The sequence below is a fragment of the Falsibacillus pallidus genome (genome assembly GCF_003350505.1).
Taxonomy (GTDB): Bacteria; Bacillota; Bacilli; order Bacillales; family DSM-25281; genus Falsibacillus; species Falsibacillus pallidus.
In genome coordinates, this window is sequence record NZ_QQAY01000018.1 from 1 (window position 1) to 57671 (window position 57671).

Sequence of the window (57671 nt, forward strand, 5' to 3'; positions counted from 1 at the left end):
CACACCCGTTCCCATACCGAACACGGAAGTTAAGCTCTTCAGCGCCAATGGTAGTTGGGGGTTTCCCCCTGCAAGAGTAGGACGTCGCCGGGCAAAAGGAAAAAAGCAGCTGAGAGGCTGCTTTTTTTGTGTTTTCTGGAGGGTGATTTTGAAGGAGCGAGATGCAAAGCATGGGATTCAAAGCCGAGCGAGCGCTCAGTCGGAGAAACAAAGACCCAAACCATTCAATTTGCCAGGCTAGCGCCTGGATATTTGGCAAGATCAAGAGAACAGGGGAGAAATCATCACCAAGGAGCAAGTTTGGACTTTAAAATGCTTCAAATTGTCCTTTTAATCGGTAATTAAGGGGTACCTCATCTTGAAATGGATGTAAACGAGGAAAAAGAAGGGGAAAACACCGGAAAATCTGTCCCGCTAGAGGCTTTATGCGCGAAAAATGCCTGCTTATGATTCAAATCATGAAGCCTATGCGCGAAACCACCTGGCTTATGCGCCGGTCAGTGAGGGTTATGCGCCAAAATCACTACCTTATGCGCGAGAGTGGCCATTTTGGCTCCAATGAGGACTGCCACAAGCGCCGAGTGAGCGCTCAATCGGAGAAACAAAGACTAAACCCATCCAATTTGCCAGGCTATTCGCCTGGGATATTCGGCAAAATCAAGAGCAGATAGAATCCCACTAAATAGAGGTCACTGATAATTGTAGCCACCCACTAAAATAAATATTATAAGAAAAAAATAGAAAGTGAGATGATGTAAAAATGTCAATCGAAGATAAAGATAAAATTGATAGTATTGGAATTAACAAAGAAACAGGAATCGTAACACTTGCGTTAACAGACCACCTTGACTGGTCTAATGAATATGAACATCTCGTTTTACTGCAAGATAAGATAAATTTATATGTAAGCTTTCTAGAGAGTGGGGAGGTTTATGAAAGTTATCCTCAAGCAAAAGGAAAGAATTTTGAAATTAAAATTTTTTCAAAATTTGACCTGACCGAAAATGCCTTGGAGTTCCTAAATGTTGCTTATTCTACCGTCAAGGAAGCTGGATTTAATTTAAGTTTTGAAGTTTCAGGGGATTAAAGTTAATATGCAAAAGATTAATTGAGCGGCATTAATACAATACAAAAATCAGGGTATATGGTAATAGTGGCAGAGTAAAATTTGAGATAACGGAATTATTAAGGCTTTCAAAGACACCTGATTGAAAGAAAATGGAGAACCATTTGTGCAAGAGAATGATATAGTTCGTGATGTAAGTAGTAAATGGACTGGTGCATAAGAAAATTTAAAGAATAAAGGAAATATTGAATGAGAATGAGTGAGTGTTCTTTTGAGACGGAAATATTTTATTCACAGATTGCATTGTTTAAGTATGGACTAGACAACCCTTTTAATGATTGGCGTAAACCTCATGTGAATCAGGGGTTTTCATGGAGAGATGGTTCAGTTTCCTTTGGCACGCTTTCGAGTAAAGGCGATTGTAAGATTACGGTGAAGCTGACAAAACAAATAGAAACTGATGATGACGTCATAAGAGCGATTGTTGTACCGTTCAAAGTTGAAAAGGGAGGTATAGAGATAGGTTCCGTAATGGAAACAGTTCCAATTGATATACCTGAAGGTACGTATGAAGTCTTGTTTACGGCTAAAAATGCAAATGGCTACGAGCACTATACATTTTCATTTATAGAGAATGAAAATCCAAAAGCAAAGGTGTTAAAAGCGGACGATGAATTAAATGTACCTGATCGTTTATTCATGGAAGCAAATCCAGCTATATAATATTCATTATTGGGCGGCTAATATTGTGTCAGCCGTCCATTTTTAGGGAAAAAGCGCTGAGAGGCTGCTTTTTTTGTGTTTTCTGGATGAGGATTTGGAGGGTGGAGGTGCAATGAATCAGAGTTCACTTCTACTAACGCCGAGCGAGCGCTTAGTCATGGGTAAGGGCAAAGAAACAACCCTTTCAATTTGCCAGGCTGTACGCCTGGAATATTCAGCAAGAGCAAAAGATCGAAAAAATCCCCACTTAGCCGCAGATTTGAACCTAAAAATGATTCAAATTGTCCCTTAACTGGTAATAAAGAGAGCAAATTCATCTCAAAAGGGATCTCATGGTGAAAAAATGGGAGAAATCATTGGGATTTCACCCACGCCATTGGCTCTATGCGCGAGAAAAGCCTGCTTATGCGCCAGCTGGGATTCCTTATGCGCGAAAACACTTTGCCTATGCGCCGGCCAGAGAGGGCTATGCGCCAAAATCCCCCTCTTATGCGCGAGCGCCCTGTTTCTCTATAATTCCGATTGAGTGCTCAGTCGTCAACAGCCCTAAACAACAAACCCTTCAATATCCCAGGCTATCGTCTAGGATATTCGACAAGATTAAAAACCCCATCCCCATATAAATCTTTTCAAGACAAACACAGACAAAATTCATCTTACATACACTGAAGGAACGGGTCATTTAAATGTTCATAATTGTGTATACAAATGGGGTTATCGGGCCAGAATAGAGGGTATGGAGGTGGGGAGTTTGGGAACTGCAGTTTCTAGGCAATACTTGGAGGAAGTTTGTGTCGTCTGCGATGAACGGCGCGCAAAGGGGATTCATCTCTACACGTCTTTTATTTGTTCCGAATGTGAAGAGGATATGGTTCGGACGGATACGAGAGATCCCAAGTACAAATATTATATCGATCGGCTGAAGAAGATTACGACACCTGAAATATATTCTTAAAACCAAGCTTCGTTAAATTAGCTTGGTTTTTCTTTTTCCATCCGATGATCTATTGTACAATCAGAGGAAATGAGGAGAAAGAAAGGAAAACAGAATGAATCAAAATCAAACCCCATTATATGATGCACTCGTGCAGCATATTGCGAAAAGAACAGTATCTTTTCATGTTCCGGGGCATAAGAATGGCGAGGTTTTGCCGGAACATTTACATAGAGAGTTTAAGGAGTTTTTGAAGTACGATGTGACGGAGATTTCGGGGTTGGATGATTTTCATTCTCCTGAAGTAGCGATAGCTGAATCCTTGGAGTTGTTGAGGGACCTGTATGGTTCCTATAAGAGTTATTTCCTGGTGAATGGATCGACTGTCGGGAATCTCGCCATGATTTTAGGCGTGTGCGAAGAGGGAGATACGGTTTTTGTTCAGCGGAATTGCCATAAGTCGATATTGAATGCGTTAAAGATGGCCAATGTCCGTCCTGTCTATCTTTCACCGTCATTGAATGAAGCTTGGCATGTAGGGGATGGAGTGATGCCTGCCTCACTGGCAGCAGCTTATGAAAAGTTTCCGGATGTGAAGGCGTGCATTTTCACCTATCCGAATTATTATGGCCTGACCTATGATATTAAGAGTTTGATAGATATGGCGCATGATCACGGGTCTTATGTGCTTGTGGATGAGGCGCACGGTGCGCATTTTCAAGCGGGGAGTCCTTTTCCCGAATCGTCGCTTCAACTTGGGGCGGATATAGTTGTTCATTCTGCACATAAGACACTGCCGGCGATGACCATGGGTTCTTTTTTGCATGTGAATCATGACAGGCTGCCAATCGATAGGATTGAATTCTACCTGGGTGCACTGCAGTCGAGCAGTCCATCGTATCCCATCATGGCTTCATTGGATGCGGCGAGGCATTATTTGTCTTCGATGTCTGGCGAGGATCTTTTGTACACAATTGAACAGAAAGATGCCTTCGTAAAAGATTTGACCAGCATCCCAGGAATCCATGCACTTTCCAATGGAGAGAAGCAGGATCCGTTGAAGATCACCATAAAGGCAGAAGGATATTCAGGGTATGAATTGCAGACAGAGCTTGAGAAGGCAGGCATATATGTGGAAATGGCGGATCCCTACCAGGTGCTGTTTGTTTTTCCTCTATTAAAAAAGGGCATGAAAGTGGATTATGGAGAAAAAATCGCTGTGTTTAAGAGCATTTTTATAAAACGGGAATCGGATTTTGTGCCGGTCGTCATAAGAGATGGACACCGAAATCCATTTCGTGAGCAGCTCCTTTCTTTTAAAGAATTGGGTCAAAGAACGAGCGTCTGGGTTCCATATGAAGAAGCAGCTGGGCGAATCTCGGCAAAAATGGTGATCCCATACCCTCCGGGAGTCCCTCTTCTCATGCCTGGCGAGCAGGTAACGGGGGAGATGATTCATTCTCTGAAAATGTATATGGAGTCAGGGGCGCGCTTTCAGGGGGACCACCGTCTGTTGGAAGGCTTGATTGCTGTTATTGAGGATAATAGGTAAATGGGGTACTATTAGAATTACAACATTTGTTTTTAGGAAAGTCCGGAGGTTTGGAGCATGAACGGTATTTTTATTACGGGAGAAGGTCCTGAAGGGGCTGGAAAGACATCGATATTGAATAAGCTTGCGGAGGATTTTTCAGCAAGGGGATGCAATATCGTTTTGACCAGGGAGCCTGGCGGGATCCGGATTGCGGAGCAGATCAGGGAGATCATTTTAAATAAAGATAATACAGAGATGGATGCGAGGACTGAGGCGCTGCTATATGCGGCGGCAAGGAGGCAGCATTTAGTAGAAAAGGTGAAGCCTGCGCTGGAAAAGGGAGCGGTTGTCCTGTGCGACAGATTCATTGACAGCTCATTGGCGTATCAGGGATATGCAAGGGGCCTTGGCATCGAGGAAGTCTATGAGATGAATTTGTTTGCTACACAGGATATGATGCCTGATGCCACGCTGTTTTTTGATATCACACCTGAGGCCGGCCTTGAGCGCATTGAAAAGAACAAGGGGAGAGAAGTAAATCGGCTCGATTTGGAAGCACTGGACTTCCATCATAAGGTGTATAAGGGCTACCAGATCCTCTTGGAGAAATTTCATGGCCGCATGCACAGGATCGATGCTTCTGCTTCGTTTGAAGAGGTGTATCTTGCTGCATCAAAGAAGTTTGAGCAATTATTGGTGCAAAAGGGATTATTGTAGTTTTTCACAGTCTTGAAGCTTACAGCTGCTTCAAGGCTTTTTTCAAAGCTTTGCAGGTTTTAGGGCCGGGTCCGAAGAATACATGTATACACGATCAATTATTGATATAATGGGGTATAGAATACTATCGGAAATAACTTGTTCAAGGAGGAATGTATATGAAACTCATTTTGGCAGTGGTCCAGGATCAGGACAGCAATCGACTGTCTTCGGCTTTGGTCGATCATAACTTCAGGGCGACAAAATTGGCCAGTACGGGCGGGTTTTTAAAATCAGGAAACACGACATTTATGATCGGGACGGAAGATATCCGTGTGGAGAAGGCACTGCAAGTGATCAAGGACAGCTGCAAGTCGAGGGATCAATTGATTGCACCAGTTTCGCCGATGGGCGGCAATGCTGATTCGTATGTTCCATATCCGGTTGAAGTGGAAGTTGGCGGTGCGACAGTATTCGTCCTTCCGGTAGAACAGTTTCATCAGTTTTAATAGGGAATCTTTTTCTTCCCTTTATTCTTAGATTCAAGGTGTGGTGGTAAGGATGATGACATGGGAACAATTGCAGTCGGTTCAGCCCGTCGCAATGAAAATGATACAGAACAGCCTGGTAAAAGACCGTGTTGCCCATGCCTATTTGTTTGAAGGGGAGCGTGGAACCGGAAAAAAGGATGCAGGGACGCTATTGATCAAAAGTATTTTTTGCGATCATCCCTCAAAGGATTATATTCCGTGTGATGAGTGTATAAACTGTAAGAGGATCACAAATGGAAACCATCCAGATGTACATATGATCGAGCCGGATGGCTTGTCGATCAAGAAAGGCCAGATTCAAGAGCTTCAAGCTGAATTCAATAAAACCGGTGTGGAGTCGAAGAAAAAGCTCTACATGATTTCACATGCTGACAAAATGACCGTCAATGCAGCAAACAGTCTGTTGAAATTCCTGGAGGAGCCGCATTCAGGCACCATTGCCATTCTTTTGACTGAACAGGCCCACCGCATCCTGCCGACCATTTTATCGCGGTGCCAGCTCATATCTTTTAAACCACTGCCGCCTTCTATTTTGAAAGAAAATCTTAAGCAAGAAGGGGTACATCCTCATTTTGCACCGCTTTTGGCAAGCATCACGAATAATTTCCAGGAAGCTCTTGATTTAAACAATGAAGAGTGGTTTGCACAAGCAAGAAAAATAGTGTTAAAATTATATGAAGGCCTTAAAAAAAGCCCGCTGCAGGCGATGGTAGGTTTACAGGATGGTTGGTTTGACCATTTTAAAGAGAAACCGCAGCTTGAACGTGGACTGGAATTAATGCTATTGATCTATAAGGATCTTCTATATATACAAGTAGGCAAGGGAGAACAGATTGTTTATCCGGATTATCGCCAAATGCTTGAAACGGATGCCCTTCAGACGTCCGCCCGACGGTTATCGGAACAAATGACAGCCATTTTGGAAGCCAAACGGAAATTAAATTCAAATATGAATCCTCAGTTGTTGATGGAACAGCTTGTGCTAGAATTGCAGGGGGGATCTTCTTTTGTATGAAGTAGTAGGGATACGATTTAAAAAAGCCGGCAAGATTTATTATTTTGACCCAGGCGATTTTGCAGTAGAAAAAGGCAGCTACGTGATTGTGGAGACGGCTCGCGGAGTAGAACACGGGAAAGTTGTGGTTGAACGCAAACAAGTCGGTGAACATGATGTGGTCCTGCCTTTGAAAAAAGTCATTAGGATTGCCGATCATAAGGATCGTATGATTATAGATGAGAATAGAGCAGCAGCGAAGGAAGCGTATGAAGTATGCTGCGATAAGATCATTGAACATCAGCTTGATATGAAGCTGGTGGATGTAGAATATACATTTGATCGAAATAAAGTAATTTTCTATTTTACAGCGGATGGACGAGTAGATTTCCGTGAGCTTGTAAAAGATTTGGCTGCCATTTTCCGTACTAGAATAGAACTCCGTCAAATCGGGGTGCGTGATGAAGCGAAGATGCTTGGCGGAATAGGGCCATGCGGACGCATGCTTTGCTGTTCGACGTTTTTAGGGGATTTTGAACCCGTTTCCATCAAGATGGCGAAGGATCAAAATCTCTCCTTGAACCCAACCAAGATTTCTGGACTGTGTGGACGTTTGATGTGCTGCTTGAAATACGAGAATGATGAGTATGAAGCAGCGAAAGAAGAATTGCCTGATCTGGGCGAAATCATCAAAACGCCATTAGGTTCTGGGAAAGTTGTAGGCCTTAATATATTGGAGCGCGTCCTTCAGGTGAATCTGCCTGAGCAGGAGCGCGTCCTTGAGTTTACGTTGGAAGAACTAGTGAATGAAGGTGCGGTTTCGATTCAAGCAAGAGATTAATGAGGTGGAACCAGTGGACAAAAAAGAAGTATTTAATTCAGTCATTAATATGGAAGAGCAAATCGGACATTTATATAAACAATTAGGGTCTTTGAAGGAGCATCTGGCGCAGATTATCGAAGAAAATAACTCGCTCCAGGTGGAGAATGAGCATTTGCGCCGCCGTCTCGAACAGACGGAACATCCAAAAATGGCTCCGTCGCCGAGTGAATCCAAGAAAAGCCTTGAAGAAATTGATGACCGCAACCTTGATATCGGCGAGGGATATGATAATCTCGCACGTCTCTATCAAGAAGGGTTCCATATCTGCAATGTCCATTTTGGTAGTCCACGAAAAGATGAAGATTGTTTGTTCTGCCTGTCTTTTTTAAATAAAAAGTAACGCATATGGGGGCTGGTGGACAGCCCTCTTTTTTTAATGGAAAGATTTTATGCTTAAGGAGAATGAGGATACGGATGGTTGAGCTTAAAGGAGAAGAACGATTAGACTACTTATTGGCAGAGAATTTAAGAATCATTCAAAGCCCTGCTGTTTTTTCTTTTTCTATAGATGCAGTCCTGCTTGCCCGATTTGTTCAGTTGAAGAAAGGGAATATTATCGATCTTTGCGCTGGGAATGGAGTGATTCCGCTCCTATTGAGTACTAGGACAAACTCCAGCATCACGGGTGTGGAAATTCAGTCGAAGCTGTTTGATATGGCACAGCGCAGTGTTTCATACAATCAGCTTGATGAACAAATAAGAATGATTCACGGTGATATCAAAGATATGCCCCAAGTGCTGGGCCATGGTAAATTTGAAGTTCTCACCTGCAATCCGCCTTACTTTGTCACCCCTTCAAAGGAAGAAATCAATCCGAATGAGCATTTGGCCATTGCGAGACATGAAATCCTCTGTACGCTCGAAGATGTCATCAAGGTAAGCAGCCAGTTGTTGAAACAAGGCGGGAAGGCTGCTTTTGTCCATAGACCTGGACGTTTAATGGACATAATGACATTAATGAGGAAATACCGTTTGGAACCGAAGCGGCTGCGGTTTGTCTATCCGCGGATCGGCAAGGAAGCCAACACCATATTAATAGAAGGAATCAAAGATGGAAATCCAGACTTGAAAGTATTGCCTCCGCTTTATATTTATAAAGAGGGAAGTACTTATTCGGATGAAGTCCATGAACTCCTTTATGGAAAATAATTTTAACGAGAATATAAGAGGAACGATACTTAATAGAGGCGGATGAAGCATATGCAGATTCAGAAAAGTTTTGATCAAGAAGAGTCCAAAGGGATGCTTTACCTTGTGCCGACTCCCATTGGGAATTTGGAGGATATGACCTACCGGGCACTAAGGATTTTAAAAGAAGCGGATTTGATTGCTGCGGAGGATACCCGCAATACAAAGAAGCTCTGCAATTATTTTGAGATTACTACACCCCTGGTGAGCTACCACGAACATAATAAAGAAACCAGCGGGAAACAACTGATTCAATCCCTGAAGGATGGAAAGAAAATCGCGCTGGTCAGCGATGCGGGCATGCCGGCCATTTCAGATCCGGGCTACGAAGTCGTCGCGGAGGCGCTGCAGCATGATATTACTGTCGTCCCTTTACCGGGTGCGAATGCAGCTTTGTCTGCATTGATTGCATCAGGCATTGCTACACAACCCTTTTATTTTTATGGATTTCTTCAACGGAATAAAAAAGATAAAAAAGAAGAGTTGGAGCAGCTGAAGTATCAGTCAGCCACCATGATCCTCTATGAATCCCCACATCGCTTAAAAGAGACACTGCAGCTCATTCATCAAGTATGGGGTGACCGGAGAATGGCGGTTTGCCGTGAATTGACGAAGCGGTTTGAAGAATTCATCAGGGGAACTGTTTCTGAACTGCTGGAATGGACCCAAAATGGTGAGGTTAGAGGGGAATTCTGTCTGATCATTGAAGGAAGCGTTGAGGAACAGGAAGAAAAAGCTGCCTGGTGGGAAGACTTGTCGATAATGGAGCACGTCGATCATTATGTTGAACAAGGCAATAAACCAAAGGATGCAATCAAACTAGCGGCCGTCGACAGGGACATGCCCAAAAGGGAAGTCTATGCGGCTTATCATATAGAGTGATTGACTTGTTTAGTCAAAAAAAGGGGTCTGACCATTTTAGTCAGACCCTTTATCATTAACGGACAGAAAATCGATTCACTATCCGAATATATAATTGTGCAATAATATTACTTTGCAGCAGCGAAAGAATCTTGGATTTCTTTCAATAGTTGCTCTGCACCTTCACGGCTCAAGATTAATTTGCCGTCTGCAAGCTTAACATTATCTTCAGAAACTTCACCAGTGATTTGGCAAGTCATGCTTGGCTTGTATTTTTTAAGAACGATTCTTTCGTCATCCACGTAGATTTCCAAAGCATCTTTCTCAGCAATTCCTAAAGTACGGCGTAATTCGATTGGAATAACCACGCGTCCTAGTTCGTCAACTTTACGTACAATACCTGTAGATTTCATAATCAAATTCTCCTCTCAAAATTTTTATCTATGTCTTTTCGTCAATTTTCGACATTTTTTTTGATCTGCTTTTATCATACCAGTCATTCCCAAGTTCGTCAATCACTAAATATGTAAAAATATATAAATTGTAATGCTTGTAAAAACCCTGTCACATCAAGGTTTGTAAACCACTTACATAAATTGGATGACATTTCTAGTGTCAGAAAATTACATATAGTTCCATATTCTCCGTGTCGAAAGATGTAGTATTTCGACATTTATTCGACAAAAAACGACATGAAGTGTCATGTTTCTTTTGTGCGGTGGTAAAAAAATGAAATGGTGGTTTCCTGCGGTTGCAGAATAGAAGAATATTATGTATATTTTGATACTAGAAGAGGTTATGATGAGAAGATGAATCTTCTTTATTTTTGCCTGATCCGGCAGCCTTGCAGAAAGTTATATCCGTAAGCTTTTGGGTACTCTGCCCTTAGTTGCTTGTACGGATTTTTTCATGCCGGTTTCACACAGCAGGTTCATTCATCATGTTACATAAATCCCCGGACATCTCAGGCCGGGCTGAATAGCTAATAAATTCATTGAAATGTACGATACATTGATCATTATAGGAGGATTATTAGATGAAGGAAAAATTGAAGACATTTTATATTACAACCCCTATTTATTATCCAAGCGGCAATCTTCACATTGGACATGCCTATACAACTGTTGCCGGTGATGCGATGGCAAGATATAAAAGAATGCGCGGATTCGACGTCATGTACTTGACTGGAACAGATGAACACGGACAAAAAATCCAGAAGAAAGCAGAAGAAAAAGGAGTCTCCCCTCAAAGCTATGTAGACGGAATCGTTGAGGGCATCCAGGAACTATGGAAGAAACTCGACATTTCTTATGATGATTTCATTCGTACGACGCAGCCAAGACATAAGGAAATCGTTGAAAAGATCTTTAAACAGCTGCTGGATCAAGGGGATATTTATCTTGATCAGTATGAAGGCTGGTACTGTACTCCGTGTGAATCATTCTTCACGGAGCGTCAGCTTGTCGACGGCAACTGCCCTGACTGCGGAAGACCTGTCGAAAAAGTGAAGGAAGAATCCTATTTCTTCAAAATGAGCAAGTATGTCGACAGACTTCTAAAGTATTATGAAGAGAATCCTGATTTCATCCAGCCTGAATCACGCAAAAATGAAATGATCAATAACTTCATCAAACCGGGTCTTGAGAATTTGGCTGTTTCAAGAACGACCTTTGACTGGGGAGTCAAAGTGCCAGGGGATCCAAAGCATGTCATCTATGTATGGATCGATGCGCTTTCCAACTATATTACAGCATTAGGGTATGGAACAGATGATGACTCGAAGTATTTGAAATATTGGCCGGCAGATGTCCATCTCGTTGGGAAGGAAATTGTCCGCTTCCATACGATTTATTGGCCGATCATGCTGATGGCATTGGACCTTCCGCTTCCGAAGAAAGTTTTTGCCCATGGCTGGCTATTGATGAAGGACGGAAAGATGTCCAAGTCAAAGGGGAACGTAGTAGATCCCGTGACTTTGATCGACCGCTATGGATTAGATGCTCTTCGCTATTACTTATTGCGTGAAGTGCCATTTGGATCTGATGGGGTATTTACACCTGAAGGGTTTGTCGAGCGAGTCAACTTTGATTTGGCCAATGATCTTGGAAACCTTCTTAATCGGACGGTAGCCATGATCAATAAATATTTTGACGGAGTCATCCCAGCTTATAATGGATCTGAAGGCGAATTCGACCAGCAGCTTCTTCAAATGAACCAAGAAGTGGTTTCCCGTTTTGAAGAGGCAATGGAGAACATGGAGTTTTCCGTGGCATTGACATCCATTTGGCAGTTGATCAGCCGTGCGAATAAATATATAGATGAAACGCAGCCATGGGTATTGGCGAAAGATGAAGCTAAAAAGAGTGAATTAGGCCATGTTATGGTTCATTTAGCTGAAACCCTTAGAAGAACAGCGGTTCTCTTGAAACCATTCTTGACTGAGACGCCAAAGCGAATCTTTGATCAATTGAATATCAACGATGAAACTTTACGTGCTTGGGACAGCCTTGAAGAATTCGGCAGCATTCCAGAAGGCACCAAAGTCGTTTCCAAGGGTGAACCGATTTTCCCTCGCCTTGAAGTCCAAGAAGAAGTTGATTATATTAAACAGCAGATGGCAGGGGACGCACTAGTTCAGCAAACGGAAGAAGTGAAGGAAGCTGAAAAGCCGGATGCAGATGAAATCACAATCGATGATTTCATGAAAGTGGAGCTGAGAGTTGCGGAAGTCATCCATGCTGAGCCTGTTAAAAAAGCGGATAAGCTGTTAAAGATTCAGCTCGACTTAGGATATGAAAAGCGCCAAGTGGTTTCAGGCATTGCGAAATATTATAAGCCTGAAGAGTTAAAAGGAAGAAAAGTCATCTGTGTGACCAACTTAAAGCCAGTGAAACTTCGCGGTGAATTATCGGAAGGAATGATCCTCGCTGGAGAAAAAGATGGGATCCTGGCATTAGCAGAAGTGGACGCTTCATTGGCAAATGGTGCAAAAGTAAAATAATCCAACCAATATTCAGCTTTAAAGATTTCAATATTGAATAACATTAATGATGGCATGAGAGTGTTCCACGTGAAACAATTTTCGACGTGGACCTCTCATGTCATTTTTATTTTATTATAGTAGGAAAATTAAATTCGCTTTTGAAACAACATATAACCTTAGAATTACTTATATTCGAATAGTGAACCGACTTGAAAGAAAGTTGTCGAAAAATAAAACGCCGTCCATTTTCATATGATATTAAAATAATATTTAAACCTTAACATTTTTATTAAAGAAACTTTCCGGGTAAAATGATGGAAGACAATCAATTACGGAAACAGTTTAAGGAGTGTACATCGAATGCTATTTGATACACATGTTCATTTGAATGCAGAACAATTCGAAGAAGATCTGGAGGAAGTCATTGGCCGGGCAAAAGATGCGGGAGTTGAAAAAATGGTGGTCGTCGGATTCGACCGTCCGACCATCAGTAAAGCGATGGAGCTTGTGGAAACATATGATTTTCTTTATGCATGCGTCGGCTGGCACCCAGTTGATGCCATAGATATGACAGACGAGGACCTTGAATTGATAGAAGAGCTTTCCGCCCATCCAAAAGTGGTGGCAATCGGGGAAATGGGGCTTGATTATCATTGGGATAAATCCCCTAAGGATGTTCAGAAAGAAGTTTTCCGGAAGCAGATCCGTTTAGCGAAAAAAGTAAAATTGCCGATTGTGATCCATAACCGTGAGGCGACACAGGATATTGTCGATATCTTAAAAGAAGAAAATGCCGGAGAAGTCGGAGGCATCATGCACTGCTTCAGCGGGAGCGCAGAGACGGCAAAGGATTGCATCGATATGAACTTTTATATCTCCCTTGGCGGTCCTGTCACGTTCAAAAATGCGAAAAAACCAAAGGAAGTAGCTGTAGAAGTGCCGATGGACCGGCTGCTGATCGAGACTGACTGCCCTTATCTGGCTCCTCACCCAAATCGGGGGAAAAGAAATGAACCTGCCTATGTAAAACTTGTGGCAGAGCAGATCGCAGAGCTCAAAGGCATTGAGTTTGAAGAAGTTGCTAAAATTACAACTGAAAATGCCAAGAAATTATTCGGCATTAATTGAGTTATTTCGACGTCGAAAACTATCAAAGCATGTCCGATTTTTACTAAATATAAAAAGTTCTACACGTCTTCCTTCTCTCATAGGATATTCATGTCGACAAGTCTTCCTTCACAAGTAGTGGGACTTTATGCATAATAGGGATTACGTTCCGCAAAAATGGATATGGGTTGACAGTTGTTTCGATAGTCTATATAATCTCTCCGAGAGAAGGAGGCGTTTTTCATGAAGTTTGAAAACATGAAAAACCTGTTTTCCAAATCGATAAGTAAAAAGAAGTGGGTCGTCATTACTGCTAGTTTACTAGTTTGTATGGCAGCCGTCGGAGTCCTTATGTTTGAGGGATCGAAAAAGACGGTGGCACTCACTTTAAATGGCGAAAAGAAAATTGTTAACACACATGCAGCTACTGTTGGAGATATATTTAAAGACTTGAAAATTTCTGTTCGCTCAGAAGATTACTTATTCCCCTCGGCAGACGCGAAAATAAAGGATGATTCGTCTGTCGTATGGAAACAGGCTAAAAAGGTAGGACTCAAGGTTGGAAACAAGGAGAAAACCGTGTGGACTACTGCAGAAACAGTTGGAGAATTATTGCAGGAACAAAAAGTAAAAGTTGGGGAACACGATAAGATCAACCCGGCAATCGGAACAAATGTCAAAAACAACATGAATATTGCGATAGAAAATGCTTTTCCGTTTACTTTAGTGGATGGTGGGAAAAAGAAAGAGTTTTGGTCCACTTCGACTACGGTCGCTGACTTTTTAGAGCAACAAGGGATTACACTCAAATCGTTAGACCGGGTTAAACCAGGTCTGAACCAAGAGATAGAGCCTAATGATGTAATAAATGTCGTACGAGTTGAAAAAGTCACCGATGTAGTGGAAGAACCCACAGATTTTGCCGTTGTAACGAAAAAAGATTCGAGCTTGGCAAAAGGAAAACAAAAAGTAATTCATGAAGGTAAAAAAGGCGTCATTTCTAAGCATTATGAAATTGTTAAAGAAAATGGCAAGGAAGTTTCAAGAAAATTACTTGCTACGAAAAAAGTGAAAAACAGCGAAGATAAAGTGGTGGCGGTTGGTACTAAGACGCTTGTTGCATTAGCTTCACGTGGTAAAAGCGAAAGCGGCGGCAAAGAGTTTTTTGTCAGCTCCACAGCCTATACCGCTCATTGCAACGGCTGTTCAGGGCATACTGCTACGGGAATCAACTTGAAATCCAATCCGGGTGTCAAGGTCATTGCGGTTGATCCAAGGGTTATCCCTCTTGGCACCAAAGTCTACGTGGAAGGCTACGGGTATGCCGTTGCTGCTGACACTGGTTCAGCAATCAATGGGTTTAAGATCGATGTATTTTTCTCCTCTAAATCAGATGCATACCGCTGGGGCAGAAAACGTGTTAAGATAAGAATATTGAATTAATGGCAGGGGGCTTCCTCTGCTTTTTTTCTTTTTTCCCGTTCTCCTATATAATAAACGAAGAAATAAATCTATTTACATTAATATAGACGGTTAATGTTACAAAAATGTTTCAATAATATCAAAAATATTTTTGAAACCATTTGGAGGAATTATGAAACTTAAAGAAATCATTGTTGTAGAAGGAAAAGATGATACCACAGCTATCAAGAGAGCTGTTGATGCTGATACAATTGAAACGAACGGTTCTGCAATTTCAACCGAAACAATAGAAAAAATAAAGCTTGCACAAAAGGCGAGGGGCGTCATCGTTTTCACTGATCCAGATTTCCCAGGTGAAAAAATCAGAAAGACCATTTCTGAAGCAGTCCCAGGATGCAAGCATGCTTTCATAGAAAAATTTGCGGCAAAGCCGAAGTCCGGAAAAGGGATCGGGGTGGAGCATGCATCTCCGGAAGCCATTCGAGAAGCATTGAAGGATGCGCATCAAATGGACAAGGAAGTCGAAGAAGTCATTACACAAGAAGATTTGATTGCAGCGGGATTAATTGGTGGTGCAGGGTCTAAGGAACGCCGGACGCGCCTTGGCGATCTTCTGAAAATCGGCTACACAAACGGAAAGCAGCTGCACAAGCGGCTGATGATGTTTCAAATAAGCGAAGAATCGTTTGCAGAAGCGATTAAACAGATCATACAGGAGGAGCAAGATGCATAAGGATATCGCAACCCCCATTAGAACAAAGGAAATACTGGACAAATACGGATTCGCATTTAAAAAGAGTTTAGGTCAGAATTTCTTGATCGACCCGAATATTTTGAGAAAGATCACGGAATATGCCGGCCTCACAGACCAGACCGGCGCCATTGAAGTCGGCCCTGGGATCGGTGCACTTACGGAGCATTTAGCGAGGAGCTCTAAAAAAGTTCTGTCTTTTGAAATCGATCAGAGGCTCCTGCCTATCCTGGCAGATACCCTGTCGCCATACGATAATGTGAAAATCATTCATGAAGACATCCTGAAAGCCGATGTTAAAACGCTTGTGGCACAGGAATTCGAAGGGATATCAGATTTGATGGTGGTTGCGAACCTTCCGTACTATGTAACAACCCCAATCATCTTAAAATTGCTTGCGGACCGCATTCCGCTTCGAGGGATCGTAGTCATGCTTCAGAAGGAAGTAGCAGACCGGATCTCTGCAAAGCCTGGAACAAAGGAATATGGCTCACTGTCCATCGCCATTCAGTACTACACGAAGGCAGAGACTGTCATGATTGTTCCAAAGACGGTATTTATGCCGCAGCCGAATGTGGATTCAGCTGTCATCCGATTGACTACGCTCGACAAGCCGGCTGCTGATGTTGTGGACGAAGTCTTCTTCTTCTTAGTCACACGCTCATCATTTGCTCAGCGAAGGAAGACCATTTTGAACAATTTGACGAGCCAGCTGCCGAATGGCAAAGAAAAGAAGGAGCAAATCCTCGATGCCCTCGCAAAAGCGGATATCGACCCGACGAGAAGGGGAGAGACGTTGAGCATCCAGGAGTTTGCCCGACTAAGCAACGAATTGCATCCTATATTTAATTAAGAATAGAGTGAAGCCGGAATCCATTATGGGGTTTCGGCTTTTTTTGTGTATGCTGGTCGGGGCTATCAGGGCGCTTCCGCTTTTCTGTTCACAATGGCCATGCTTTTTGAATAGCCTATCAAAGGTAATGATTTATGCGTTTCAATGGAGATGACGACCGTGAGTATTCAACTAAATTCAATTGTAGGCAGGGTCTCCTATCAATGTGATGTGCTATTCCGGATCATTGATGTCAAGGAAGTGAACGGGAAAAAGACAGCGGTTCTTTATGGGGAAGACTACCGTCTGATCGCAGATGCAGACTTTGATGATCTGGTTGAAATAGATCCGTATGAGCAGTCGAAGATTTCTAGGGAATTTCGTTCATTGGAAGAGCAGTCATTTGAGCTTTTTCAACAGGATATCGATTTGACGCGTAACCGGAATGAGTATACGTCAACGAATGGCTACCGCAATGATTTCAATTATTTTCAGGTGCCGGGGCGTGTGCTTCATTTAGACGGGGATCCGGCGTATTTGCAAAAATGCATGGCGCTTTACGAAAAGATCGGTGTGCCCGTTTATGGAGTCCACTGCAGTGAAACGGAAATGCATCACCGGGTCGGGGCCTTGATAGAGAAGTATCGTCCGGATATTTTAGTGATTACAGGCCATGATGCATATTCCAAGGCAAAAGGGAAAAAATCGGATATCAATGCATATCGGCACTCAAAATATTTTGCTAAAACGGTAAGGGAAGCAAGAAAAAAGGTTCCCCACTTAGATCAATTAGTCATATTCGCAGGTGCCTGCCAATCTCATTTTGAGTCTTTGATATATGAAGGGGCCAATTTTGCAAGTTCTCCATTGAGAGTGAATATCCATGCCCTTGATCCAGTTTACATTGTTGGGAAAATTAGTTTCACTCCTTTTATGGAGCGAATCAACGTATTGGATGTCATACGGAATACCCTTACAGGCGAAAAAGGGCTTGGGGGAATAGAAACAAAAGGCGTACTGCGCACCGGTATGCCATACAAGCCGCTAACTGAAGAATAAGCATAAAGCCGTTAATGAATGATCATTGCGGCTTTTTCTGTGTCTGTGCCTAGATGCGCTCCAGTCTCTGCGCCTCTTAACAGCCGGCTCCGCTTTTCCTGATCCAGCTCCAGCGCCCAGCCCCTCGAGTCATAAGCCGCCCTCTACGGAAATCAGGATTTCCTTCGAGTTCCGTCTTATGCTGGTCGGGGCTTCCGGGGCGCTTCCGCTTTTCTTGTTTGTCGAAAAATATTTCCTGCATACAGCCTGTTTTACAGGTCTAAATATTATCTTACATAATTTCCAACTGTTAGGGGGATGCTATAAATGTTGAAAAAAGCATAAAAATGTTGAATGAAAGATGTTGACAAGAGAATGCTTTGATTGTTAAAATAATAAATTTGCTTGACTATCTCAACATAGTGTGTTAAAATTTGAACATAGTGAGGTGGAAGCGAAATGCCAAAAACATTAGCGGACATTAAGAAAGCGCTCGACTCCAATTTAGGGAAACGGCTTATGCTGAAAGCAAACGGGGGCAGACGGAAAACAATCGAACGATCCGGCGTCCTTGCAGAAACATATCCATCCGTTTTTATCATTGAATTGGATCAAGATGAAAATTCATTTGAACGTGTATCCTACAGCTATGCAGATGTACTCACTGAGACGGTTGAATTAACATTCTATGAAGATACAGCAGGAAACTTGGTTCTTGGGCAGCAGTAGACAATTTGTTTGCTGCTTTTTATTTTGTCTTTTTTTCCTTTCTTTCCTCCCTCTTGGATAGGAAGGATAAAATACATAAAAGTGGTGTCCCATCCTTTGCACATACTAATAGTGCAAGCGTGCAAAGGGGGTAATCAGATGGGCAGAAGAAGAGGCATCATGTCAGACCGATTTAAAGAAGAATTGGCGAAGGACCTGGGATTTTATGATGTAGTCCAAAAAGAGGGATGGGGCGGCATCAAATCCAGCGATGCAGGGAACATGGTAAAAAGGGCGGTTGAACTGGCTCAGCAGAGTCTGGCGGATCAAAGACGCTCCTAGGAGTTTTGAAACTGTTTCCAGTCTACTGATTAAAGGTCATGAAGGAAAACATACCCACGCTGCAGACCCGGCTCGTATGGAATGGTATTCCTGTTCCTATGCGGCCGGGTTTTTATTCTTGAGTAGTCTTATTTTGAAAAAAATTGATAATACTTTTGAAAATATAACCTAATTGGATTCTTTATGATAAAATAGGACAAAATATTTCGTTTTAGGAATAAGTAGGTGAAGAAATTGAAGGTTCTTGTGAAAGCACCGGCGAAAATCAACCTTTCGCTTGATGTGCTGCATAAAAGACCGGACGGCTTTCATGAAGTGGAGATGGTTATGACCACAATTGATTTAGCAGATCGAATTGAGCTGTCAGAAATCAAAGGCAATCAGATCATGATTGAATCCCAAAATCGGTTTGTTCCGGATGATCAGCGGAATTTGGCTTATCAAGCGGCAAAGCTGCTAAAAGACAGATTTGATGTACATACGGGCGTATCCATTTCCATTGATAAAACCATACCGGTTGCCGCAGGGCTTGCAGGAGGGAGCAGCGATGCCGCTGCAACTCTTCGGGGGTTGAATAAACTGTGGGGTCTTGGATTGTCTATAGATCAACTGGCAGAGATCGGATCTGAGATCGGCTCGGACGTATCATTTTGCGTGTACGGGGGTACAGCTCTTGCAAAAGGAAGAGGGGAAAAGATCACCCACTTGCCGGCACCGCCTAATTGCTGGGTCATTCTAGCGAAGCCCTCCATTGGCGTTTCGACAGCAGATGTCTACCGCAATTTAAACCTTTCCAATGTCAGCCATCCTGATACACAGGCGATGATGGATGGCCTTAGGAATAGAAGCTATAAAGAGGTTTGCGGCGAACTTGGCAATGTTCTCGAAAGCGTGACGCTCAAAATGCATCCAGAGGTCGCTCATATTAAAGACCAAATGGTTCGCTTTGGAGCAGATGCTGTTCTGATGAGCGGCAGCGGCCCCACTGTATTCGGCCTTGTCCACCATGATTCCCGTTTACAGAGGATCTACAACGGACTTCGTGGGTTCTGTGACCAGGTCTTTGCTGTCAGAATGCTTGGAGAACGACTTCCTCTTGATTAAATCCGTACATTAATGGTATATTATCATTAAAATATTCGGATTTTAATCTGTAAACAGGAGGATATAGCATGAAATTCCGTCGAAGTGAACGGTTAATAGATATGACCCATTTTCTAGTTGAACATCCGCATGAACTGCTGTCTTTAACTTTTTTTTCAGAAAGGTACGGTTCTGCGAAATCTTCAATTAGCGAAGACCTTGGCATCATCAAAGAAACATTCGAACAGCGGGGAATCGGTACACTGCAGACGGTTCCTGGTGCAGCGGGCGGTGTGAAATTCATTTCCAAAGTGGACAGGGAAAGCGCCAAACATATGATTTCCGATTTGTGCAGCTTGATGGAAAGCTCTGACCGCCTGCTCCCTGGAGGCTATCTTTATATGACGGATTTGCTTGGCGATCCTAAAGTAGTGAATAAGGTAGGAAAACTTCTTGCTTCTGCGTTTGCGGAGAAAGAAATCGACTTGATCATGACAGTGGCAACAAAGGGAATCCCAATTGCCCATGCAGCAGCGAATTATTTGAATGTTCCTGTTGTCATCGTCCGCAGGGACAGCCGGGTGACAGAAGGTTCGACTGTCAGCATCAATTATGTATCTGGCTCTTCCAAAAGGATTCAGACAATGGTGCTGTCAAAAAGAAGTATCAAACAAGGCTCTAAAGTGCTGATCATCGATGACTTTATGAAGGCTGGCGGAACGGTCAACGGAATGATCAGCCTTTTAGAAGAATTCAATGCCCAGCTTGCGGGCATCGGTGTACTGGTCGAATCGGAAAATGCCGAAGAGCGCCTCGTCGATGAGTACGTTTCATTGGTAAAGCTAAAAGATGTTGACGTAAAAGGGAAGAGCGTCAAAGTGGTTGAAGGAAACTACTTCTCTTCCGAAATTCCATTTTTATAAGGTGGTATGAGTGAAATGAGAATGATTTCTACAGATGCTGCCCCGGCAGCCATCGGTCCTTACTCTCAAGGTGTGGTCGTAAATAATTTATTTTACAGTTCCGGCCAGATTCCTTTGACAGCAGAAGGAACAATGATTGAAGGCGGAATTGAAGAACAGACGCATCAAGTATTCAAGAACCTTGAAGCGGTGCTGAAAGAAGCAGGTGCTTCCTTTGAAACCGTGGTAAAAGCTACAGTATTCATTAAGGATATGAATGATTTTGCTGCGATCAATGAAATATACGGGCAATACTTCAGCACGCACAAACCGGCGCGCTCCTGTGTAGAAGTCGCACGCCTCCCAAAAGATGCCCAAATCGAAATAGAAGTCATTGCTCTAGTAAAATAAGAAGTTTTCTCTGAAAAAGTACACTAATGATTTTAGCTGAACTCCAGCTGTTGATTGGAGTGCAAGACGAAGACTCCGGTGGGAAAAGCGGGGTAGGCAAGACCCCGCAGGAGCAGAGCGACGAGGAGGCTTGCCGCCGCCCTCGGAAAGCGAAGTCTTGAACGGAAATCAACAGCGGTGTTAAAATGGCGAAAAATTCAAATTGAGGCTCACGCTATGCGTGAGTCTTTTTTCATAGGTCAGTGCAAAGAATGAGAAAACTGTCAGATAGATTGATTATTTATATTTTTTAAAAAATTTTACAATTGTAGAAGGATTATGAGAAATTCTGTTGAATACATTAACTAGATTCAACTAGGGAAAAGGTGGTGAACAGAATGGAAGTTACAGACGTAAGATTACGCAGAGTCAATACAGACGGAAGAATGAGAGCGATTGCATCTATTACTTTGGATAACGAGTTCGTTGTTCACGATATTCGTGTAATTGATGGGAACAATGGCCTATTCGTTGCGATGCCTAGTAAACGTACGCCAGACGGCGAGTTTCGCGATATCGCACATCCAATCAATTCCGGTACACGCGGAAAGATTCAAGAAGCTGTATTGACGGAGTATCACCGTTTAGGGGAAGCCGAAGAAATGGAATTAGAAGAAGCCGGTGCATCCTAATAGAGTATTTAACAGCAAGAGCCTACTTCAATGTAAGGCTCTTTTTTTGTGCATTTCTCCTGCTTGCCTCGTTTTCTTCCGATAAAACTCCAAAATGGACTTTAGCCGATTCTCTGACAAAATCTTGTACTTTTACAGGATTCCTTGAAAATATTAAGTATTTAAGATATATTCAATATGGATAAAAAGGATTAGTGGAGGACTTATCATATATGACAAATTCCAATAGATTCTCCGTAATATTAGCTGCTGGACAAGGAACCCGGATGAAATCCAAGCTATACAAGGTTCTTCACCCAGTATGCGGCAAACCAATGGTAGAACATGTAGTGGATCAAATTTCAAAACTTGATATCGATAAAATCGTCACGATTGTGGGGCACGGTGCTGAATTAGTGCAGTCCCAGCTTGATGGGAAGAGTGAATTTGCCCTTCAGGAAGAACAGCTCGGAACGGCTCATGCTGTCATGCAGGCGGAATCCGTTTTAGGGGACAAGGAAGGTGTAACACTTGTCGTCTGCGGTGATACTCCGTTGATCAAAGCAAGCACGATGGAAGCGTTGATCAAGCATCACGAAGAGCTGGGGGCAAAAGCAACGATCCTGACTGCCTATGCAGAAAATCCAACTGGATATGGACGCATCATCCGAAATGGAGAGGGCCTAGTCGAAAAAATCGTTGAGCATAAAGATGCCTCCGAAGAAGAAAGAAACGTGAAAGAAATCAACACAGGAACGTACTGCTTTGATAATCAGTACCTATTCAATGCACTTAAAAATGTATCGAACGAAAATTCCCAAGGCGAATACTACCTGCCTGATGTGGTTGAGATCCTTAAAGACCAAGGTGAGATCGTTTCTGCGTATTCAACGGATGAATTTGCAGAAACACTTGGTGTAAACGATCGGGTTGCCCTTTCAGAAGCCGAAAACTTCATGAAGAAACGCATCAATGAAGAACATATGCGAGGCGGCGTAACCATCATCGATCCTGCCAATACGTACATTGCAGCAGATGTTGAAATCGGCAGGGATACAGTCCTTTACCCTGGAACGGTCCTCAAGAGCGGCACAGTCATCGGTGAGGATTGTAAAATCGGTCCGAACTCGGAGATTGAAAACTGTACGATTGGGAATGGCACAGTAATCCGCCAATCCGTCGCAGCAGACAGCTCCATCGGTTCAGATGTCAACATCGGCCCGTTTGCCCATATCCGCCCGCAGTCTTCCATTCACGACGAAGTGAAGATCGGGAACTTTGTGGAGATCAAGAAATCCACATTTGGCAAAGGAAGCAAAGCCTCACACTTGAGCTATATCGGAGATGCAGAAGTAGGCAGCGATGTAAACCTTGGCTGTGGATCCATCACGGTCAATTATGATGGAAAAAACAAGTTCCTGACAAAGATTGAAGACGGTGTTTTTGTAGGCTGCAATTCAAACCTTGTCGCACCTGTCAACATCGGAAAGGGAGCCTATATTGCAGCAGGTTCCACCATTACGGAGGACGTGCCTGGTGAAGCATTGTCCATTGCCAGAGCACGACAGGTCAATAAAGAAGATTATGTCTCAAAACTAAACATGAATAAATAAATGGAGGTCCACCATGTCCAATCAATATCGTGATCCAAATCTGAAGATATTTTCATTAAATTCTAATAAGGCCCTTGCGGAAGAAATTGCTGACGTCGTCGGCGTCAATCTTGGAAAATGTTCAGTTACCCGTTTCAGCGACGGTGAGATTCAAATCAATATTGAAGAAAGCATCCGCGGCTGCGACGTTTATGTCATCCAATCTACAAGCAGCCCTGTTAATGAAAGCTTGATGGAACTGCTTATTATGGTTGATGCCCTTAAACGGGCTTCTGCGAGCACAATCAACATCGTCATCCCTTACTATGGGTATGCACGACAAGACCGTAAAGCACGTGCACGCGAACCGATCACAGCTAAATTAGTTGCGAACCTATTGGAAACAGCTGGTGCAACCCGTGTAATTACACTTGACCTCCATGCACCGCAAATCCAAGGATTCTTTGATATCCCGATTGACCATTTGATGGGCGTGCCGATCTTGGCTGAGTACTTCCAAAAGAAAAACTTTTCAGATGACCTTGTCATTGTTTCTCCAGACCATGGCGGCGTAACGCGCGCACGTAAAATGGCAGAGCGCCTTAAAGCGCCGATTGCGATTATCGATAAGCGCCGTCCAAAGCCGAATGTAGCTGAAGTCATGAACATTGTCGGAAATATTGAAGGAAAGATTGCCATTTTGATTGATGACATCATTGATACAGCGGGTACGATCACGCTTGCTGCCAATGCATTGGTGGAAAATGGAGCGAAGGAAGTCTATGCATGCTGTACACATCCGGTTCTTTCAGGGCCTGCGATGGAACGCATTCAGAATTCTTCCATCAAAGAACTTGTTGTTACAAACTCCATTGCTCTAGCAGAAGAAAAGAAGACAGGAAAAATCGTGGAGCGCTCCGTTGCACCATTAATCGGTGAAGCGATCATCCGCGTACACGAAAGACAGTCTGTCAGCACATTGTTTGATTGATATTGGCTCTTTTCAAAAGAGCCTGGATACTATATTGCAACGTGCCAAACAGATGATTTTACGTTAAAATCGGCATTAAGATTTTAACAACAATTTATACGTAAACAGTCTTAATAATTGAAATAAAAGGGCTCCCGTACAGGGGCCCTTTTGCTTTGCCTGCTCGCTGGTATGCAAGGTATTCGCCTATATCCTGTTCCAGACAAAAAATAATCTATGTTTAGACCATCCCCTTTTAGGGAATTGTTTATATAGATGCTATTTTAATTATGTTTAGGAAGGTGACTTTTTAATGGCTACAGTTTTAGAAGCAAAAACAAGAGAAAAAGGAAAACGCTCTGATTTACGAAAACTTCGCATGGAAGGAAACTTTCCGGCAGTTGTATATGGAAATAAAGCGGACAATGAAACCATTTTTGTAAGTGAAGCAGATTTTATCAAAACGATTCGTGAAACAGGACGCAATGGCGTCATCTCATTAAAATACGATGGAAATACACAAAACGTCATTCTTAACGAATATCAAGCAGATACAATTAAAAATGAAATTCTTCACGCAGACTTTCTTGTTGTCGATCTTTCAGCAGAGATTGATGCAGATGTACGTGTCGAACTTACGGGCACGGCGGCCGGCGTAAAAGATGGAGGAGTCCTCCAGCAGCCGCTTTATGAGGTCTCTATAACAGCTAAGCCAAACGACATTCCTGAATCCATTCAAGTAGATGTGTCTGAGCTTCAAGTGGGTGAAGTGGTGACCATTGGGGATGTTAAAGGAAATTATTCAGTTACCATCAACCATGAAGATGATGAAACTGTCGCTTCCATCCTGGCTCCAAGACAAGAGGAAGAGATCAGCACAGGCGAGCAGCAGGAGTCTGGTGTACCTGAGAACGAAGAAGGCCGTGAAACAGAGGCTTCAGAAGAGAGTGAAAAAGAATAACCATATATCCTTATGGAATAGAACTAGGCGCAGCCTTTCAATGGCTGCGCCTGTTTTATATAATAAGGATAAACGGATATAATAAGTTGATTATAAAATCATAAAAGCCGATAATATAGTTAATGTTTAAGTAGAGGTGTATCCATTGAAATTAATTGTCGGGTTAGGAAATCCAGGTCCGCGTTTTGATAAAACGCGGCATAATATTGGATTTGAAATTATAGATGAACTGGAGAAAAGATTCCAGGCGCCATTGAACCAAGCAAAATTCAATGGTTTATATTCAATCGTTCATTATAACGGGGAAAAATTCATACTTTTAAAACCAATGACATATATGAATTTATCAGGGGAGAGCATTGGAGCCATCATGAATTTTTATGATATTTCCCAAAAGGATCTTCTTGTGATTTATGATGACCTTGATTTGCCTGTCGGAAAGATCAGGCTGCGCCAAAAGGGAAGTGCCGGCGGCCACAATGGTATAAAGTCGACCATTGCCCATACCGGCAGCCAGGAATTCAACAGGATCCGTGTAGGGATCGACCGTCCGAAAAACGGAATGAGCGTCCCGGATTATGTACTGGCAAGATTTTCGCCTGATGAGTGGTCTTCGATGCAGCCGGTCATCAGTACATGTGCAGATGCTTGTGAAACATGGCTGAAAAAACCTTTCTTAGAGGTTATGAATCAATTTAATTAGGCTGTTTTCGTAAAGATTGTTGATACGTTTCTTGATAAACTTTTCCAATGGATGAATATCTCTCATTTATCGCGTTCATACTAAAAAGAAAACGCGATAAGGAGACTGCCAGATGGCCATCCATTATCTTTGCCGGCACTGCGGCACACAAATCGGCAGCCTGGACAAGTTTTCGGTCCATACCGAACAGCTTGGGCTGCATAAATTATCAGATCAAGAGAGACAGGAGATGGTCTCTTATGAATCAAATGGAGACATTCAGATTACATCCATTTGCGAGGATTGCCAGGAAGCGCTTGACCGCAGTCCTGCACTCCATGAATTCGACTATTTAATCCATTAGAACAAGCTTTGGGTTTCATCCCCCAAAGCGTTTTTCTGTTTCGGTAGAACATATAGTGATACCAGCAGAGGGGAGGGGCTAGACATGAATATGGAAGGTTTACGAACAGTATTTTTTCAAAATAAAGAGATTCAATCGATTCTGACTGGTGTGGAAGAAGGATTAAGAGAACAATTGGTTGCAGGACTTTCCGGCTCTTCCAGATCTGTCTTGATAGCGGGCATCTTTCATGAGTCAAAAAGGTCGATTGTCGTTTCAGCGCATAATCTCCTTCAGGCCCAGAAGCTGTACGATGATTTATCTAATCTGGTTGACGAAGATGAGTTGTTTATCTATCCTGCCAATGAATTGATTGCTGCAGAAATCAGCATTGCAAGCCCGGAGTTAAGGGCACAGCGGATTGAAACGCTGAATGCGATGGCGTCCGGCAAGAAAGGGATCTTCATTGTCCCTGTCGCAGGTATGCGCAAGCTGCTTCCTCCGCCATCTGAGTGGAAAAAGTATCAATTCCAACTTGAAGTAGGGAAGGACATCGACCTCGAGGAAATCCTTCTACAGCTGGTGACGATGGGCTATAGCCGCAGCGATATGGTCAGCGGCCCCGGCGAGTTCAGCCTTCGGGGTGGAATCCTGGACATTTACCCACTGACAGAGTCGGACCCGATCCGTGTTGAATTATTTGATACAGAGATTGATTCCATTCGTTCTTTTTCTATTGATGATCAACGTTCGAAAGATAAGCTAAAGCAGATTTCCATCGGTCCTGCAGTGGAAGCTCCATTAACACAGGGGCATCTTTCAGTGATTGCAGATCGGTTGGAAGTCAAATTGAAGGAAAGCCTTCAAAAAATAAAAAATGATAAAGCGAAGGCATTGCTTTCACAAAATATAGGATATGATCTTGAAAAATTAAAGAACGGCCATATGCCGGAGCAAATCTTTAAATACCTGTCGATTGCCTACGAAGCGCCTAGTAGTTTGCTAGACTACCTCCCAAGCGACAGCCTGGTCATTCTAGATGAATACTCCCGGATACAAGAAATGAATGATTCATTGGAAAAGGAAGAGGCGGAATGGTATACAGCCCTGTTGGAAGAAGGACAAATCGTCCACAGCCTCCAGGTATCTCAGAATCTTCCTGCCATCATGGCCCGTTCTTCTTTATCCAAACTGTATTTATCCTTATTTTTAAAGCACATTCCGAATACAAGTCCGCAGAATATCTTTAATTTCACCTGCAAGCAAATGCAGAACTTCCATGGCCAGTTGAATGTGATGAAATCTGAAATTGACCGGTGGAAAAAAGGTAAATTCACGATTGTCATTCTCGGTCCGAATACAGAACGGATGAAAAAGCTGCATCAAGTGCTGGCGGATTATGAAGTGGAGGCTGCTGTTGTAGAGGACTCTTCGAAGATCCTTCCACAAAAAGTTCAAATCAGTGAAGGAAGCCTTCATGCCGGTTTTGAAATCCCGATGATGAAGCTGGCTGTTATTACAGAAGAAGAGATGTTCAATAAAAAAACAGCCAAAAAAGCTCCTAGGCGCCAAAAGCTCTCGAATGCTGAACGAATTAAAAGCTATTCCGAGCTGAAAGTCGGGGATTATGTTGTCCATGTGAATCATGGGATAGGTAAATACCTTGGGATTGAAACGCTGGAGATCAACGGCATCCACAAGGATTATATGAATATCAAGTACCAGGGCAGCGACAAGCTTTATGTTCCGGTCGAACAGATTGAGCTTGTTCAAAAGTTCGTGGGTTCAGAAGGAAAGGAACCGAAGCTCTATAAACTGGGCGGCACTGAGTGGAAACGCGTCAAAAGCAAGGTGCAGTCTTCTGTCCAGGACATTGCAGATGATTTGATCAAGCTATATGCAGAGAGGGAAGCTTCAAAAGGCTACTCATTTTCCCCTGACGGAGATCTGCAAAGAGAATTCGAAACCTCTTTCGCCTATCAGGAAACAGAAGATCAGCTCCGTTCCATTAATGAAATCAAGCGGGATATGGAAAGAGAGCGCCCGATGGACCGCCTCCTCTGCGGAGATGTCGGCTATGGGAAAACAGAAGTAGCCATCCGCGCTGTGTTTAAAGCCGTGATGGATGGGAAGCAGGTGGCATTCCTTGTGCCGACGACCATCCTTGCACAGCAGCATTACGAAACGATGAAAGAACGATTCCAGGACTTCCCCATCAACATTGGGGTTATGAGCCGCTTTAGGACGAAGAAACAGCAAACCGAGACGCTTAAAGGGCTGAAAAATGGAACGGTCGATGTAGTGGTCGGAACGCACCGCGTATTGTCGAAAGACGTGCAGTATAGGGACCTCGGCTTATTGATCATCGATGAAGAACAGCGTTTTGGAGTTACGCATAAAGAAAAAATCAAGCAGCTGAAAACGAACATTGATGTTTTAACATTGACGGCTACGCCGATTCCAAGGACTCTCCATATGTCCATGCTCGGGGTAAGGGATCTATCCGTCATAGAAACGCCGCCTGAAAATCGCTTCCCTGTCCAGACGTATGTGATGGAGTATAACGGGGCGCTTGTAAAGGAAGCGATTGAACGGGAGCTTGCCAGGAACGGACAGGTATATTTCCTATACAACCGTGTGGAGGATATCGAACGGAAAGCGGATGAGATCTCCATGCTTGTGCCGGATGCAAGGGTTACCTATGCCCACGGACAAATGACGGAAAACGAATTGGAGTCGGTGATACTTGGATTCCTTGAAGGGGAATTCGATGTACTTGTCACCACAACCATCATTGAAACTGGAGTGGATATACCGAATGTCAATACGCTCCTCGTCTTCGATGCCGACCGCATGGGTCTTTCCCAGCTCTATCAGCTCCGCGGACGTGTTGGGCGCTCCAATCGCGTCGCCTATGCCTACTTTACTTATCGAAAGGATAAGGTGCTGACAGAAGTAGCGGAGAAAAGGCTTCAAGCCATCAAGGAGTTCACTGAACTGGGCTCCGGATTCAAAATCGCCATGCGTGATTTGACCATCCGCGGGGCCGGAAATCTGCTGGGAGCAGCCCAGCACGGATTTATCGATTCCGTCGGATTTGATTTGTATTCCCAGATGCTGAAGGAAGCGATAGAAGACAGGAAGGAAGACATCCACAAGAAGCCAAAAACATTAACTGTGGAGCTTGAACTCGATGTCGATGCCTATCTTCCCGACACGTATATCCCTGACGGCAATCAAAAGATTGAAATGTATAAACGCTTCAGATCATTGGCTGCTCTTGCCGAAGTGAGAGAACTTAAAGATGAAATTATAGACCGTTTCGGCGACTATCCTGAACAGGTGGACTATTTATTTTGCATCGCTGAAATGAAGGTATTTGCCAACCAAATGAAGCTGGATTCGATCAAACAGTTAAAAGGAATAATCACCATCCTGATGTCAGAACAGGGGACCAATGAAATTGATGGTTCCAAGGTGTTCGAAATGACCAATCAATATGGAAGAATGGTTGGCCTCGGAATGGAAGGGAACAGGCTCAAAGTCACCTTGCAGACAAAGGGTACGGACATGAAGAAATGGTTTAAGATCCTCTATGATTTGGTAAAAAATCTGGAAAATGCAAGGAAGTCTTCCATATCCGTAAACTAACTTTACTCCTTTTGTAACCTATCTGTAATGGCTTTTGTGTTTTAATAGAACCTTGAGCGGGTAAAACAAAGTACAACTGCTTTCTTCGTATGGAATGTTTAACCTTTTTTTCCACAACTTTGAATCAGCAGAAAAAATATCTGAAAGTGTATAGAAGTTCCCAGATTAAAGATACTAAACTCAACAAGGAAACGGACTGTTTCAGAAGCAGTCCATTCCCAACAATTACAATCATCATTAGAAAGTGAGGCAACATAAGATGAAGGCAACTGGTATTGTTCGTCGAATTGATGATTTAGGGCGCGTCGTAATTCCGAAAGAAATCCGCAGAACCCTACGCATCCGTGAAGGAGATCCATTAGAAATATTTGTCGACCGCGATGGCGAGGTTATTCTTAAGAAATACTCTCCAATCAGCGAGTTGAGTGACTTTGCAAAGGAATACGCGGAAGCTTTATATGACAGCTTAGGAAGCCCGGTTCTTATCAGCGACCGTGACACAGTCATCGCTGTAGCAGGTGGTTCGAAAAAAGAGCACCTGAACAAAAACGTAAGCGAGCTGTTGGAAAAGACAATCGATGAACGCAACTCTGTTCTCGTCACTCAAAAAGGACAAGTGTCATTGGTTGATGGAAATGAAGAGGAAATGCAATCCTATACGATTGCTCCAATTGTAGCGAACGGCGATCCTATCGGCGGAGTGGTGATCTTCTCCAAAGACCGTACGCTTGGTGAAGTGGAGCAGAAAGCAGTTGAAACAGCAGCAAGCTTTCTAGCAAGACAAATGGAATCTTAATCATCAAAGAATACAACATCAAAGGGCTGCCAAGGGCAGTCCTTTTTTTATGCTATCCAGCTGCAGGCGCCATCGGCTCGAGATCATAAGCCGTACCTCTATGGAAATCAGGATTTCCTTCGAGCTCCGTCTTATGCTTGTCGCCGATTGACGAGCGCATTCCGCTTTTTATGCTATAATACATTGGATATTTGATTATTGTATTTTGGAAGGATGGGACGTTTTTTTGCCTCAGGATCATTCTAGAGATTTGTTTAAAGGGGCGTTCATTTTAACGATTGCAGCGTTAGCGACGAAAATTTTGAGTGCCGTTTACCGTGTCCCGTTTCAGAATATTGTCGGGGATATCGGTTTTTATATTTATCAGCAAGTGTATCCTATTTACGGGATTGCCCTTGCACTGTCGACTTATGGGTTTCCGGTCATCTTATCCAGGATGATTGCGGAGGAGCAGCATCCTGCTGACGGCCATAAGAAGATAAACCATTTGATTCGCGTTTCTTTTTTTACACTATTGATAATAGGGGTCCTATTCTTTCTCGTGTTCTACACTGGCGCGTCGCTGCTTGCCGGGTGGATGGGTGATGAAAGATTGGCTCCTTTGATAAAATTCATTTCGTTTTCCTTTTTGCTTCTTCCGTTTTTATCGATTGGAAGGGGCTACTTTCAAGGCAAGGGCAACATGATGCCAACAGCCGTTTCCCAAGTGGCGGAGCAGCTTGTGAGGGTTGCGACCATCCTTGTGCTGTCATACGCGTTCATCGCACAAGGCCGCTCTCTTTATGAGGCCGGCGAGGGAGCCCTTTCCGGTTCATTGACCGGTGGGGCAGCAGCCATCTTGGTGCTGATTCTATTTATATCGATTTATAGAGAAAAGCTGATTTTCCAAGGATCCCCCGCGGCAGCGGAAGACCTGTTTAAATGGGCCCGGATCCTGATCTTTCAAGGGATGGCCATCTGCATAAGCGGGATGCTCCTTGTCCTCCTTCAATTGGCGGATTCGCTCAGTCTTTATTCTTCCCTGGTCAAGTCAGGGGTACCTATGAACCAAGCCAAGGTCTTAAAAGGGATTTATGACCGGGGGCAGCCGCTTGTACAATTAGGGACCGTGGTGTCTACGTCCCTGTCGTTAGCGCTTGTTCCCATTGTGACAACAGCCTTTCGTAAAGGTCAAAAAGCATTCCTGGAAGGGAAAATGACTGCAGCCCTTAAGGTCAGCCTTGCTGCTGGTACAGGTGCGGCAATCGGGTTGATCAACATCCTGGGGCCGGTTAATGAAATGCTTTTTGAAAATAGGGATGGAACAGGTGTATTGCAGATATTTTCTTTGTCCATCCTTTTTACATCGATCATATTGACGCTTCTTGGACTGCTTCAAGGGCTGGGGCATCCATATGCGCCAATGAAGCATATTGTGGCAGGCGTACTTTTGAAGTACATGGGAAACTTGTGCCTTGTTCCGATATGGGGTGCAGCAGGTGCAGCGGCAGCTACTGTGTTTTCCTTAATGTTTGTTGCGGTCTTCCTGCTTTTGAAAGTAAAAAGCATGTTTGGGAAGACGTTCTTGTCTATGAAATTCATTGGTGAAATAGCATGGGCAGCGTTAGTCATGACGATTGTCCTCCAAATCTGGTTATGGGGCGGCTCACATATGGGCTTCATGCTTCATGGAGGCAGAGCGTCCTCCATCATTCTTTCCCTTGTCGGGGTCGGAGCAGGCGGTGCAGCTTATATTGCTGTCATCACAAGGAGAGAATTATTCCAATCGCACGAAATCATTTTATTGCCATTTGGCAGCAAACTGTTGAAGCTTCAAACCAAATTAAGAAAAAAACGTTAGGAGTCGATTGAGCGTGAACCAGATAAAAGTAGTGGGGCTCGGAGCGGGCGACATCGAACAGCTTCCGCTTGGCATATACCGTTTGTTGAAAAGCGGGGAGAACGTGTATCTGAGAACGAAGGAGCATCCTGCAGTCGTACAGCTTGAACAGGAAGGGTTCGTCTACCAATCTTTCGATGAAGTGTATGAAAAGCATGATGGATTTGAAGAGGTTTATGAAGAAATAGCGGACGAGCTGTTCAAAAAATCAATAGGGCAATCCATCATATATGGTGTTCCCGGCCATCCGCTCGTTGCGGAGAGAACGGTGCAGCTCCTTTTAGAAAGAGCTGAGGAAAAAGGGATAGACGTAAAAGTGGTCGGCGGACAAAGTTTTATCGACGCATTGTTTACTTCTGTCAAAGTGGATCCGATCGAAGGGTTTCAGCTATTGGATGGGACTGCATTAAAACGTGATGATATCAAAATGAGTCAGCATTTAATGATTGGGCAGGTGTATGATGCCTTCGTCGCATCCGAAGTGAAACTGACTCTGATGGAAAAGTTCCCTGCGGAGCATCCTGCAGCGATCGTCACAGCAGCGGGCAGCCAATCGGAGAAAGTCAGATGGGTGCAGCTATATGAATTGGACAGGGATATGTCGCTTGATAATTTGACAACGGTCTACATTCCACCTGCGGCTGCTTTTGAAGAGACCTATGCGGAATTCTCTACATTCCGTCAGATCATTGCAGAACTCAGGGGACCGGATGGCTGCCCTTGGGATAAGGAGCAGACGCATGAATCCTTGAAGAAGTATCTGATTGAAGAATGCTATGAACTTTTAGAGGCGATAGATCAGCAGGATATCGATCATATCATTGAAGAATTAGGAGATGTTTTGCTTCAGGTCCTTCTGCATGCCCAAATTGGGGAAGATGAAGGCATGTTTGCGATTGAAGATGTCCTTAAAGGGGTATCAGAAAAGATGGTGAGGCGACATCCTCACGTGTTTGGAGACATCTCAGCTGAAAATTCTGAAGAAGTTCTTGCCAACTGGAACCGCATCAAAGCGGAGGAGAAATCCGGAGAGGAAGCGAATGCGTCCATCCTTGATTCTATTCCAAAGGGGCAGCCTGCTATCCTGACAGCCTATGAGTATCAGAAGAAAGCGGCGAAAGAAGGCTTTGATTGGGAAGAAAAAGCCGGAGCCTGGGAAAAATTAAGAGAAGAGCTGCAGGAATTTGAGTATGAAGCAGAGAATGGAGATAAAACAAGCCAGTTGAAAGAATTAGGAGATTTATTGTTCTCGATCGTCAACGTGGCACGCTTCTATCAGATTCATCCGGAAGAAGCCCTCATTTCCACAAACCTGAAGTTTTATCAGCGCTTTTCCTACATCGAACAACAAGTGAGGAAAAGCGGACGGAAGTTCTCTGATTACACATTGGAGGAACTGGATCAATGGTGGAATGAGGCAAAGGAAAAAGGTTTATAAGGAGAGAAGTTCATATGGTGGCAATGAGACTGGATAAATTTTTAAAAGTTTCCCGTTTGATCAAACGCCGGACATTGGCAAAGGAAGTGGCCGATCAAGGAAGAATCACAATCAATGGCCAAACAGCCAAGGCCAGTTCAACCGTTAAAGTAGGGGATGAACTTGTGGTCCGCTTCGGTCAGCGCCTTGTAACTGCAAAAGTAGAAATGCTTCAGGATACAACGAAAAAAGAAGAAGCAGCCAACATGTATACCATCATCAAAGACGAAAAGATCGGTGAATCATTGTAGGTTGACATGCTGATGGAGAGCTTGTTCTAATCTCTTTGCCCCCCACATACACATATATCAATAAGCCTGTACTATTGAAATGTGGGGGATGAAGATGAATAACTATTATGATGCAAATCCATCTAATAAAGTGACTGTCCAAGAGCATGATGTCATGATGCGCGGCAGAAAAGTGCTCGACATCACCGGGGTTAAGCAGGTTGAAAGCTTTGATAATGAGGAATTTCTTCTGGAGACTGTCATGGGTTTTCTATCTGTAAGGGGCCAAAATCTGCAGATGAAAAATCTTGATGTGGATAAAGGGATTGTATCCATCAAAGGGAAGGTGTTCGACCTCGTTTATCTTGATGAACAGCATGGGGAGAAAGCTAAAGGGCTCTTTAGCAAGCTGTTCCGATGACGATGAGCCTGACAACCCAATTCTGCACGATGCTTGCCATGATTGCCATGGGAAGCTTTTTTGGTGCAGCCCTGGACACTTACAGCCGTTTTCTGAAAAGGAATAAACGGAAGCGATGGCTAGTTTTTATTAATGACGTATTATTTTGGGTTATGTACGGATTGTTCACATTTTATATTTTATACAAAGTGAACTTTGGAGAAGTCCGATTTTATATTTTCATTGCCATCCTTTGCGGCTTCGCTGCTTACCAGGCATTGTTTAAAAAGGCCTATCTGAAGCTTCTGGAAATCTTCATCCGCATGACCATCAAAATCTATCTTATGATCGTGAAAACCATCCAATTAATGCTGGTCAGGCCGGTCACTTGGATTTTTTTCACCCTCACAACCATTGTTTTCACTTTATTAAAGGGTATTTGGACTCTTGTAAAAGCGTTGTTAAAAATATTATTATGGCTATTAAAGATCTTTTTGGCGCCAATTTTCTGGATGATGAAAATATTTTGGAAACTTATGCCGAAAAAGATTAAAAAATCCGTCGAGAAGTTATATAATTATTTAGCAGGAAAATGGAAAAGAGTTAAGAATTACATTAATAACAAGATTTCTTTCTGGAAAAAGAGGGAATAACAGGATCATACAACAAAGGAGGCGCGTGAATGGGCGGAAAAAAAAGAAAAGTCACTTCGATGCAGAACCCCTATGTCAAACAGCACGAAAGAAATACGCAAGCGGCATCCAAACGGCGAAAGCTTTTAATTCGACGCCTGAGCGTGTTTGCTTTGATTGCGGCGGCCACTACCTGGTTCATGCTGTCTTCATTGGTCTCCCAAAAGGAAAGACTGGAAGAGAAGAGGGCTGAAAAGGCTAAAGTGGAACAGAACTTGTCCCACCTAAAAAGGAAAGAATCTATTCTGAAAGACGAGATCATCAAGCTGAACGATCCCGATTATATAGCTAAATTGGCAAGAAGCGAGTATTTTTTATCAGACAAGGGAGAAATTATTTTTAACATCCCAGATAAAAAAGAAGATGATGAGGATAAAGAGTAGTCTTATTGACACTCTTTTTTCATGTCCGATATAATATAAAGTAAGAAAGACTTTTCAACTTATTAAGGAGGAACAATTTTTTTATGTCGATTGAAGTAGGCAGCAAGTTACAGGGTAAGGTAACCGGCATCACTAATTTTGGAGCGTTTGTGGAACTTGCGGAAGGCTCAACAGGTTTGGTGCACATCAGTGAAGTCGCGGACAATTATGTAAAAGATATCAATGAACATCTTAAAGTCGGCGATGAAGTGACAGTGAAGGTGATCAATGTTGAGAAAGATGGTAAGATCGGATTATCTATCCGCAAAGCCAAAGATCAGCCTCAACGTGAACGCTCTCCACAACGTCCACGCAATAACAACCGACAATCAGAATTTCGTCCAAAAGAAAATTTCGAGCAGAAAATGGCTCGTTTCTTAAAAGACAGTGAAGATCGTTTGTCATCCTTAAAGCGCCAAACGGAGACAAAACGAGGAGGACGGGGTGCTAGACGAGGTTAACTTGCTGTCTATCATCATATAATAGTCAGTTTAAAAAGCGGTTCTTATATAGAACTGCTTTTTTTTATGTTCATTTTAAGGGTATTTGAGACAATAAAAAAAGATCAAAGCCTTTGAAACCACTTGGATTTCTAAGCTTTGATCTTTTATGCCATGACCCGTACGGGATTCGAACCCGTGTTACCGCCGTGAAAGGGCGGTGTCTTAACCGCTTGACCAACGGGCCGTAAGAAAATATGGTAGCGGCGGAGGGGATCGAACCCCCGACCTCACGGGTATGAACCGTACGCTCTAGCCAGCTGAGCTACACCGCCATAAGTAAAATGTTTAAAAGCACATGATTTATAATACCTACCATGATAAAAGAAGTCAACAATTTTTTAAAAGAAATTTGTCGTTTGTTTCATTCCTTTTTTATACATGGAAGAATAAGGGGATGTCAGCGTTTATCAGGCTTCATTTGTTTAAAAACTAAAAAAAGAGTCGAACTTTTCTTGCAATTCAACAGCCCATTTTGACAAAGTTTGAAGCTTGTCCATTTTATAATGAAAAGCAACGAATACAAATAGGGAGTGTTTTATGCATGGAAAAAGCAGAACGAACCATGATGGAAACCGTCCGAAATGTTGAATTGGGGGAAACGAAGGTCGGATTGACGAAAGGCTTGCAAACCTTCCAGACAAAAATGGAGGTCTTCTTCCTTCAAAAGGGATTTATTTTGGTGTTGATTGGCTTTTTATTGGGGAGGGCTTTGATATTATCGCATCTGACGCCATTTTCTCTTCCTTTTTTTGCGGCAGTTTACATGATTCGAAGGGATAAAGCTCCGCTGGCTTTGATCGGACTCCTTGCAGGGGCTGTCACCCTTTCGATTGGGTCCATCGTTTTCACTTTTGCAGCGAGTGTCATATTCCTCATCAGCTTCCGTCTTTTCATGCAGTTTAAAAGCAACACGGTAAAGGCGCTGCCGTTTTTTGTCCTTTTCACATCATTTATCGTGAAATGTGTATTTTTATATGTGCAGCAGAATCAGGTCTTTACCGTCTATGACGGGGTGATGGCAGGGGTCGAGGCTGCCCTCAGTTTTATCCTTACATTGATCTTTATGCAGAGCATTCCGCTATTATCCATGCATAAAAGAAAAAAATCATTGAAGACAGAAGAAGTCGTCAGTTTGATCATCATGCTGGCATCCGTCATGACCGGAACGATCGGATGGACTTTATATGATTTATCGATAGAACATATTCTTTCAAGGTACTTGGTCCTGCTTTTTGCTTTTGTAGCGGGGGCTACGGTGGGCTCCACAGTCGGAGTTGTGACAGGGCTGATTTTCAGCCTTGCCAATGTGTCCAGTTTTTATCAAATGAGCCTTCTCGCTTTTTCAGGATTGTTAGGAGGATTGCTGAAAGAAGGAAAAAGGACGGGGACAGCTGCCGGGCTTTTGATTGCTACCCTTTTGATTGGAATGTATGGAGAGACGGAGGGCTCTCTTATGCAGACCATCTATGAAAGCTGCGCAGCTATTTTCCTGCTTTACTTGACTCCTCAAAATCTGGCAGCGAAATTGGCGAAGCATATTCCGGGCACCCCTGAATATGCACAGGAACAGCAGCATTATATGAGGAAAATCAGGGATGTCACGGCCAATCGTGTGGAGCAGTTCTCCTCTGTATTCCAAGCTCTCTCGAAGAGCTTTTCACAATACGATGAAAAAAAGGATTCGGATTATGAAGATCATGAATTGGATATGTTCATGAGCAATGTAACGGAAAAAACATGCCAGACCTGCTTTAAGAAAGATCACTGCTGGAGCAGGAATTTTGAAGAAACCTATGAGCTGATGAAAACAGTCATGTATGAAGTAGAGACGGGGGAAGGGGTCATCAGCCATAGGACAAGCCGGGACTTGGACAAGCATTGTGTGAAAGCCCAAAAAGTGCAGGACGCTGTCCAAAAGGAATTGACCTATTTCCAGGCCAATCAAAAATTGAAAAAGCAGGTTCAGGAGTCAAGGAAACTCGTAGCCGATCAGCTATTAGGAGTATCTGAAGTGATGGGTGACTTTGCGCGTGAAATTCAGCGTGAGCGGGAGAATCATCATAAACAGGAAGAGTCGATCCTGGAGGCGCTGGAAGAGTTCGGCATTGAAATAGAAGGGGTTGAAATCTATTCGCTGGAGCAGGGGAATGTGGATATTGATATGACCATCCCCTACTGCCATGGCAGGGGTGAATGTGAAAAACTGATAGCACCGATGCTTTCGGATATCACTGGTGAGTCCATCATTGTCCAGAAAGAAGAATGTGCTAAATACCCGAATGGATTCTGCCAAGTGACATTCCGCTCTGCAAAAGCTTTTGTCGTTGATACGGCTGTCGCGCATGCAGCAAAAGGAGGCGGTCTTGTTTCCGGCGACTGCTACTCAACGATTGAGCTCGGCCCAGGGAAGTTTGCCATTGCCATCAGTGACGGGATGGGGAACGGTGAGCGTGCCCATCACGAAAGCAACGAAACACTCAGGCTGCTTCAAAAGATCCTTCAATCAGGCATCGAGGAAAAGGTGGCGATTAAATCTATCAACTCCATTCTATCTTTGAGGACGACAGATGAGATATTCTCCACGCTCGATCTCGCCATGATCGATTTGCAGGATGCTTCCGTAAAATTCTTAAAAATCGGATCCACACCAAGCTTTGTCAAACGGGGGGATAAAGTATTCAAAATTGAAGCGAGCAATCTTCCGATGGGAATCATTCAGGATTTTGATGTGGACGTTGTATCGGATCAGCTGAAAGCGGGAGACCTGCTGATCATGATGAGCGACGGTGTATTTGAGGGGCCGAAGCATATTGAAAATTATGATGCATGGATGAAACGCAAGGTCAGGGAACTTCAAACAGATGATCCTCAGGAGATCGCTGATTTAATCATGGAGGAGGTCATCAGGACAAGGTCGGGCAGCATTGAAGATGATATGACCATTGTAGTGGCTGCCATAAAGCATAATACGCCGAAATGGGCCAGCATCCCAGTGGGGAAATATAAAAACATTTCCTGAAACAGAAGTGTTAGGCTGATAGATTGCTGTTAATAATCTATGAAACAAGGTATAAATCCCCTCCTTTTTGTCGATGATGGAGACATCAATTGATTAGGAGGGGAAAACGTTGAGGACGGGAACGTTAAAGCAAATTCTCTTAATAACAGACGGATGTTCAAATCAAGGGGAAGACCCCATTGCAGTTGCTGCATTGGCAAAGGAACAAGGGATAACAGTGAATGTCATCGGTGTCATGGAAAATGACGTGATTGACCAAAATGGGATGCAGGAAATCGAGGATATTTCCATGTCGGGCGGCGGCATCAGCCAAGTAGTTTATGCCCAGGCATTATCACAGACAGTTCAGATGGTGACGCGTAAAGCGATGACACAAACACTGCAGGGAGTCGTCAATAAAGAATTGAAGCAAATCCTTGGACAATCAGCTTCCATCGAGGAGCTTCCTCCTGAAAAAAGAGGAGAAGTCATGGAAGTGGTAGATGAACTTGGGGAAAAGGCTGACCTCGAAGTGCTTATACTTGTTGACACGAGTGCAAGCATGAAGAATAAGCTTCCAACAGTGAAAGAAGCGCTGCTGGATCTATCCCTCAGCATGAATGCCCGTATGGGGGATAACAAATTTTCTGTTTTTGTATTTCCCGGGAAAAAGAATGATGTCGAAAAATTGCTGGATTGGACGCCAAGGCTAGAATCCTTGACTAGCATCTTTTCCAAATTATCTTCCGGGGGGATTACACCTACCGGCCCAGCCCTTCGTGAAGCATTGGGTCATTTCAAGAAAAAACGTTCATTAAGGAGCCTCATTTCGCGTGATGGACAATTTGAAGAGTCAGTATAATTTTTCTCCTGGCACAGTAGTTGAAGGGAAATGGCATAAAAACAGATATACACTGATCAAACAGCTGGGCTACGGCGCCAACGGCATTGTCTATTTAGCCAAATCAGCAATGGGGAATGCGGCACTGAAATTCAGCGATAACAATATATCCATAACATCAGAGGTGAATGTCCTCAAAGCATTTGCGAAGGTCCCAGGGTCTGCCCTCGGACCTTCTTTGTTAGATGTGGATGATTGGGAAGCAAGGAATCAGAAAATCCCCTTTTACACAATGGAATACATTGAGGGGCCGAACCTGCTTGACTTTGTTTCTCAAAAAGGGAGCACATGGCAGTCAGTTTTGATTCTTCAGCTGTTAAAGGATCTGGAAAGACTCCATCAGTCTGGATGGGTATTTGGAGATTTAAAACCGGAAAACCTGATTGTTACAGGTCCGCCTCCGAGGATCCGCTGCATAGATGTGGGAGGGACCACCATCCAAGGAAGAGCCATTAAGGAATTCACTGAATTCTTTGATCGCGGCTACTGGGGTGCAGGCTCCAGAAAAGCAGATCCCGCCTATGATCTGTTTGCAGCGGCAATGGTGATGGTCAATATGGCATATCCAAAACGTTTTCAAAAAACCGGAACGGGCATCCGCCACATTGAAGATATGATTAAAAGCAGCCAAATGCTGCGTCCGTTTCAAGAACCGCTCATGAAAGCGATTAAAGGACAATATGCGTCAGCTGGTGCAATGAGAGAAGGTATGCTCTTGGCCATCGATGACAATTCCCAAATGAGCATCCCTAAAAAGCAAACGGTCCCTGCCAAAAATCATTCTTCTATAAATAGCGCCAGGAAAAGTCCTTCTGCAGCGAGCCGCCACATGAAAAATCAAAAGAAAAAATCAAAGGGCGGATTTGCTGAAACGATTTTGATCATCATGATCGTCGGCGTCTTGTATTTTCTTTATATTTATGGGCAAATTTAGACATGTACCTTCATAATCGTAAAATATTGTGAACTTATAGGTTCTCTTTTGTTGTTTGTCTGCTGGAATGATAAACTAGTTGGAAATACACTTTGTGTACAAACTGGATAGGGACAGATGTTTATGCTTGCGTACGAGAGGAAAGTATCCGCCTTTATTGAAAGGCATGGTTTGGTTGAAAAAGGAGACAGGATTCTGGTTGCTGCATCAGGCGGTCCGGATTCTCTTTCCCTTCTTCATTTTCTATCCCGGAGGACATCGCTTTATGGAATAGGACTGGCCTGCATAACGGTTGACCATATGTTAAGGGGCAGGGAATCACATGAAGATATACTCTTTATGGAAAGGTTCTGCGCCACATTGGGGATACCTTGCGAGACTGCTTCCATTGACATCAAAGCGAAAATGGCCGACGAAGGAAAAGGAATGCAGGAAACGGCAAGATATTACCGCTATCTCTTCTTTGAAGAAACACTTCAGGAGAAGGGATACACGGCCATCGCGACGGGCCATCACGGGGACGATCAAGCCGAGACCATCCTTATGAGGCTCACAAGGGGTGCTGTGGGGAAAAGCAGGGCAGGAATCCCTGTTCAAAGGCCCTTCGGAAGCGGGAGGCTCATCAGGCCGCTCCTAAGCCTCAACAAAAATGAAATAGAAGAATACTGCCGGTTTTATGAATTGAAGCCTAGAAGAGACCCCAGCAATGAAAAGGATGATTACACCCGCAATCGATTCAGGCACCGGGTGCTGCCTGCCCTTCGCGAGGAAAATCCGAACTTCCATGAACAATTCCAGCGTTTTGGAGAAGAATTAAGGGAAGATGAGGTTTTTCTGCAGGAATTAACAAGGGAAGAAATGAATAAGTTATGGAATAAACATCATGATCAAATTTCATTTGAAATCACAAGGTTTCACCAAATGCCTTTGCCTTTACAAAGAAGAGGGATTCAACTAATATTAAACTATCTTTACGAGGAGCTTCCATCCTCGATTTCGGCTGTACATATCGATGCAGTCCAGCAGCTTTTGAAAAGCAGTTCCAATGTATCCGGACAGCTGGATTTTCCGCATCATCTTAAGGTGATACGATCTTATAACCATTGCTGTTTTACATTCAGGCCATCAGGCAGGACAGATCCATATGAATTTGAACTGCCGCTGCAAGGGGAAATTAATCTCCCAAATGCCTCATCCATTATAGCGGGGGATCTCAATTCTATGCCGCTGAAGAATGGGAACAGCTCCATCTGTCTCGACACATCCATGCTGAATCTGCCTTTGATCGTCCGTACACGGCGCGATGGAGACAGGATAGCGGCAAAAGGGCTGAACGGGACCAAGAAAGTGAAAGATATATTCATTGACAGCAAAATCCCTGTCCACATGAGGGAATCCTGGCCGATCGTCACAGACCAGTCAGGGGAGATCCTTTGGCTGCCGGGGATCAAAAAGTCAAAATATGATATTGAACAAGCAGCTGATAAACCGCTATTGATTTTACATTTTAATCCGCAAACATCTTCTAGGGGGACAATTAATTCATGAGAAATGAAATCGAGAAAGTTTTAATCACTGAAGAAGAAATTCAAGGCAAAATCCGGGAAATCGCTTCCCAGCTGACTGAAGAATACCAAGATCGCTTTCCGCTTGCCATCGGGGTTCTAAAAGGCGCAATGCCATTTATGTCAGATCTTTTAAAACGCATTGATACCCATTTGGAAATGGACTTCATGGATGTTTCAAGCTATGGGAACTCCATGGTATCCACAGGTGAAGTGAAAATTTTAAAGGATTTAAATACTAAAGTTGAGGGTAGAGATATCTTAATCATAGAAGATATCATCGACAGCGGCTTGACACTCAGCTATCTTGTGGAATTATTTAAATACCGCAAAGCGAAATCCATTAAAATCGTCACGCTTCTTGATAAGCCGACTGGACGCAAATCTGACATCCATGCAGATTATGTAGGTTTCATTGTCCCTGACGAATTCGTTGTCGGATATGGACTTGACTACGCGGAAAGATACCGTAATCTTCCTTATATCGGTATTTTGAAGCCTGAAGTGTATAACAAAGGCGAGTAAGTAAATCCTATAATGAAAATACTGTGGAAAAGCAAGGCAATCGAAGCGGTTTCACAATAATGCAAATTGTTGGAATACCATGATTTTCTATGATACTATTGATTGTAGTTTGTTTACCCGCGGGAGGAGGTAAGGGATGAACCGGATTTTTCGAAACACGATATTTTATTTGCTAGTATTTCTGGTGATTATTGGTGTGGTCAGCTACTTCAACAACAATAATACACCTACAAAGAATATATCCTATGGCGACTTCGTATCCCACCTTGAAAAAGGCGATGTCGAAAATGTCTCCATACAGCCTGAAAGAGGCGTTTATGAAGTAAGAGGACAATTAAAGGATTACAAAGAAGGCCAGCAGTTCCTTACATATGTAATGAACAGCCAGACACTTCTCGATCGGATTACTGAAGCATCAGCTAAATCCGACGTGAAAGTCCTTCCTGCTAAGGAGACGAGTGGATGGGTATCCTTCTTTACAACGATCATTCCTTTTGTCATCATCTTCATTCTGTTCTTCTTCTTGCTGAACCAGGCTCAGGGCGGCGGAAGCCGAGTGATGAACTTTGGGAAAAGCAAAGCAAGGCTTTACAGTGAAGAAAAGAAAAAAGTGCGATTCAAAGATGTTGCTGGTGCAGATGAGGAAAAGCAAGAGCTCGTTGAGGTCGTTGAGTTCCTTAAAGATCCACGCAAATTCTCTGAATTGGGGGCACGCATTCCTAAAGGCGTCCTTCTCGTAGGACCTCCGGGAACTGGTAAAACCCTTCTTGCAAGAGCTGTTGCTGGAGAAGCTGGAGTTCCATTCTTCTCAATCAGTGGTTCAGACTTTGTTGAAATGTTTGTAGGGGTCGGTGCATCCCGTGTACGTGACCTTTTTGAAAATGCTAAAAAGAACGCTCCTTGCATCATTTTCATTGATGAAATCGATGCGGTAGGACGCCAGCGTGGTGCAGGACTAGGCGGCGGACACGATGAACGTGAACAGACGCTGAATCAGCTCCTTGTGGAAATGGATGGTTTCGGTGCCAATGAAGGCATCATCATCATCGCTGCAACAAACAGACCTGATATTCTGGATCCAGCCCTTCTTCGTCCGGGACGTTTTGATAGACAAATCACTGTTGACCGTCCGGATGTTAAAGGACGTGAAGCGGTCCTTCATGTACATGCCCGAAACAAGCCGCTTTCAGATAAAGTGGACTTGAAGGCCATTGCTATGAGGACTCCTGGCTTCTCAGGTGCAGACCTTGAGAACCTATTGAATGAAGCTGCCCTCGTTGCAGCCCGTCAAGATAAGAAGAAAATTGATATGACGGATATCGACGAAGCGACAGACCGCGTCATTGCGGGTCCTGCGAAGAAGAGCAAGGTCATTTCTCAGAAAGAAAGAAAAATTGTTGCCTTCCATGAAGGTGGACACACTATTATCGGCGTCGTCCTGGATGAAGCCGAAATGGTGCATAAGGTAACGATCGTTCCTCGCGGCCAAGCGGGTGGATACGCAGTTATGCTTCCAAAAGAAGATCGCTACTTCATGACGAAGCCGGAGCTTCTTGATAAAATCACTGGATTGCTCGGAGGCCGTGTAGCTGAAGAGATTACATTCGGTGAAGTATCAACAGGAGCGCATAATGACTTCCAGCGTGCAACAGGCATTGCCCGCAGAATGGTCACTGAATTTGGTATGAGTGATAAACTTGGACCATTGCAGTTCGGCCAGGCTCAAGGAGGTCAAGTATTCCTTGGCAGAGATCTTCAGAATGACCAAAACTATTCTGATGCCATCGCATACGAAATTGATCTTGAGATCCAGCGCATCATCAAAGAGTGCTATGCACGCGCTAAGAAGATCCTTACGGAAAATAGAGATAAGCTTGAATTGGTAGCGAATACTCTATTGGAAGTGGAAACACTTGATGCACAGCAAATCAAACACTTGATTGACCACGGAACACTTCCTGACAGAAGCGAAGTTTCCTTGGATAAAGACGAAGTGAAGCGCATCGATAATGGCGATGTGAAAGTGAATATTCAAAAGAAGAAAGAAGACACTTTGAATGGCTCTAAACCGGGCGATCAAGTTGAAGGTCCACTTTCTTCAGATGAAAACGATCCTAATAGAGAATTATAATCGAAATGCCGCAGCCCAATAAGCTGCGGCATTTTTTTATATGTAAGCAGCCGTGCTGAACTCCAGTCTCTACGCCTCTAATCAAGCTGCTTCCGCTTTTCTATGTCTAGCTCCTCCGGCTAGAGGCTGGGAGGTTTCCCGAAGCGCGCTTACGATAAGTCAACATCGATTCGCTACCGCTCATCGTGTTTCCTTTATCTCGCTGCGCTTCAGTCCAACCTCGGCGCCTCTGAACAGCCGGATCCGCTTTTCATGATCCAGCTCCAGCGCCTAGCCCCTCGAGGTCATAAGCCGTACCTCTACGGAAATCAGGATTTCCTTCGAGTTCCGTCTTATGCGGGTCGGGGCAGACCAAGGCGCTTCCGCTTTTCATGATCCAGCTCCAGCAGCTAGAGGCTGGAAGACTTCGCTCAGCACACTTACGATAAGTCAACATCGATTCACTCCGTTCATCGTGTTTCCTTTATCTCGTGGTGCTGAACTCCAGTCTTTACGCCTCTAATCAAGCTGCTTCCGCTTTTCTCCCCCCGTATGGTATGATAGCTTTGTTAATGGAAGTGAATGAATTTTTAGTAGGTGAAAATGTTGATTTTTGTATTGGATGTAGGGAATACCAATATTGTGTTGGGTGTATATGACCAAGAAGAATTGAAATATCACTGGCGGGTGGAAACGAACCGCCATAAGACGGAAGATGAATATGGGATGGTCATCAAGACGCTGCTTGAGCATGTAGGTTTATCCTTTCAAGCATTCGACGGCATCATTATTTCTTCCGTGGTTCCGCCTATCATGTTCTCCCTCGAGAGAATGTGCCATAAATATTTTCAAATAAAGCCATTGATTGTAGGACCGGGAATAAAGACCGGTTTGAATATTAAATACGACAACCCTCGTGAAGTCGGTGCTGACCGCATCGTGAATGCAGTGGCCGGGATACATGAATATGGCAGCCCTCTTATCATTGTTGACTTCGGGACAGCCACAACCTATTGCTATATCAATGAAGATAAGCAGTACATGGGCGGCGCGATCGCTCCGGGGATCAGTATTTCAACAGAAGCACTGTATTCCAAGGCGGCGAAACTGCCAAGGATCGAGATTGCAAGGCCAGATGATATCATAGGGAAAAATACAGTTTCAGCCATGCAGTCAGGGATATTGTATGGATATGTAGGGCAAGTTGAAGGTATCGTCAACCGGATGAAAGCCCAAAGCAGCAAAGAGCCGACCGTCATTGCGACAGGTGGACTTGCTACTTTAATCGACAAAGAATCGAAAGTCATTGATGTCGTTGATCCATTCCTGACATTGAAAGGATTACGATTGATTTATAAACGCAACAAAGAATAAAACTAATAAGAAGGTGACTGAAGTGAGTGATTATTTAGTTAGAGCTTTAGCCTATAATGGACAAGTCCGTGCGTTCGGAGTACGTTCAACAGAATTAGTAGGGGAAGCGCAGAGACGCCATCAAACCTGGCCGACTGCATCTGCAGCGCTGGGCCGTGCTATGACTGCCGGCGTCATGATGGGCTCCATGCTCAAAGGTGAAGATAAATTGACTGTTAAAATCGAGGGCGGCGGTCCGATCGGTGCTATTCTCGTGGACAGCGATGCTAAAGGGAACGTACGCGGATATGTCAGCAACCCTCAAGTTCATTTCGATTTGAATGAACACGGTAAGTTGGATGTACGCCGTGCAGTGGGGACGGAAGGATTCATGACAGTCGTTAAAGATCTAGGGCTGAAAGACTTCTTCACTGGTCAGGTCCCGATTGTATCCGGGGAATTGGGAGAAGATTTCACGTATTATTTCGTTTCTTCTGAACAGATTCCTTCTTCAGTGGGAGTAGGAGTCCTTGTCAATCCGGACAATACCATTCTTGCTTCAGGCGGTTTCATTATTCAATTGATGCCGGGTGCTGAAGATGAGACGATTGATGAAATCGAAAATCGTTTGAAAACAATCGATCCCATTTCTAAACTCATTCAAAGAGGATTGACTCCTGAAGAAATCCTGGAAGAATTATTAGGCAAAGGAAATGTGAAGTTCCTTGATACGGTGCCGGTTCAATTTAAATGCCGCTGCTCCAAAGAGCGATTTGCTGATGCCATCGTCAGCCTGGGCAAAGAGGAAATTGAAGATATGATTCAAACAGATGGACAAGGTGAAGCTCAATGCCACTTCTGTAATGAAATCTATCATTTTTCCAAAGAGGAATTGGAAGCTCTACTAGAAGCAGCTAAGTAAACGATAAGGGGCGAAAGTTTTGGGTAAAAAACAGCTATGGTTTGCCATTGGGTTCCTCCTCATTACAAACATTGCCACACTTGTCTTTTTTATAGCCAAACAACATTCTTCTGTACCAGCCGCTATGGCAGAAAAGCAAGAGACGGTTGCTACAATCGGAGGTACTTCAATCAGCCGGGAAGATTGGCTGCACGAACTCGATCAAAGATACGGGAAAAGTGTCCTGAGAGATCTGATTGATGAAAAAGTCGTCAAACAGATGGCGGATAAATACGGAGTCAAAGCCCCTGAGAAGGAAATTGAACAAGAAGTCAAAATGTACAAAAGCGTACTCAATCCCATGGACCATGAAAACGTGTTGAATGAAGAGCAATTAAAGAGAGAGATTCAGACCAATTTGCTTCTGGAAGAATTGGTTACAAAGGATGTATCTGTTTCCGAAGATGATATGAAGCGATACTATGAACGAAATAAAGACCTTTATGATCTCCCGGATGCCTATAGGATCTCCATGATTGTTTCTCCGACTAAGGAAGAGGCGGAGAAAACCGAGCAGGAACTAAAGGACGGTTCCCATTTTGATGTATTGGCCATGGAGCGATCAATTGATGCGGAGTCCGCTCCACAAGGCGGGGATATCGGATATATCTCGGAGCAATCAGAAGAATACCCCGCGCAATTTTTAGAAACGGCCAAGACCCTTAAAGAAAATGAATGGAGCAAACCAATTCCTTATAATAAAAAGGGCTACGCCATTCTTTTGCTAAAGGAAAAAGTACCGGGTACAACCTACGAATACCATGATGTGAAGGATCAAATCCGCAGGCAGATTGCCTTGGAGCACATTGAAAACCCGATGAATCCGGAAAATTTCTGGAAAGAAGCAAAAGTGAAATGGTTTTACGGTGCCCCGGATGAGCATACTAACTAAACGGCTAAGCGATTAGCCGTTTTTATAATGCTTAAAATATTTACGCCTACATACAATAGACTGAAGGTAGAAGCATATTCATTGACAGTGCTGCAAACGATTTGGTAAATTTTATTAAAACCAATAAAAATACTCGGTATTAGGAGTGAGGACAATGGCACGAATTGCAAATTCTATTACAGACCTAATCGGTCAAACCCCCATTGTGAAACTGAACAGGCTGGCCGATGAAAATTCAGCGGATGTATATTTGAAATTGGAGTATATGAACCCAGGGAGCAGCGTAAAAGATCGTATTGCTCTTGCCATGATTGAGGCGGCAGAAAAAGCCGGCAAATTAAATCCTGGCGATACAATCGTTGAGCCTACGAGCGGCAATACAGGGATCGGGCTTGCGATGGTAGCTGCTGCAAAAGGATATAAAGCAGTATTGGTCATGCCGGAAACAATGAGCATGGAGCGCAGGAACCTCCTCCGGGCATATGGTGCGGAGCTTGAATTGACTCCTGGTCCAGAGGGAATGAAAGGTGCTATTGCCAAGGCGGAAGAGCTTGTGAAAGAAAAAGGCTTCTTCATGCCGCAGCAATTCCAGAATGAAGCGAATCCTGAAGTCCATCAAAAAACAACCGGAAAAGAAATCGTTGAACAGATGGGCGGTCAATTAGATGCGTTTGTAGCAGGCATCGGTACAGGCGGAACGATCACAGGTGCGGGAAAAGTATTGAAGGAAGCATATCCAAATGTCCGCATCTACGCAATCGAACCGGAAGATTCTCCAATCCTTTCAGGCGGGAAGCCAGGCCCTCATAAAATTCAAGGCCTTGGTGCTGGATTTGTTCCGGATATCCTTAATACAGACATTTACGACGAAGTCATCAAAGTAGGAACGGAAAATTCTTTTGAATATGCGCGCCGTGCAGCAAAAGAAGAAGGAATTTTAGGCGGCATTTCCTCGGGTGCTGCTATCTACGCAGCGTTGGAAGTAGCGAAAAAGCTTGGAAAAGGCAAAAAAGTGCTGGCGGTCATCCCAAGTAATGGGGAGCGCTACCTGAGCACGCCGCTGTATCAATTTGATGAGGAATAACGAGAGATGCTAAAAGGGCAGGTCATTGTGATCTGCCTTTTTTTTATACCTCTTAATTTTTATGTATCAGGAACCCTTTCATCCTGTATGATGTAGTCATAGACAATGAGAAGGAGCGTGCCCCACAGATGAAGGACAAGCTTTATTATGAAAAAGTGCCGTGCAGCAAAGAGCTTTTTTTTCAAGGATTCTCTACGTTTTCTAAAGACTGCCCAACCCATGTTCTCCTTGAGAGCGGCAGAGGTGGGAGATATAGTTTTGCCGGACTTCATCCTTTTGCAAAGCTGATTGCGAAAAATAATGGATTAGAAATATTGGAAGGCGGTGCTGCCGCATTTCTTCCTGGAGACCCATTAGAACTCCTGGATGACTGGATGAAAGCTCGCCAAATGCCAAAAGAAGAGGGAGTACCCGATTTTCAAGGCGGTGTCATTGGTTATATCAGCTATGATTATGTCCGTTATATAGAGGATATTGGCGAAAATGCTGTAGATGATCTGGGTATGCCGGACATTTATTTTCTTGCCTTTGATGAATGGGCTGTATTCGACCATCAAGAAAATGAGTTATGGGTAATGGAGCTTAGAGAAGAAGGGAACTCACCCGAATTAAAAGCAGAGCTCGAACGATGGCTCTCCTGCGGCAGTCCTGAAGGTGAGGCTTCTTCGAGTATCGGCTCCGACGGCATGCGAACAGATGACCGATCTGTTTCGATGGACGAAAATCAATTTAAATATGCAGTAGATTCCATTCGCGAATACATTGCGAGCGGCGACGTATTTCAAGTGAATCTGTCTGTCAGGCAGTCAATCGAATTAAACTTGCATCCGTTTGAGGTTTACAGCTCCTTGAGGCAGTTGAATCCTTCGCCATATATGTCCTATATCCATACGCCTGAATTTGACATTGTTTCCGCTTCCCCTGAATTGCTGGTGAAAAAATCTGGTCTGGATGTCTCGACAAGACCTATAGCAGGTACACGCTCAAGGGGCAAGGATGAGGAAGAGGATATAAGGCTTGCTTCGGAGCTCATTGAAAATGAGAAAGAACGGGCTGAACATGTCATGCTTGTCGACTTGGAGCGGAATGATCTGGGGAAAGTATGCGACTACGGATCTGTCCATGTGGATGAGTTCATGGTAATAGAGAAATACTCGCATGTCATGCACATCGTTTCCAATGTGAGGGGGAAAATGAATGAGGATTATAATGGCACTGACTTAATAAAAGCAGTGTTTCCCGGGGGAACGATTACAGGGGCGCCGAAAATCAGAACCATGGAAATCATTGAAGAACTTGAACCAGTCAAAAGGGGCCTTTACACCGGATCGATTGGATGGATCGGATTTAATACTGACATGGAGCTTAACATCGTCATCAGGACCATGCTGGTGAAGGATGGACAGGCACATATCCAGGCTGGAGCGGGAATTGTCATTGACTCCAACCCCAAGTATGAATATAAGGAATCTCTTAAAAAAGCAGCAGCCTTATGGAGGGCAATCGAAGCGGCAGGTGAATTAAAATGATCCTCATGATTGATAACTACGACTCATTTACCTTTAACCTTGTTCAATATATCGGTGAACTCGGAGAACAGATTATTGTCAGAAGAAATGATAAAATAACAATTGAAGAAATAGAAAAACTGGCTCCCAGCTATCTTATGATCTCACCGGGGCCATGCAGTCCGGATGAGGCAGGGATCAGCATGGAGGCCATTCAATATTTTGCCGGGAAAATACCGATCTTTGGCGTCTGCTTAGGACATCAATCCATTGCCCAGGTTTTTGGAGGGAAGGTCATTCGAGCCAAACGCCTGATGCACGGAAAGACATCTGAAATCCACCATGATGGAAAAACGGTCTATGAATCACTGAAGAATCCTTTTTCTGCAACAAGATATCATTCCTTGATTGTGGAGAAAGAAACATTGCCTGATTGCCTCGAGATCACATCATGGACTGATGAAGGGGAGATCATGGGCATACGTCATAAGGAATTCCCAATAGAAGGGGTGCAGTTCCATCCTGAATCGATCATGACGGAGGAAGGCAAGACGCTTCTCCGTAATTTCTTTGCTTCATATAAAAAAGAATCTATTAACGTATAAGGAAGGCATACTGATGTACGCATCCCATAATGGAAAAATCGTTAAAAAAGATGAATTGAGAATTTCCCCTTTTGACCACGGGTTCATGTATGGTCTGGGTGTTTTCGAAACATTTCGTACGTATGATGGCCATCCTTTCCTTTTGGACGACCATCTCCATCGGCTGGAAAACGGGCTGAAAGCGTTGAATATTGAGTGGCCGGTGCGTAAGGAAGCCGTTCTGAGGGAAATAAAAAATCTCTCTGATGCCAATGGACTTTCCGATTCCTATATCCGATTCAATGTTTCTGCCGGCATCGGGGACATTGGACTCCAGACAGAGCCATATTCCAGACCGGAGATCATTATCTTTCAAAAGGAACTGCCAACAGGCCGGCCATTGAATGAAAAAGAGGGGAAAGTTCTCAAACTGCGCCGGAATACTCCTGAAACCGACGAGAGGTTGAAGTCCCATCATTACTTCAATAATGTGGCTGCTAAGCGGGAGCTTGGGCCGGACAGGAACCTCGAAGGGATCTTTTTGACAAAGGAAGGCTGGCTGGCAGAAGGGATCACAAGCAATTTATTCTGGGTGAAAGATGCCAGACTTTTCACACCGTTCCTTGAAACAGGCATCTTAAATGGCGTTACCCGAGAATTTATTTTGACCCTTGCCTCCAAGCTGGGCATAGAAGCGGAAGAAGGTTTGTTTGGCTGCGAAGAACTCCTTCATGCAGATGAAGTGTTTTTCACCAATTCGATTCAGGAAATCATTCCTGCCTACAAAGTGGACGGCCATCCTTTCCCGGGCAAGGACGGACAAGTTGTCAAGCAGCTGTATGACCGGTATAAGATTCTTTCAGCTTCATTGTGGAGCAGGGCAGACCTTTTGAAATAGGAGGACATCGATGAAAAAGCAAATCATGAAGTGTGGACCATACACATTGGACTTTTCCAAAAAGACATACATTATGGGCATCTTGAATGTCACGCCGGATTCATTCTCAGATGGGGGCAAGTATAGTGCAATTGAAAAAGCAGTTGCCCACGCAAAGGAGATGGCTGAAGCCGGAGCTGATATGATCGATATTGGCGGGGAATCCACCAGACCCGGACATGAATATGTTCCAGAGGACTCGGAGATTGAAAGGGTCGTACCTGTCATCAAGGCGATAGCCAAAGAAGTGGAGCTTCCCATCTCCATTGATACGTATAAAGCAAAAACGGCGAAAATGGCGATTGAAGCAGGGGCCCATATCATTAACGACGTCTGGGGCGGAAAAAAAGAGCCGGAAATCCTCCGTGTGGGTGCTGAATACGATGTACCCGTCATCTTGATGCATAATCGGGATGACCGGAACTACTCGTCCTTTTTCCGTGATGTCCAATACGATCTTTTCGAAAGCATCGCTATGGCAAAAAGAGCGGGAATCAAAGATGATCAAATTATTTTGGACCCGGGAATCGGATTTGCCAAAGATCTGAATGAAAACCTTCAAATGATGCGTGATTTGGATAAGCTGTGCGAGATGGGGTACCCCGTACTGCTGGGAACATCCCGCAAGTCGATGATCGGGCAGGTGCTGGATCTTCCGGTTGAAGAGCGGCTGGAAGGTACGGCTGCCACTGTCTGCTTCGGCATTCAAAAAGGCTGCGATATTGTAAGGGTTCATGATGTAAAAGAAATCAGCAGAACGGCAGCTATGATGGATGCCATGCTGGGAAAGGGTGAATTCAAAGCTAATGGATAAAATACATGTTCATGATATGGAGTTTTATGGCTACCACGGTGTCTTTCCGGAAGAAACGAAGTTAGGACAGCGGTTCAGGGTCGACCTCACTGTTGAACTTGACCTGAAAAAGGCCGGGGAAACAGACGATCTTGAGGAAAGTGTCAATTATGCAGATCTCTACAATACGTGCAAAGAGATTGTAGAAGGGGATCCGTGTAAACTGGTGGAAACCGTAGCGGAAAAAATCGCAGGAAAAATCCTGGGCAACTTCCCGAAAATCCAAACAGTGGCCTTGAAAGTCATTAAGCCGGATCCACCCATTCCCGGCCATTATAAATCGGTTGCTGTAGAAATCGTAAGAGGAAGATGATATGACCAATCAAGCATATTTATCATTGGGATCCAACATTGGCGACAGGGAAGCCTACCTGCAGAAAGCCGTTCACTCTTTGCACGAACATCCGCAGATCCGTGTTGAAAAAATTTCGTCCATTTATGAAACAGACCCTGTGGGCTACACGGATCAAGGAAATTTTTTGAATATGGCCATTCAAGTAGAAACCTCCCTGACAGCAGAACAATTATTGTCGGAATGCTTAGAGACAGAATTAGAACTTGGGAGAAAAAGGGATATCAAGTGGGGGCCCCGTACAATAGACCTTGACATTTTATTGTTTAATAACGAAAATATTGAAACAGAGAAACTTATTATCCCTCACCCCCGCATGGCTGAGCGGGCATTTGTATTGATCCCTTTACTGGAAATCAATCCAAAGCTTGAGTCTTTGCGGAATGGTGCCCCGTTCACTCAAGTTCTGAACGAAATACCTGATAAAGAAGGAGTTCGGTTATGGAAGCAGACAAATGGGGAAGACGTATTCGGGCTTTTAGAAAACTAAAAGGATACACACAGGAAGGGCTGGCAAAAGACCTTGGCGTTTCTGTATCTTTATTAGGAGAAATAGAAAGAGGCAATCGGCAGCCTTCAGAAGAACTGCTTCTGGGAGTGGCTAAAATCCTTGGTATAACGGTAGAGGAGTTGACTCCTCCTCAAGATATGCAAGATTAATATAGGAAGGAGGTGCTCTTCCGTGCTGAAAATTGGAGACATCGAAATGAAGAACCAAGTCGTCCTTGCACCGATGGCAGGCATCTGCAACTCTGCATTCCGTCTGACTGTTAAAGAATTCGGTGCCGGCTTGGTCTGTGCAGAGATGATCAGCGATAAAGGAATTGTTTTGCAAAATGCCAAAACGTTGAACATGCTGTACATTGATGAGCGTGAAAAACCGCTGAGCCTGCAAATTTTTGGCGGGGAAAAAGAAACGCTTGTAGAAGCGGCGAAGTTTGTCGATAAAAATACAACAGCAGACATCATCGATATCAATATGGGATGTCCAGTTCCGAAAATCACAAAATGTGATGCAGGAGCCAAGTGGCTTCTCGACCCTGACAAAATCTATGAAATGGTAGCTTCAGTTGTTGACGCCGTCGACAAACCTGTCACAGTGAAAATGCGTACAGGTTGGGATGAAGACCATATCTATGCAATACAAAACGCTCAGGCTGTAGAAAGAGCGGGCGGAAAAGCCGTTTCCCTTCATGGCCGTACACGTGTGCAATTGTATGAAGGAAACGCGGATTGGGACATCATCAAAGAAGTAAAGAAAAACATCAGCATTCCTTTGATTGGAAACGGAGATGTCCAAACACCCCAGGATGCAAAACGCATGCTTGAAGAAACGGGTGTCGATGGTGTCATGATCGGCCGCGCAGCACTTGGCGACCCATGGATGATCTATCGTACGGTCAATTACCTGGAGACAGGGGAATTGGTGGATGAACCATCAGTACGCGAGAAAATCAATGTATGCATTCTTCACCTCGACCGTTTGATTGCGTTGAAAAGTGAACACATCGCAGTGAGAGAAATGAGAAAACATGCGGCATGGTATTTGAAAGGCATCAAGGGACATGCAAAAGTCCGCAATGCCATCAACGAATGCGAAAGCCGTGATGCCTATGTTTCTCTGCTGATGAACCTGGTTGAAGAACAAGAAGCAAAAAGCATGCAGGTTGTTTAATGAAACCTCTTGAAAAAGGGGCTGACTCAAATCAAAGGCCGACCTCATCCGGAGCGGAAAGAGCGGTTCTTGGAGTCGCCCCTTTTTACATATATCCTTTTTTTGATACGAAAAGGATGTCTGAACGTAGGAGATTGTGTACAATAATAGAGTATAAAATAGAAAAACGGTCTTTGGCCTTTACTAAATATAGTAGGAGTGAATAAAGCAATGAGCGAAGAATTAAACGACCAGTTGAAAGTGCGCCTCGAGAAAATGGACTCCATGCGTGAAAAAGGAATGGATCCATTCGGGAAACGTTTCGAACGTACGCACACATCTGAAGAAATCAAAGCAGAATATGATTCTTTAACAAAAGAAGAATTAGAAGGCAAAGAGATAGAAGTAACCATCGCGGGCCGCGTGATGACAAAACGCGGGAAAGGGAAAGCCGGCTTTGCCCATCTCCAGGACCTGCAAGGCCAAATCCAAATCTACGTACGTAAAGATGCCATCGGCGAAGAAGCATACGAGATTTTTAATACAGTAGATTTAGGGGACCTTATCGGAATCACTGGTACGGTATTCAAAACACAAGTAGGGGAACTTTCTGTCAAAGCTAAAGAGTTTACTTTCTTAACGAAAGCCCTGCGTCCGCTTCCTGATAAGTTCCATGGCCTGAAAGATGTTGAACAGCGCTACCGTCAGCGCTACTTGGACCTAATCACTAGCGATGAGAGCAAGAAAACATTTATCGCACGCAGCTTGATCATTCAATCTATGCGCAGATACTTGGACAACCACGGATACCTTGAAGTGGAAACACCAATGATGCATGCAATCGCTGGAGGAGCATCTGCTCGTCCATTCACAACCCACCATAATGCTTTGGACATGCCTTTATTCATGCGTATCGCAATTGAACTTCACCTGAAGCGCCTGATTGTCGGCGGTTTAGAAAAGGTTTATGAAATCGGCCGTGTATTCCGCAACGAAGGAGTATCCACTCGCCACAACCCTGAGTTTACGATGATCGAACTATATGAAGCGTATGCGGACTATAAAGATATCATGAAGCTCACTGAAAACCTTGTTGCTCACATTGCGAAAGAAGTGCTTGGCACAACAACTGTCCAATATGGAGACTACGAAGTGAACCTTGAGCCTGAATGGCGCAGACTTCACATGGTTGACGCTATCAAAGAATACGTCGGCGTTGATATGTGGAAAGAAATGTCCGATGATGAAGCGCGTGCTTTAGCAAAAGAACACGGCATCGAAATCAAGGACACTATGACATATGGCCATATCGTCAATGAATTCTTTGAGCAAAAAGTAGAAGAAAAACTGATCCAGCCAACATTCATTTACGGACACCCAGTGGAAATTTCCCCATTGGCGAAGAAAAATGAAGAGGATTCTCGTTTCACTGACCGCTTCGAATTGTTCATCGTAGCTAGAGAGCATGCCAATGCCTTCACAGAGCTTAACGATCCAATCGATCAGCGTCAGCGCTTCGAGGCACAATTAAAAGAGCGTGAGCAAGGAAATGACGAAGCTCACATGATGGATGATGACTTCATTGAAGCTCTTGAATATGGTATGCCGCCTACAGGTGGACTAGGGATCGGCATCGACCGTCTTGTCATGCTGTTGACAAACTCCCCATCCATCCGCGATGTGCTGCTATTCCCGCTTATGAGGCACCGCGACTAATTGTCTTAACTATTCGACCTCTCCCATCTCCAGATTTCTTTGGAGATGGGAGAGGTTTTTATTATGAAAATGATAATAATAGAGGAGTAAGGAATATGAAATATTACAACGTTGTTATTTGAGAATAATATTTTCGTAAAAAAGTTTTTAAAAAGGTATTGCGCGGCCTGTTGAAAGGTGATATATTATTATTCGTTGCCGCAATTCAAACGGCTTCGACAAACGAAACAAAAAAAGAAATTGAAAAAAGTTGTTGACACAAATGACTCAGAAATGATATGATGTTCTAGTCGCCAAAAACGACAACGAAGCAAATTGATCTTTGAAAACTGAACAAAACAAAACGTCAACGTTAATCTGTTTTTTAAAAAATCGAGCTAATCAAGCTTGAAACTTTGTGGCTTTGAGCCAACAATTTTTCGGAGAGTTTGATCCTGGCTCAGGACGAACGCTGGCGGCGTGCCTAATACATGCAAGTCGAGCGGAT

General features: G+C 43.7%; 59 protein-coding genes, 2 tRNA genes, 2 rRNA genes and 1 pseudogene (1 of these 64 running past the window's edge). 60 read left to right on the forward strand and 4 right to left on the reverse strand.

The window, feature by feature from the left end; translation table 11 throughout:
* From rrf to rsmI, 13 genes are all read left to right on the forward strand, one after another.
* Positions 1–93: ribosomal RNA gene (gene rrf, locus DFR59_RS17385) — 5S ribosomal RNA — on the forward strand; the annotation flags it as partial.
* Positions 94–760: 667 nt separating this feature from the next.
* Entirely contained in the window at positions 761–1087 is a 327-nt protein-coding gene (locus DFR59_RS17390; protein WP_114746944.1) for a DUF6572 domain-containing protein, read from the forward strand.
* Positions 1088–1315: 228 nt separating this feature from the next.
* Complete coding sequence (gene comJ / locus DFR59_RS17400; RefSeq protein WP_114746945.1) at positions 1316–1789, forward strand: competence protein ComJ; 474 nt, start codon at positions 1316–1318, stop codon at positions 1787–1789.
* Positions 1790–1901: 112 nt separating this feature from the next.
* Positions 1902–2081 (forward strand): KH domain-containing protein, encoded by a 180-nt coding sequence (locus DFR59_RS17405; protein ID WP_147278281.1) that lies wholly within the window; start codon positions 1902–1904, stop codon positions 2079–2081.
* A 459-nt stretch (positions 2082–2540) separates the two neighbouring features.
* Entirely contained in the window at positions 2541–2744 is a 204-nt protein-coding gene (locus tag DFR59_RS17410; protein ID WP_425454727.1) for a sigma factor G inhibitor Gin, read from the forward strand.
* A 94-nt stretch (positions 2745–2838) separates the two neighbouring features.
* Complete coding sequence (locus tag DFR59_RS17415; RefSeq protein ID WP_114746948.1) at positions 2839–4275, forward strand: aminotransferase class I/II-fold pyridoxal phosphate-dependent enzyme; 1437 nt, start codon at positions 2839–2841, stop codon at positions 4273–4275.
* Between the two features lie 57 nt (positions 4276–4332).
* Positions 4333–4974, forward strand: a complete 642-nt coding sequence (gene tmk, locus DFR59_RS17420) for a dTMP kinase (protein ID WP_114746949.1) — start codon at positions 4333–4335, stop codon at positions 4972–4974.
* 158 nt (positions 4975–5132) lie between these two features.
* Positions 5133–5462 (forward strand): cyclic-di-AMP receptor, encoded by a 330-nt coding sequence (locus tag DFR59_RS17425; RefSeq protein WP_114746950.1) that lies wholly within the window; start codon positions 5133–5135, stop codon positions 5460–5462.
* 55 nt (positions 5463–5517) lie between these two features.
* Positions 5518–6519, forward strand: coding sequence for a DNA polymerase III subunit delta' (holB, locus tag DFR59_RS17430; protein ID WP_114746951.1), 1002 nt, complete (start codon positions 5518–5520; stop codon positions 6517–6519).
* Positions 6512–7339 carry a PSP1 domain-containing protein gene (locus DFR59_RS17435; RefSeq protein ID WP_114746952.1) on the forward strand — a complete coding sequence of 276 codons (828 nt, stop codon included), beginning with the start codon at positions 6512–6514 and terminating at the stop codon, positions 7337–7339. The genes holB and DFR59_RS17435 overlap by 8 nt, the downstream gene beginning before the upstream one ends.
* Positions 7340–7352: 13 nt before the next feature.
* Positions 7353–7721 carry a DNA replication initiation control protein YabA gene (gene yabA, locus DFR59_RS17440; protein WP_114746953.1) on the forward strand — a complete coding sequence of 123 codons (369 nt, stop codon included), beginning with the start codon at positions 7353–7355 and terminating at the stop codon, positions 7719–7721.
* 74 nt (positions 7722–7795) lie between these two features.
* On the forward strand, positions 7796–8530 hold the full coding sequence (locus DFR59_RS17445; RefSeq protein WP_114746954.1) for a tRNA1(Val) (adenine(37)-N6)-methyltransferase: 735 nt from the start codon (positions 7796–7798) through the stop codon (positions 8528–8530).
* Positions 8531–8581: 51 nt separating this feature from the next.
* The gene (gene rsmI / locus DFR59_RS17450) at positions 8582–9451 is read left to right on the forward strand and encodes a 16S rRNA (cytidine(1402)-2'-O)-methyltransferase (protein ID WP_114746955.1); all 870 of its coding nucleotides are present in this window, start codon (positions 8582–8584) and stop codon (positions 9449–9451) included.
* Between the two features lie 107 nt (positions 9452–9558).
* Here the strand turns inward: rsmI and DFR59_RS17455 are convergent, their stop codons facing one another.
* Positions 9559–9843 carry a transition state genes transcriptional regulator AbrB gene (locus DFR59_RS17455; protein ID WP_114746956.1) on the reverse strand — a complete coding sequence of 95 codons (285 nt, stop codon included), beginning with the start codon at positions 9841–9843 and terminating at the stop codon, positions 9559–9561.
* Positions 9844–10466: 623 nt separating this feature from the next.
* Between DFR59_RS17455 and metG the strand changes: the two genes are divergently transcribed.
* The 27 genes and pseudogenes from metG (at position 10467) to DFR59_RS17585 (ending at position 36215) form a co-directional block, all read left to right on the forward strand.
* Entirely contained in the window at positions 10467–12431 is a 1965-nt protein-coding gene (gene metG / locus DFR59_RS17460; protein WP_114746957.1) for a methionine--tRNA ligase, read from the forward strand.
* A gap of 342 nt (positions 12432–12773) precedes the next feature.
* Positions 12774–13541 carry a TatD family hydrolase gene (locus tag DFR59_RS17465; protein ID WP_114746958.1) on the forward strand — a complete coding sequence of 256 codons (768 nt, stop codon included), beginning with the start codon at positions 12774–12776 and terminating at the stop codon, positions 13539–13541.
* 222 nt (positions 13542–13763) lie between these two features.
* Entirely contained in the window at positions 13764–14963 is a 1200-nt protein-coding gene (locus tag DFR59_RS17470; RefSeq protein ID WP_245948523.1) for a G5 and 3D domain-containing protein, read from the forward strand.
* 151 nt (positions 14964–15114) lie between these two features.
* Positions 15115–15675: a ribonuclease M5 gene (rnmV, locus tag DFR59_RS17475; protein ID WP_114746959.1), complete on the forward strand. Its 561-nt coding sequence runs from the start codon at positions 15115–15117 to the stop codon at positions 15673–15675.
* Positions 15668–16546, forward strand: coding sequence for a 16S rRNA (adenine(1518)-N(6)/adenine(1519)-N(6))-dimethyltransferase RsmA (gene rsmA, locus DFR59_RS17480; RefSeq protein WP_114746960.1), 879 nt, complete (start codon positions 15668–15670; stop codon positions 16544–16546). Before rnmV ends, rsmA begins: the two co-directional genes overlap by 8 nt.
* 159 nt (positions 16547–16705) lie before the next feature.
* Positions 16706–17584, forward strand: a complete 879-nt coding sequence (gene yabG, locus DFR59_RS17485; protein WP_114746961.1) for a sporulation peptidase YabG — start codon at positions 16706–16708, stop codon at positions 17582–17584.
* 438 nt (positions 17585–18022) lie between these two features.
* Positions 18023–18292, forward strand: a complete 270-nt coding sequence (veg, locus tag DFR59_RS17490) for a biofilm formation stimulator Veg (RefSeq protein ID WP_114746962.1) — start codon at positions 18023–18025, stop codon at positions 18290–18292.
* A gap of 138 nt (positions 18293–18430) precedes the next feature.
* Entirely contained in the window at positions 18431–18613 is a 183-nt protein-coding gene (locus DFR59_RS17495) for a small, acid-soluble spore protein, alpha/beta type (protein ID WP_114746963.1), read from the forward strand.
* A 234-nt stretch (positions 18614–18847) separates the two neighbouring features.
* Complete coding sequence (ispE, locus tag DFR59_RS17500; RefSeq protein ID WP_114746997.1) at positions 18848–19717, forward strand: 4-(cytidine 5'-diphospho)-2-C-methyl-D-erythritol kinase; 870 nt, start codon at positions 18848–18850, stop codon at positions 19715–19717.
* Positions 19718–19785: 68 nt separating this feature from the next.
* Complete coding sequence (gene purR, locus DFR59_RS17505; protein WP_114746964.1) at positions 19786–20619, forward strand: pur operon repressor; 834 nt, start codon at positions 19786–19788, stop codon at positions 20617–20619.
* 15 nt (positions 20620–20634) lie between these two features.
* Positions 20635–21009: a RidA family protein gene (locus DFR59_RS17510; protein WP_114746965.1), complete on the forward strand. Its 375-nt coding sequence runs from the start codon at positions 20635–20637 to the stop codon at positions 21007–21009.
* Positions 21010–21059: 50 nt separating this feature from the next.
* Positions 21060–21264, forward strand: a pseudogene (locus tag DFR59_RS20605) (hypothetical protein).
* 122 nt (positions 21265–21386) lie between these two features.
* Positions 21387–21680 carry a septation regulator SpoVG gene (gene spoVG / locus DFR59_RS17515; protein WP_114746966.1) on the forward strand — a complete coding sequence of 98 codons (294 nt, stop codon included), beginning with the start codon at positions 21387–21389 and terminating at the stop codon, positions 21678–21680.
* Between the two features lie 212 nt (positions 21681–21892).
* On the forward strand, positions 21893–23272 hold the full coding sequence (gene glmU / locus DFR59_RS17520) for a bifunctional UDP-N-acetylglucosamine diphosphorylase/glucosamine-1-phosphate N-acetyltransferase GlmU (RefSeq protein WP_114746967.1): 1380 nt from the start codon (positions 21893–21895) through the stop codon (positions 23270–23272).
* A 13-nt stretch (positions 23273–23285) separates the two neighbouring features.
* The gene (locus DFR59_RS17525) at positions 23286–24242 is read left to right on the forward strand and encodes a ribose-phosphate diphosphokinase (RefSeq protein ID WP_114746968.1); all 957 of its coding nucleotides are present in this window, start codon (positions 23286–23288) and stop codon (positions 24240–24242) included.
* A gap of 292 nt (positions 24243–24534) precedes the next feature.
* Complete coding sequence (locus DFR59_RS17530; RefSeq protein WP_114746969.1) at positions 24535–25182, forward strand: 50S ribosomal protein L25/general stress protein Ctc; 648 nt, start codon at positions 24535–24537, stop codon at positions 25180–25182.
* Between the two features lie 145 nt (positions 25183–25327).
* Entirely contained in the window at positions 25328–25885 is a 558-nt protein-coding gene (gene pth / locus DFR59_RS17535) for an aminoacyl-tRNA hydrolase (protein WP_114746970.1), read from the forward strand.
* A 112-nt stretch (positions 25886–25997) separates the two neighbouring features.
* Positions 25998–26228 (forward strand): anti-sigma-F factor Fin, encoded by a 231-nt coding sequence (gene fin / locus DFR59_RS17540; protein WP_114746971.1) that lies wholly within the window; start codon positions 25998–26000, stop codon positions 26226–26228.
* A 90-nt stretch (positions 26229–26318) separates the two neighbouring features.
* Positions 26319–29858, forward strand: a complete 3540-nt coding sequence (gene mfd / locus DFR59_RS17545) for a transcription-repair coupling factor (RefSeq protein ID WP_114746998.1) — start codon at positions 26319–26321, stop codon at positions 29856–29858.
* A 259-nt stretch (positions 29859–30117) separates the two neighbouring features.
* The gene (gene spoVT / locus DFR59_RS17550) at positions 30118–30654 is read left to right on the forward strand and encodes a stage V sporulation protein T (protein ID WP_114746972.1); all 537 of its coding nucleotides are present in this window, start codon (positions 30118–30120) and stop codon (positions 30652–30654) included.
* A 226-nt stretch (positions 30655–30880) separates the two neighbouring features.
* Positions 30881–32494, forward strand: a complete 1614-nt coding sequence (locus DFR59_RS17555) for a putative polysaccharide biosynthesis protein (protein ID WP_245948524.1) — start codon at positions 30881–30883, stop codon at positions 32492–32494.
* 13 nt (positions 32495–32507) lie between these two features.
* Positions 32508–33971: a bifunctional methyltransferase/pyrophosphohydrolase YabN gene (gene yabN, locus DFR59_RS17560; RefSeq protein WP_114746974.1), complete on the forward strand. Its 1464-nt coding sequence runs from the start codon at positions 32508–32510 to the stop codon at positions 33969–33971.
* A gap of 23 nt (positions 33972–33994) precedes the next feature.
* A complete protein-coding gene (locus DFR59_RS17565) occupies positions 33995–34261 on the forward strand; it encodes an RNA-binding S4 domain-containing protein (RefSeq protein WP_114746999.1) in 267 nt (88 codons plus the stop codon).
* A 94-nt stretch (positions 34262–34355) separates the two neighbouring features.
* Positions 34356–34661 carry a sporulation protein YabP gene (gene yabP / locus DFR59_RS17570; protein ID WP_114746975.1) on the forward strand — a complete coding sequence of 102 codons (306 nt, stop codon included), beginning with the start codon at positions 34356–34358 and terminating at the stop codon, positions 34659–34661.
* Positions 34658–35293 (forward strand): spore cortex biosynthesis protein YabQ, encoded by a 636-nt coding sequence (gene yabQ / locus DFR59_RS17575; RefSeq protein WP_342768324.1) that lies wholly within the window; start codon positions 34658–34660, stop codon positions 35291–35293. Before yabP ends, yabQ begins: the two co-directional genes overlap by 4 nt.
* A 29-nt stretch (positions 35294–35322) precedes the next feature.
* On the forward strand, positions 35323–35715 hold the full coding sequence (locus DFR59_RS17580) for an FtsB family cell division protein (RefSeq protein ID WP_114746976.1): 393 nt from the start codon (positions 35323–35325) through the stop codon (positions 35713–35715).
* A gap of 83 nt (positions 35716–35798) precedes the next feature.
* On the forward strand, positions 35799–36215 hold the full coding sequence (locus tag DFR59_RS17585) for a S1 domain-containing RNA-binding protein (protein ID WP_114746977.1): 417 nt from the start codon (positions 35799–35801) through the stop codon (positions 36213–36215).
* A 154-nt stretch (positions 36216–36369) separates the two neighbouring features.
* Here DFR59_RS17585 and DFR59_RS17590 read toward each other — a convergent pair.
* Positions 36370–36441 (reverse strand) — tRNA-Glu (locus DFR59_RS17590).
* Between the two features lie 11 nt (positions 36442–36452).
* Positions 36453–36529, reverse strand: a tRNA-Met gene (locus tag DFR59_RS17595).
* 269 nt (positions 36530–36798) lie between these two features.
* On the opposite strand from DFR59_RS17595, the gene spoIIE reads away from it, so the two are divergent.
* From spoIIE to ftsH, 6 genes are all read left to right on the forward strand, one after another.
* Positions 36799–39276 (forward strand): stage II sporulation protein E, encoded by a 2478-nt coding sequence (gene spoIIE, locus DFR59_RS17600; protein ID WP_114746978.1) that lies wholly within the window; start codon positions 36799–36801, stop codon positions 39274–39276.
* A gap of 109 nt (positions 39277–39385) precedes the next feature.
* Complete coding sequence (locus DFR59_RS17605) at positions 39386–40117, forward strand: VWA domain-containing protein (RefSeq protein WP_114746979.1); 732 nt, start codon at positions 39386–39388, stop codon at positions 40115–40117.
* Positions 40092–41090 carry a protein kinase domain-containing protein gene (locus DFR59_RS17610; RefSeq protein ID WP_114746980.1) on the forward strand — a complete coding sequence of 333 codons (999 nt, stop codon included), beginning with the start codon at positions 40092–40094 and terminating at the stop codon, positions 41088–41090. Before DFR59_RS17605 ends, DFR59_RS17610 begins: the two co-directional genes overlap by 26 nt.
* A 117-nt stretch (positions 41091–41207) precedes the next feature.
* On the forward strand, positions 41208–42638 hold the full coding sequence (tilS, locus tag DFR59_RS17615; protein ID WP_245948525.1) for a tRNA lysidine(34) synthetase TilS: 1431 nt from the start codon (positions 41208–41210) through the stop codon (positions 42636–42638).
* Positions 42635–43180: a hypoxanthine phosphoribosyltransferase gene (gene hpt / locus DFR59_RS17620; RefSeq protein ID WP_114746982.1), complete on the forward strand. Its 546-nt coding sequence runs from the start codon at positions 42635–42637 to the stop codon at positions 43178–43180. The genes tilS and hpt overlap by 4 nt, the downstream gene beginning before the upstream one ends.
* A 136-nt stretch (positions 43181–43316) precedes the next feature.
* Positions 43317–45311: an ATP-dependent zinc metalloprotease FtsH gene (gene ftsH, locus DFR59_RS17625; RefSeq protein ID WP_114746983.1), complete on the forward strand. Its 1995-nt coding sequence runs from the start codon at positions 43317–43319 to the stop codon at positions 45309–45311.
* Positions 45312–45561: 250 nt separating this feature from the next.
* Here ftsH and DFR59_RS20545 read toward each other — a convergent pair whose 3' ends face one another.
* Complete coding sequence (locus DFR59_RS20545; RefSeq protein WP_281269374.1) at positions 45562–45684, reverse strand: hypothetical protein; 123 nt, start codon at positions 45682–45684, stop codon at positions 45562–45564.
* A gap of 212 nt (positions 45685–45896) precedes the next feature.
* On the opposite strand from DFR59_RS20545, the gene DFR59_RS17630 reads away from it, so the two are divergent.
* The 14 genes from DFR59_RS17630 to DFR59_RS17695 all read left to right on the forward strand — a co-directional run.
* Entirely contained in the window at positions 45897–46664 is a 768-nt protein-coding gene (locus DFR59_RS17630) for a type III pantothenate kinase (protein WP_211318572.1), read from the forward strand.
* A 22-nt stretch (positions 46665–46686) separates the two neighbouring features.
* The gene (gene hslO / locus DFR59_RS17635) at positions 46687–47565 is read left to right on the forward strand and encodes an Hsp33 family molecular chaperone HslO (RefSeq protein WP_114746985.1); all 879 of its coding nucleotides are present in this window, start codon (positions 46687–46689) and stop codon (positions 47563–47565) included.
* A 19-nt stretch (positions 47566–47584) separates the two neighbouring features.
* Positions 47585–48496 carry a peptidyl-prolyl cis-trans isomerase gene (locus tag DFR59_RS17640; RefSeq protein WP_114746986.1) on the forward strand — a complete coding sequence of 304 codons (912 nt, stop codon included), beginning with the start codon at positions 47585–47587 and terminating at the stop codon, positions 48494–48496.
* A gap of 154 nt (positions 48497–48650) precedes the next feature.
* On the forward strand, positions 48651–49580 hold the full coding sequence (gene cysK / locus DFR59_RS17645) for a cysteine synthase A (RefSeq protein ID WP_114746987.1): 930 nt from the start codon (positions 48651–48653) through the stop codon (positions 49578–49580).
* A gap of 128 nt (positions 49581–49708) precedes the next feature.
* Entirely contained in the window at positions 49709–51109 is a 1401-nt protein-coding gene (locus DFR59_RS17650; RefSeq protein ID WP_114746988.1) for an anthranilate synthase component I family protein, read from the forward strand.
* Entirely contained in the window at positions 51106–51693 is a 588-nt protein-coding gene (pabA, locus tag DFR59_RS17655; protein WP_114746989.1) for an aminodeoxychorismate/anthranilate synthase component II, read from the forward strand. Before DFR59_RS17650 ends, pabA begins: the two co-directional genes overlap by 4 nt.
* Positions 51694–51700: 7 nt before the next feature.
* Complete coding sequence (gene pabC / locus DFR59_RS17660; RefSeq protein ID WP_114747001.1) at positions 51701–52570, forward strand: aminodeoxychorismate lyase; 870 nt, start codon at positions 51701–51703, stop codon at positions 52568–52570.
* Between the two features lie 10 nt (positions 52571–52580).
* A complete protein-coding gene (gene folP, locus DFR59_RS17665) occupies positions 52581–53423 on the forward strand; it encodes a dihydropteroate synthase (protein ID WP_114746990.1) in 843 nt (280 codons plus the stop codon).
* Entirely contained in the window at positions 53416–53775 is a 360-nt protein-coding gene (gene folB, locus DFR59_RS17670) for a dihydroneopterin aldolase (protein WP_114746991.1), read from the forward strand. The genes folP and folB overlap by 8 nt, the downstream gene beginning before the upstream one ends.
* A gap of 1 nt (position 53776) precedes the next feature.
* A complete protein-coding gene (gene folK / locus DFR59_RS17675) occupies positions 53777–54304 on the forward strand; it encodes a 2-amino-4-hydroxy-6-hydroxymethyldihydropteridine diphosphokinase (protein WP_114746992.1) in 528 nt (175 codons plus the stop codon).
* Entirely contained in the window at positions 54256–54474 is a 219-nt protein-coding gene (locus DFR59_RS17680) for a helix-turn-helix domain-containing protein (RefSeq protein ID WP_114746993.1), read from the forward strand. The genes folK and DFR59_RS17680 overlap by 49 nt, the downstream gene beginning before the upstream one ends.
* Positions 54475–54496: 22 nt before the next feature.
* Positions 54497–55489: a tRNA dihydrouridine synthase DusB gene (gene dusB, locus DFR59_RS17685; protein ID WP_114746994.1), complete on the forward strand. Its 993-nt coding sequence runs from the start codon at positions 54497–54499 to the stop codon at positions 55487–55489.
* A gap of 210 nt (positions 55490–55699) precedes the next feature.
* On the forward strand, positions 55700–57184 hold the full coding sequence (gene lysS / locus DFR59_RS17690) for a lysine--tRNA ligase (RefSeq protein WP_114746995.1): 1485 nt from the start codon (positions 55700–55702) through the stop codon (positions 57182–57184).
* 416 nt (positions 57185–57600) lie between these two features.
* A 16S ribosomal RNA gene (locus DFR59_RS17695) occupies positions 57601–57671 on the forward strand (its annotated part continues 3 nt past the right edge of the window); the annotation flags it as partial.

What these genes read in the sequence shown, in the direction of transcription:
- DFR59_RS17390 (WP_114746944.1), top strand. Translation starts at nt 761, where the DNA reads ATGTCAATCGAAGATAAAGATAAAATTGATAGTATTGGAATTAACAAA.
- comJ (WP_114746945.1), top strand. Translation starts at nt 1,316, where the DNA reads ATGAGAATGAGTGAGTGTTCTTTTGAGACGGAAATATTTTATTCACAG.
- DFR59_RS17405 (WP_147278281.1), top strand. Translation starts at nt 1,902, where the DNA reads ATGAATCAGAGTTCACTTCTACTAACGCCGAGCGAGCGCTTAGTCATG.
- DFR59_RS17415 (WP_114746948.1), top strand. Translation starts at nt 2,839, where the DNA reads ATGAATCAAAATCAAACCCCATTATATGATGCACTCGTGCAGCATATT.
- tmk (WP_114746949.1), top strand. Translation starts at nt 4,333, where the DNA reads ATGAACGGTATTTTTATTACGGGAGAAGGTCCTGAAGGGGCTGGAAAG.
- DFR59_RS17425 (WP_114746950.1), top strand. Translation starts at nt 5,133, where the DNA reads ATGAAACTCATTTTGGCAGTGGTCCAGGATCAGGACAGCAATCGACTG.
- holB (WP_114746951.1), top strand. Translation starts at nt 5,518, where the DNA reads ATGACATGGGAACAATTGCAGTCGGTTCAGCCCGTCGCAATGAAAATG.
- DFR59_RS17445 (WP_114746954.1), top strand. Translation starts at nt 7,796, where the DNA reads ATGGTTGAGCTTAAAGGAGAAGAACGATTAGACTACTTATTGGCAGAG.
- rsmI (WP_114746955.1), top strand. Translation starts at nt 8,582, where the DNA reads ATGCAGATTCAGAAAAGTTTTGATCAAGAAGAGTCCAAAGGGATGCTT.
- DFR59_RS17455 (WP_114746956.1), bottom strand. Translation starts at nt 9,843, where the DNA reads ATGAAATCTACAGGTATTGTACGTAAAGTTGACGAACTAGGACGCGTG.
- metG (WP_114746957.1), top strand. Translation starts at nt 10,467, where the DNA reads ATGAAGGAAAAATTGAAGACATTTTATATTACAACCCCTATTTATTAT.
- DFR59_RS17465 (WP_114746958.1), top strand. Translation starts at nt 12,774, where the DNA reads ATGCTATTTGATACACATGTTCATTTGAATGCAGAACAATTCGAAGAA.
- DFR59_RS17470 (WP_245948523.1), top strand. Translation starts at nt 13,764, where the DNA reads ATGAAGTTTGAAAACATGAAAAACCTGTTTTCCAAATCGATAAGTAAA.
- rnmV (WP_114746959.1), top strand. Translation starts at nt 15,115, where the DNA reads ATGAAACTTAAAGAAATCATTGTTGTAGAAGGAAAAGATGATACCACA.
- rsmA (WP_114746960.1), top strand. Translation starts at nt 15,668, where the DNA reads ATGCATAAGGATATCGCAACCCCCATTAGAACAAAGGAAATACTGGAC.
- veg (WP_114746962.1), top strand. Translation starts at nt 18,023, where the DNA reads ATGCCAAAAACATTAGCGGACATTAAGAAAGCGCTCGACTCCAATTTA.
- DFR59_RS17495 (WP_114746963.1), top strand. Translation starts at nt 18,431, where the DNA reads ATGGGCAGAAGAAGAGGCATCATGTCAGACCGATTTAAAGAAGAATTG.
- purR (WP_114746964.1), top strand. Translation starts at nt 19,786, where the DNA reads ATGAAATTCCGTCGAAGTGAACGGTTAATAGATATGACCCATTTTCTA.
- DFR59_RS17510 (WP_114746965.1), top strand. Translation starts at nt 20,635, where the DNA reads ATGAGAATGATTTCTACAGATGCTGCCCCGGCAGCCATCGGTCCTTAC.
- spoVG (WP_114746966.1), top strand. Translation starts at nt 21,387, where the DNA reads ATGGAAGTTACAGACGTAAGATTACGCAGAGTCAATACAGACGGAAGA.
- glmU (WP_114746967.1), top strand. Translation starts at nt 21,893, where the DNA reads ATGACAAATTCCAATAGATTCTCCGTAATATTAGCTGCTGGACAAGGA.
- DFR59_RS17525 (WP_114746968.1), top strand. Translation starts at nt 23,286, where the DNA reads ATGTCCAATCAATATCGTGATCCAAATCTGAAGATATTTTCATTAAAT.
- DFR59_RS17530 (WP_114746969.1), top strand. Translation starts at nt 24,535, where the DNA reads ATGGCTACAGTTTTAGAAGCAAAAACAAGAGAAAAAGGAAAACGCTCT.
- fin (WP_114746971.1), top strand. Translation starts at nt 25,998, where the DNA reads ATGGCCATCCATTATCTTTGCCGGCACTGCGGCACACAAATCGGCAGC.
- mfd (WP_114746998.1), top strand. Translation starts at nt 26,319, where the DNA reads ATGGAAGGTTTACGAACAGTATTTTTTCAAAATAAAGAGATTCAATCG.
- spoVT (WP_114746972.1), top strand. Translation starts at nt 30,118, where the DNA reads ATGAAGGCAACTGGTATTGTTCGTCGAATTGATGATTTAGGGCGCGTC.
- DFR59_RS17565 (WP_114746999.1), top strand. Translation starts at nt 33,995, where the DNA reads ATGAGACTGGATAAATTTTTAAAAGTTTCCCGTTTGATCAAACGCCGG.
- yabP (WP_114746975.1), top strand. Translation starts at nt 34,356, where the DNA reads ATGAATAACTATTATGATGCAAATCCATCTAATAAAGTGACTGTCCAA.
- yabQ (WP_342768324.1), top strand. Translation starts at nt 34,658, where the DNA reads ATGACGATGAGCCTGACAACCCAATTCTGCACGATGCTTGCCATGATT.
- DFR59_RS17580 (WP_114746976.1), top strand. Translation starts at nt 35,323, where the DNA reads ATGGGCGGAAAAAAAAGAAAAGTCACTTCGATGCAGAACCCCTATGTC.
- DFR59_RS17585 (WP_114746977.1), top strand. Translation starts at nt 35,799, where the DNA reads ATGTCGATTGAAGTAGGCAGCAAGTTACAGGGTAAGGTAACCGGCATC.
- spoIIE (WP_114746978.1), top strand. Translation starts at nt 36,799, where the DNA reads ATGGAAAAAGCAGAACGAACCATGATGGAAACCGTCCGAAATGTTGAA.
- DFR59_RS17610 (WP_114746980.1), top strand. Translation starts at nt 40,092, where the DNA reads ATGGACAATTTGAAGAGTCAGTATAATTTTTCTCCTGGCACAGTAGTT.
- tilS (WP_245948525.1), top strand. Translation starts at nt 41,208, where the DNA reads ATGTTTATGCTTGCGTACGAGAGGAAAGTATCCGCCTTTATTGAAAGG.
- hpt (WP_114746982.1), top strand. Translation starts at nt 42,635, where the DNA reads ATGAGAAATGAAATCGAGAAAGTTTTAATCACTGAAGAAGAAATTCAA.
- ftsH (WP_114746983.1), top strand. Translation starts at nt 43,317, where the DNA reads ATGAACCGGATTTTTCGAAACACGATATTTTATTTGCTAGTATTTCTG.
- DFR59_RS20545 (WP_281269374.1), bottom strand. Translation starts at nt 45,684, where the DNA reads ATGAAAAGCGGAAGCGCCTTGGTCTGCCCCGACCCGCATAAGACGGAA.
- cysK (WP_114746987.1), top strand. Translation starts at nt 48,651, where the DNA reads ATGGCACGAATTGCAAATTCTATTACAGACCTAATCGGTCAAACCCCC.
- DFR59_RS17650 (WP_114746988.1), top strand. Translation starts at nt 49,709, where the DNA reads ATGAAGGACAAGCTTTATTATGAAAAAGTGCCGTGCAGCAAAGAGCTT.
- pabA (WP_114746989.1), top strand. Translation starts at nt 51,106, where the DNA reads ATGATCCTCATGATTGATAACTACGACTCATTTACCTTTAACCTTGTT.
- folP (WP_114746990.1), top strand. Translation starts at nt 52,581, where the DNA reads ATGAAAAAGCAAATCATGAAGTGTGGACCATACACATTGGACTTTTCC.
- folB (WP_114746991.1), top strand. Translation starts at nt 53,416, where the DNA reads ATGGATAAAATACATGTTCATGATATGGAGTTTTATGGCTACCACGGT.
- folK (WP_114746992.1), top strand. Translation starts at nt 53,777, where the DNA reads ATGACCAATCAAGCATATTTATCATTGGGATCCAACATTGGCGACAGG.
- DFR59_RS17680 (WP_114746993.1), top strand. Translation starts at nt 54,256, where the DNA reads ATGGAAGCAGACAAATGGGGAAGACGTATTCGGGCTTTTAGAAAACTA.
- lysS (WP_114746995.1), top strand. Translation starts at nt 55,700, where the DNA reads ATGAGCGAAGAATTAAACGACCAGTTGAAAGTGCGCCTCGAGAAAATG.